38 protein-coding genes and 1 riboswitch are annotated in these 42,158 nt (G+C 72.1%); of the genes, 17 read left to right on the forward strand and 21 right to left on the reverse strand.

The window, feature by feature from the left end:
• The first annotated feature begins 23 nt into the window (after positions 1 to 23).
• Positions 24 to 2,243 carry an NADP-dependent isocitrate dehydrogenase gene (locus tag ACIRVK_RS10520; RefSeq protein WP_404245236.1) on the forward strand — a complete coding sequence of 740 codons (2,220 nt, stop codon included), beginning with the start codon at positions 24 to 26 and terminating at the stop codon, positions 2,241 to 2,243.
• A gap of 63 nt (positions 2,244 to 2,306) precedes the next feature.
• On the opposite strand, the gene ACIRVK_RS10525 is transcribed toward ACIRVK_RS10520, so the two are convergent.
• Complete coding sequence (locus ACIRVK_RS10525) at positions 2,307 to 2,648, reverse strand: DUF5713 family protein (RefSeq protein ID WP_404245238.1); 342 nt, start codon at positions 2,646 to 2,648, stop codon at positions 2,307 to 2,309.
• Between the two features lie 84 nt (positions 2,649 to 2,732).
• Here ACIRVK_RS10525 and ACIRVK_RS10530 point away from each other — a divergent pair, with 84 nt between their 5' ends.
• Positions 2,733 to 3,530, forward strand: coding sequence for an N-formylglutamate amidohydrolase (locus tag ACIRVK_RS10530; RefSeq protein WP_404245240.1), 798 nt, complete (start codon positions 2,733 to 2,735; stop codon positions 3,528 to 3,530).
• A 116-nt stretch (positions 3,531 to 3,646) separates the two neighbouring features.
• Here the strand turns inward: ACIRVK_RS10530 and ACIRVK_RS10535 are convergent, their stop codons facing one another.
• Genes ACIRVK_RS10535 through ACIRVK_RS10545 form a run of 3 tightly spaced genes read right to left on the reverse strand, consistent with a single transcriptional unit; the run spans position 3,647 to position 6,222 of the window.
• Positions 3,647 to 4,147, reverse strand: coding sequence for a hypothetical protein (locus tag ACIRVK_RS10535; RefSeq protein ID WP_404245242.1), 501 nt, complete (start codon positions 4,145 to 4,147; stop codon positions 3,647 to 3,649).
• A gap of 3 nt (positions 4,148 to 4,150) precedes the next feature.
• Positions 4,151 to 4,726: an RNA polymerase sigma factor gene (locus tag ACIRVK_RS10540; protein WP_404245244.1), complete on the reverse strand. Its 576-nt coding sequence runs from the start codon at positions 4,724 to 4,726 to the stop codon at positions 4,151 to 4,153.
• A 59-nt stretch (positions 4,727 to 4,785) separates the two neighbouring features.
• Positions 4,786 to 6,222, reverse strand: coding sequence for a S8/S53 family peptidase (locus ACIRVK_RS10545; protein ID WP_404245246.1), 1,437 nt, complete (start codon positions 6,220 to 6,222; stop codon positions 4,786 to 4,788).
• Between the two features lie 149 nt (positions 6,223 to 6,371).
• On the opposite strand from ACIRVK_RS10545, the gene ACIRVK_RS10550 reads away from it, so the two are divergent.
• Both ACIRVK_RS10550 and ACIRVK_RS10555 read left to right on the forward strand, forming a co-directional pair.
• Positions 6,372 to 8,936 (forward strand): CHAT domain-containing protein, encoded by a 2,565-nt coding sequence (locus ACIRVK_RS10550; RefSeq protein ID WP_404245564.1) that lies wholly within the window; start codon positions 6,372 to 6,374, stop codon positions 8,934 to 8,936.
• Positions 8,937 to 8,991: 55 nt separating this feature from the next.
• Complete coding sequence (locus tag ACIRVK_RS10555; RefSeq protein ID WP_404245248.1) at positions 8,992 to 10,107, forward strand: hypothetical protein; 1,116 nt, start codon at positions 8,992 to 8,994, stop codon at positions 10,105 to 10,107.
• Between the two features lie 78 nt (positions 10,108 to 10,185).
• On the opposite strand, the gene ACIRVK_RS10560 is transcribed toward ACIRVK_RS10555, so the two are convergent.
• Positions 10,186 to 12,030 carry a LuxR C-terminal-related transcriptional regulator gene (locus ACIRVK_RS10560; protein ID WP_404245251.1) on the reverse strand — a complete coding sequence of 615 codons (1,845 nt, stop codon included), beginning with the start codon at positions 12,028 to 12,030 and terminating at the stop codon, positions 10,186 to 10,188.
• 94 nt (positions 12,031 to 12,124) lie between these two features.
• Between ACIRVK_RS10560 and ACIRVK_RS10565 the strand changes: the two genes are divergently transcribed.
• Positions 12,125 to 13,210, forward strand: a complete 1,086-nt coding sequence (locus ACIRVK_RS10565) for a M12 family metallopeptidase (RefSeq protein WP_404245253.1) — start codon at positions 12,125 to 12,127, stop codon at positions 13,208 to 13,210.
• Between the two features lie 130 nt (positions 13,211 to 13,340).
• Here the strand turns inward: ACIRVK_RS10565 and ACIRVK_RS10570 are convergent, their stop codons facing one another.
• The 13 genes from ACIRVK_RS10570 to ACIRVK_RS10630 form a co-directional block, all read right to left on the reverse strand.
• Entirely contained in the window at positions 13,341 to 13,604 is a 264-nt protein-coding gene (locus ACIRVK_RS10570; protein ID WP_404245255.1) for a WYL domain-containing protein, read from the reverse strand.
• Positions 13,550 to 14,521: a cytochrome c oxidase assembly protein gene (locus tag ACIRVK_RS10575; protein WP_404245257.1), complete on the reverse strand. Its 972-nt coding sequence runs from the start codon at positions 14,519 to 14,521 to the stop codon at positions 13,550 to 13,552. The genes ACIRVK_RS10570 and ACIRVK_RS10575 overlap by 55 nt, the downstream gene beginning before the upstream one ends.
• Positions 14,522 to 14,657: 136 nt before the next feature.
• Positions 14,658 to 15,782 (reverse strand): LLM class flavin-dependent oxidoreductase, encoded by a 1,125-nt coding sequence (locus tag ACIRVK_RS10580; protein WP_404245259.1) that lies wholly within the window; start codon positions 15,780 to 15,782, stop codon positions 14,658 to 14,660.
• A gap of 102 nt (positions 15,783 to 15,884) precedes the next feature.
• Entirely contained in the window at positions 15,885 to 17,258 is a 1,374-nt protein-coding gene (locus ACIRVK_RS10585; RefSeq protein ID WP_404245261.1) for an NtaA/DmoA family FMN-dependent monooxygenase, read from the reverse strand.
• A gap of 21 nt (positions 17,259 to 17,279) precedes the next feature.
• A complete protein-coding gene (locus tag ACIRVK_RS10590; RefSeq protein WP_404245263.1) occupies positions 17,280 to 18,494 on the reverse strand; it encodes an LLM class flavin-dependent oxidoreductase in 1,215 nt (404 codons plus the stop codon).
• 76 nt (positions 18,495 to 18,570) lie between these two features.
• Positions 18,571 to 18,690 carry a putative leader peptide gene (locus ACIRVK_RS10595; protein WP_404245265.1) on the reverse strand — a complete coding sequence of 40 codons (120 nt, stop codon included), beginning with the start codon at positions 18,688 to 18,690 and terminating at the stop codon, positions 18,571 to 18,573.
• A 27-nt stretch (positions 18,691 to 18,717) separates the two neighbouring features.
• The gene (locus ACIRVK_RS10600) at positions 18,718 to 19,443 is read right to left on the reverse strand and encodes a GNAT family N-acetyltransferase (protein ID WP_404245267.1); all 726 of its coding nucleotides are present in this window, start codon (positions 19,441 to 19,443) and stop codon (positions 18,718 to 18,720) included.
• Between the two features lie 81 nt (positions 19,444 to 19,524).
• Positions 19,525 to 20,553 carry a transporter substrate-binding domain-containing protein gene (locus tag ACIRVK_RS10605; protein ID WP_404245269.1) on the reverse strand — a complete coding sequence of 343 codons (1,029 nt, stop codon included), beginning with the start codon at positions 20,551 to 20,553 and terminating at the stop codon, positions 19,525 to 19,527.
• Positions 20,554 to 20,617: 64 nt separating this feature from the next.
• Positions 20,618 to 21,415, reverse strand: coding sequence for an amino acid ABC transporter ATP-binding protein (locus ACIRVK_RS10610; RefSeq protein WP_404245271.1), 798 nt, complete (start codon positions 21,413 to 21,415; stop codon positions 20,618 to 20,620).
• Positions 21,412 to 22,392 carry an amino acid ABC transporter permease gene (locus ACIRVK_RS10615; RefSeq protein WP_404245273.1) on the reverse strand — a complete coding sequence of 327 codons (981 nt, stop codon included), beginning with the start codon at positions 22,390 to 22,392 and terminating at the stop codon, positions 21,412 to 21,414. Before ACIRVK_RS10615 ends, ACIRVK_RS10610 begins: the two co-directional genes overlap by 4 nt.
• Positions 22,393 to 22,717: 325 nt before the next feature.
• Positions 22,718 to 22,827: riboswitch (SAM riboswitch) on the reverse strand.
• Positions 22,828 to 22,892: 65 nt separating this feature from the next.
• Positions 22,893 to 23,756, reverse strand: a complete 864-nt coding sequence (locus ACIRVK_RS10620) for a glutathione S-transferase C-terminal domain-containing protein (protein WP_404245275.1) — start codon at positions 23,754 to 23,756, stop codon at positions 22,893 to 22,895.
• 135 nt (positions 23,757 to 23,891) lie between these two features.
• A complete protein-coding gene (locus ACIRVK_RS10625) occupies positions 23,892 to 24,002 on the reverse strand; it encodes a putative leader peptide (protein ID WP_404245277.1) in 111 nt (36 codons plus the stop codon).
• A gap of 59 nt (positions 24,003 to 24,061) precedes the next feature.
• The gene (locus ACIRVK_RS10630; protein ID WP_404245566.1) at positions 24,062 to 25,834 is read right to left on the reverse strand and encodes an ABC transporter ATP-binding protein; all 1,773 of its coding nucleotides are present in this window, start codon (positions 25,832 to 25,834) and stop codon (positions 24,062 to 24,064) included.
• A gap of 223 nt (positions 25,835 to 26,057) precedes the next feature.
• Here ACIRVK_RS10630 and ACIRVK_RS10635 point away from each other — a divergent pair, with 223 nt between their 5' ends.
• The 11 genes from ACIRVK_RS10635 (at position 26,058) to ACIRVK_RS10685 (ending at position 37,270) form a co-directional block, all read left to right on the forward strand.
• Positions 26,058 to 26,657, forward strand: coding sequence for an acyltransferase (locus ACIRVK_RS10635; RefSeq protein ID WP_404245279.1), 600 nt, complete (start codon positions 26,058 to 26,060; stop codon positions 26,655 to 26,657).
• Between the two features lie 270 nt (positions 26,658 to 26,927).
• Positions 26,928 to 28,082: a hypothetical protein gene (locus tag ACIRVK_RS10640; RefSeq protein ID WP_404245281.1), complete on the forward strand. Its 1,155-nt coding sequence runs from the start codon at positions 26,928 to 26,930 to the stop codon at positions 28,080 to 28,082.
• Positions 28,079 to 28,849 carry a WecB/TagA/CpsF family glycosyltransferase gene (locus tag ACIRVK_RS10645; protein WP_404245283.1) on the forward strand — a complete coding sequence of 257 codons (771 nt, stop codon included), beginning with the start codon at positions 28,079 to 28,081 and terminating at the stop codon, positions 28,847 to 28,849. Before ACIRVK_RS10640 ends, ACIRVK_RS10645 begins: the two co-directional genes overlap by 4 nt.
• Positions 28,849 to 30,108 carry a nucleotide sugar dehydrogenase gene (locus tag ACIRVK_RS10650; RefSeq protein WP_404245285.1) on the forward strand — a complete coding sequence of 420 codons (1,260 nt, stop codon included), beginning with the start codon at positions 28,849 to 28,851 and terminating at the stop codon, positions 30,106 to 30,108. The genes ACIRVK_RS10645 and ACIRVK_RS10650 overlap by 1 nt, the downstream gene beginning before the upstream one ends.
• A gap of 3 nt (positions 30,109 to 30,111) precedes the next feature.
• Complete coding sequence (gene wecB, locus ACIRVK_RS10655) at positions 30,112 to 31,245, forward strand: non-hydrolyzing UDP-N-acetylglucosamine 2-epimerase (protein WP_404245287.1); 1,134 nt, start codon at positions 30,112 to 30,114, stop codon at positions 31,243 to 31,245.
• Between the two features lie 48 nt (positions 31,246 to 31,293).
• Positions 31,294 to 32,148, forward strand: coding sequence for a Wzz/FepE/Etk N-terminal domain-containing protein (locus ACIRVK_RS10660; protein ID WP_404245289.1), 855 nt, complete (start codon positions 31,294 to 31,296; stop codon positions 32,146 to 32,148).
• Entirely contained in the window at positions 32,111 to 33,682 is a 1,572-nt protein-coding gene (locus ACIRVK_RS10665; protein ID WP_404245291.1) for an oligosaccharide flippase family protein, read from the forward strand. Before ACIRVK_RS10660 ends, ACIRVK_RS10665 begins: the two co-directional genes overlap by 38 nt.
• Before the next feature lie 5 nt (positions 33,683 to 33,687).
• Entirely contained in the window at positions 33,688 to 34,785 is a 1,098-nt protein-coding gene (locus tag ACIRVK_RS10670; protein ID WP_404245293.1) for a hypothetical protein, read from the forward strand.
• A complete protein-coding gene (locus ACIRVK_RS10675) occupies positions 34,782 to 35,570 on the forward strand; it encodes a glycosyltransferase family 2 protein (protein WP_404245295.1) in 789 nt (262 codons plus the stop codon). Before ACIRVK_RS10670 ends, ACIRVK_RS10675 begins: the two co-directional genes overlap by 4 nt.
• Positions 35,571 to 35,621: 51 nt before the next feature.
• Positions 35,622 to 36,296: a class I SAM-dependent methyltransferase gene (locus ACIRVK_RS10680; RefSeq protein ID WP_404245298.1), complete on the forward strand. Its 675-nt coding sequence runs from the start codon at positions 35,622 to 35,624 to the stop codon at positions 36,294 to 36,296.
• Complete coding sequence (locus ACIRVK_RS10685) at positions 36,296 to 37,270, forward strand: class I SAM-dependent methyltransferase (RefSeq protein ID WP_404245300.1); 975 nt, start codon at positions 36,296 to 36,298, stop codon at positions 37,268 to 37,270. Before ACIRVK_RS10680 ends, ACIRVK_RS10685 begins: the two co-directional genes overlap by 1 nt.
• 26 nt (positions 37,271 to 37,296) lie before the next feature.
• Here ACIRVK_RS10685 and ACIRVK_RS10690 read toward each other — a convergent pair whose 3' ends face one another.
• Positions 37,297 to 38,196: a glycosyltransferase family 2 protein gene (locus tag ACIRVK_RS10690; protein WP_404245302.1), complete on the reverse strand. Its 900-nt coding sequence runs from the start codon at positions 38,194 to 38,196 to the stop codon at positions 37,297 to 37,299.
• A complete protein-coding gene (locus ACIRVK_RS10695) occupies positions 38,193 to 40,208 on the reverse strand; it encodes an O-antigen ligase family protein (protein ID WP_404245304.1) in 2,016 nt (671 codons plus the stop codon). Before ACIRVK_RS10695 ends, ACIRVK_RS10690 begins: the two co-directional genes overlap by 4 nt.
• An 80-nt stretch (positions 40,209 to 40,288) precedes the next feature.
• Here ACIRVK_RS10695 and ACIRVK_RS10700 point away from each other — a divergent pair, with 80 nt between their 5' ends.
• Positions 40,289 to 40,960 (forward strand): hypothetical protein, encoded by a 672-nt coding sequence (locus tag ACIRVK_RS10700; protein WP_404245306.1) that lies wholly within the window; start codon positions 40,289 to 40,291, stop codon positions 40,958 to 40,960.
• Between the two features lie 26 nt (positions 40,961 to 40,986).
• Here the strand turns inward: ACIRVK_RS10700 and ACIRVK_RS10705 are convergent, their stop codons facing one another.
• Entirely contained in the window at positions 40,987 to 42,033 is a 1,047-nt protein-coding gene (locus tag ACIRVK_RS10705) for a glycosyltransferase (RefSeq protein WP_404245308.1), read from the reverse strand.
• Between the last annotated feature and the right edge of the window lie 125 nt (positions 42,034 to 42,158).

Genomic DNA, 42,158 nt, shown 5'->3' on the forward strand with positions numbered 1-42,158 from the left:
GCAGACGTGGAGCGGAGCACCCGGTGACTGACTCGACCATCATCTATACGCACACTGACGAGGCCCCGGCCCTGGCGACGTATTCCTTCCTGCCGGTGGTCCAGGCGTACGCCTCGCAGGCGGGTGTCTCCGTGGAGACGCGGGACATCTCGCTGGCCGGGCGCATCATCGCCGTGTTCCCGGAGTACCTCACCGAGGACCAGCGGATCCCGGACGCCCTCCATGAGCTGGGCGAACTGGCCAAGACGCCCGAGGCCAACATCATCAAGCTGCCGAACATCTCGGCGTCCATCCCGCAGCTCAAGGCCGCCGTCGCGGAGCTGCAGGCGCAGGGCTACGCGCTGCCGAACTACCCGGACGACCCGAAGACCGACGAGGAGCGGGAGATCCAGGCCCGCTACGACAAGGTCAAGGGCTCCGCCGTGAACCCGGTCCTGCGGGAGGGCAACTCCGACCGCCGCGCCCCCGCCTCGGTGAAGAACTACGCCAAGACCCACCCGCACCGCATGGGCGCCTGGTCGGCCGACTCCAAGACCAACGTGGCGACCATGGGCGAGAACGACTTCCGCTCCACCGAGAAGTCCGTCGTCGTCTCCGAGGCCGGCTCGCTGAGGATCGAGCTGGTCGCCGAGGACGGCACCACCACCGTGCTGCGCGAGTCGGTACCCGTCCTGGAGGGCGAGGTCGTCGACGCCTCCGTGCTGCACGTGGCCGCGCTGCGCGAGTTCCTCACCGCGCAGATCGCCCGCGCCAAGGCCGAGGACGTGCTGTTCTCGGTCCACCTGAAGGCCACCATGATGAAGGTCTCCGACCCGATCATCTTCGGCCACGTGGTGCGCGCGTTCTTCCCGAAGACCTTCGAGCAGTACGGCGCCGCCCTCGCGGCCGCCGGTCTGTCCCCGAACGACGGCCTGGGCGGCATCCTCAAGGGCCTGGACGCCCTGCCCGAGGGCGACGCGATCAAGGCGTCCTTCGAGGCGGAGCTCGCCGAGGGCCCGGCCCTGGCGATGGTCGACTCCGACAAGGGCATCACCAACCTGCACGTCCCCTCCGACGTCATCGTCGACGCCTCGATGCCGGCCATGATCCGCACCTCCGGCCACATGTGGGGCCCGGACGGCCAGGAGGCCGACACCCTCGCGGTCCTGCCGGACTCGTCGTACGCCGGTGTCTACCAGGCCGTGATCGAGGACTGCCGCGCCAACGGCGCCTACGACCCGTCCACCATGGGCTCGGTCCCGAACGTGGGCCTGATGGCGCAGAAGGCCGAGGAGTACGGCTCCCACGACAAGACCTTCGAGATCAAGGCGGCCGGCACCGTCCGTGTCGTCGACCAGGCCGGCAACGCCCTGATCGAGCAGCCGGTCGCCGAGGGCGACATCTTCCGCGCCTGCCAGACCAAGGACGCCCCGATCAAGGACTGGGTGAAGCTGGCCGTCACCCGCGCCCGCGCCACCGGCGACCCGGCCGTCTTCTGGCTGGACGAGACCCGCGCGCACGACGCCAACCTGATCGCCAAGGTCAACGCCTACCTGCCGGAGCACGACACCGAGGGCCTGGACATCCGCATCCTCGCCCCCGTCGAGGCCACCAAGCTGTCGGTGGAGCGCATCCGCCGCGGCGAGGACACCATCTCCGTCACCGGCAACGTGCTGCGCGACTACCTGACCGACCTCTTCCCCATCCTGGAGCTGGGCACCAGCGCCAAGATGCTGTCGGTCGTCCCGCTGATGGCGGGCGGCGGCCTGTTCGAGACGGGTGCCGGCGGTTCCGCGCCCAAGCACGTCCAGCAGCTGGTCAAGGAGAACTACCTGCGCTGGGACTCGCTCGGTGAGTTCTTCGCCCTGGTGCCCTCCCTCGAGCAGTACGCCACGGCCACCGGCAACGCCCGCGCCAAGGTGCTGGCCGACACCCTCGACCGGGCCACGGCCACCTTCCTCAACGAGGACAAGTCCCCGACCCGGCGCGTCGGTGGCATCGACAACCGCGGCAGCCACTTCTACCTGTCCCTGTACTGGGCGCAGGAGCTGGCGCGGCAGACCGACGACGCCGAGCTGGCGAAGGCCTTCCAGCCGCTCGCCGAGACGCTCGCCGCGGCCGAGCAGAAGATCGTCGACGAGCTGAACGCGGTGCAGGGCAGCCCGGCCGACATCGGCGGCTACTACCAGCCGGACCCGGCGAAGGCCGCCGCGGTCATGCGTCCGTCGGCCACCTGGAACGAGGCGCTGGCCTCGCTGAGCTGACGTCCCGCCCCTACAGCTCGGATTCTCCGCCCCGGCAGGCAGCAGCCCGCCGGGGCGGAGCCGTCACCACGCGCGGGTGGCGATCAGCTTCTCGACGTCCGCGTCGTGGAATCCGTAGGCCTGGGCGATGAACCAGAAGTCGCCGCCTATCTCCTCCCGGGCCACCGTCTCGATCTCGCTGCCCGCCGCCTCGAACTCGGCCTCCAGCGCGTTGAACTCCTCCGTCGCCGCCTGCGTCAGGGCGTACAGCGCGGCCAGGTCGGCGGGCCGCTTCGCCTCGACGCGCTCGCAGAGGGCGACCAGGATCGCCCTGCCCTTGTCCAGGACGTGGTCCGGGAAGTAGTCGTCCTCGTACAGGACCTCAAGGAACGAACGGGCCGCGGCCTTCTCGTTGCGTACGGGCATGGGTTGCTCCCCCGAGTCGGTGCTCTTCGATGTGGCACCTTTGATGCTGCCACGCCCCACTGACAACGCCCCCCGGAGCAGCCCGTGCCCGACCCCGCCGCCTCCTTCGACCTGCTCCCCGGCGCCGCGGACTCCCCTGTCCTCCTCCATGTGCCGCACTCGGCGCGGGAGATACCGGCCGAGGTGCGCGCGGGCATCCTGCTCGACGACAGGGCGCTGGAGCGGGAGCTGGACCACATCACCGACGCGCACACGGCGGAACTGGCGGACGGGGCGGCACGGTTGGCGGTCCGCACACCCTGGCGGTTCGTCAACCGGCTCTCGCGGCTGGTCGTCGATCCCGAGCGCTTCCCGGACGAGCGCGAGGAGATGCTGGCGGTCGGGATGGGCGCCGTGTACACGCGGACCACGCACCGCGAGCCGCTGCGCGGCGAGGACACCGACCCCGGGCCGCTCGTGGACCGCTGGTTTCGGCCGTACGCGCGGGCCATGACGGAGGCGGTGGCCGGCCGGCTGGCGGCGACGGGGCGGGCCGTCGTCGTCGACGTCCACTCCTACCCGAGCGCCGCACTGCCGTACGAACTGCACGGCGAGGGCCCCCGACCACCGGTCTGCCTCGGCACGGACCCCTTCCACACGCCGCCCAAGCTGCTGGCGGCGGCGCGGGAGGCGTTCGCGTCGTGCGGGGAGACCGGGGTGAACAGCCCCTTCAGCGGAACGTACGTGCCGCTGGACTTCTACGGGAAGGACGCCCGGGTCGGCGCACTGATGGTGGAGATCCGGCGGGACACCTACATGACCGAACCCGGCGGCCTCCCGGGCCCCGGCCTCGCCGGCCTGGCCTCGGCGCTGGCAGCCCTCGTTGACGCCCTGTCATCCTGACGGGCAGGTCGTCACCCGCGCACGCTGACGATCACCACCGCGTCACACCTGAGCCGTCAGCCACATGAGCCGGGACCCAGCCCGTACCGATCCACGAGCCGCGAGGCCTTCGGGGCTCAGGCCGTCAGCCAGTCTGTGACCAGGACTCCCTCGTCGGTGCTCAGGCGGAGGGCGAACGGGCCGGTCGGGGGGTCGGCGTAGGTGAAGCGGCCCAGGTCGTCGGTGGTCAGCGGTGCGGCCGTCTGTGGGCCCCTGAGCACCTCGATGCGGGCCGTCTGGGGCGGCAGTACCTGTCCCATCAGGCCGTGCGCGCTCAGTTCCACGTCGACGGTCACTCCGCCCGCGTGGAAGGTCAGCATGCGCGGCACGTCCACGGCGCCCCGGACCGGGATGGCGTCGACCACCGAGTCGAAGGTCAGCTCGGCGATACGGGCATCGAGGTCGTGCAGGGCGAAGGCCGCTACGGCGATCTGCCGCAACTCGGCCGGGAGCGGGTCGAGGATCGCCGCCCCCTGGCGGAGTTCCTCCTCCATCAGGTCGAGGTCCAGGTCGCCGGCGTCGATGTCACCGTCGTGTTCGTCGTCGCCGAAAGGGTGTTCGCCGTTCACGTCGCTCATTCCTTACACCGTCCCCCGTGCTTCGAGTCGCGCCCGCAGGCGACGCAGACAGCGCTGGCGCAGCGGTCCGATGCTGCCCACGGCGATACCGAGCGCCGCGGACACCTCCTGGTAGCTGGGCGGCGGCGAGGCGATCAGGACGCGCAGCAACTGCCTGCACCGCTCGCCCAGTTCCTCGAACTCCTGCCACACCCGCCGGATGCGCTCCGTCTCGGCGGCGGCCTCCTCCAGGTCCAGGAACGACTGCTCGGGCGTACGGTCCTCGCTGATCCGGTCGAGCAGCTGGGGATCGTCCGTCGGAGTGAGCCGGCGCAGGCTCTTGAGCACCTTCAGGCACTCGTGCCGCGCGGTGCTGGCCAGCCAGGACCCGGCCTTGTCGGGTTCGCGGATGCGCCCCAGGTGCTGGGCGAAGCGGAACCAGACGGTCTGGTACACCTCGTGCGCGTCGGCGTCGGAGAGCCGGTGCGAGCGCACGACGGACCACACCAGGGGGCTCAGCCCCTCCACGAGCGCCTTCCAGGCCGCCGCGTCCCCGTCGACGGCGGCCTGGACCTGCACGCCGACTTCTGTTCGGTCCACGGCCCCACTCCTCGTGTACGGCCTGTCATCGTACGCCGTGGAGGGGGAGGTTCCGCACCTCATGCGGGCGGGGCCAGCAGCGTGACCGGCGACGGGCGCCAGCCCGCCGGGAGCAGCGCCGGCACCTGCGCCCCGCGCACTTCCGCGTACGTGGTGTTCGCGGCCAGCAATTGGGTGCGGGCGGCGCGCGGGTCGCTCTCCTTGTCGGCGGTCATGTAGGCGGCGACCAGACCGGCGGCCACCGGGGTGGCGAACGAGGTGCCGCTCCAGTGCGCGTACCCCTCGAACATGACCTGGTCGGCCTTGCCGGAGCCGGGCGTGCCGGTGTCGCTCAGTACGCCGGTGTGGCGCGGGTACTGGCAGGTGCACGCGTACGTGAAGCCGTAGCGGCAGGCGTCGTACGTGGTGTGCTGGTAGACGTACGGCACGGGGGCGTCGAAGCCGGTCAGGGTGCTGGTGAGGCGCTCGCCGGGGGCGTACGCGCCGACCCAGGAACCGTGGTTGGTGAAGCATGCGCCGAACTCGCCGTCGCCGCGCAGGGCGCCCACGGAGAGCACGGAGTCCTGGTAGTCGGGCAGGGAGGCGTAGGCGGCGGGCCAGAAGGGGGTGGCGCTGGAGTTGTTGCCGGCGGCGGCGACCAGCAGGGTGCGCTGCCCGCGCAGCTCCTGCATGAAGCTCTCCACGCCGAACAGGCCGTCCGTGCGGCCGTTGGAGGTGCCGGCGGACAGACTGATGACGTCGGGCCAGCCGTTCTCGTCGACCGCGTCGAACAGCCGCTGCCCGAACTCGGACTCCAGGACGGCGCCGGCGTCGTTGAGGGTGCTGCGCACGGTGACGTCCGTGTTGGGCGCGACGGCCGCGAGGAGACCCGCGATGAACGTGCCGTGGCCGACGTACTGCAGGAGGTTGCCGTCGGCGTCGGTCTCGGTGCCGTGCAGGTCGCCCTGGACGTGGGCGAGCAGCGGGACCAGGGCGTGGTCGTGGGTGAGGCCGTTGTCGATGACGAGGACGCCGACGGCGGTGTCGGCGTCGTACGGGAGCTGTGAGGGGGCCGGGTTGGTGCCCTGGGTGAGCAGGGCGGGCACGGGCTCGTCGCCGGGGCAGGAGTTGACCGCGATCGACACCACGTGGTTGCGGCTGACCAGCCGGCGTCCGGCACGGATCTCGTGCTCGCGCAGGGAGCGCAGGGCGTGGGCGACGGCCCGGTCGCCCCGCCGGTCGCCGTGGCCGGGGTCGCCGACCTGGATGCGGGTGACGCCCGAGCGGTTGGTCTCCGGGCTCGCCCGGCGCACGTGGTCGGGAGTGAGGCCGGTGGCCTCGGTGAAGTGTGTGCGCACGGTGTCCTCGACGAGACGGGCCTCCTCGCCGTCCCGGGCGAGGACGACACCCTTCTCGTACAGGAACTCCGCCGCGTCGTCGGGCCCCATCGCCAGGGGGACCTCGGGCATGGAGCGCTGGATCTGGTCGAACTGCTCGTGGAATCGCTGAGGTGCCATGGCGTGTCCTCCCCCTTGAGGCGACTGTCGTGAGTCAGAGTCGCCGGGCCGTTGATTGATACAGCGCCAAACGGGTGTCGGGCGCCACCGGGGCAACTACCATCCGTGGAGTGACAGCGGGAAGCGATTCGGTTCTCGAACTGCTGCCGATGGTGTTCGCCGCGCCGAACGAGGCGGTGGCGCGGGCAAAGAGCGTACTGGAGTCCGATGCGTCACCGTGGAGCGCCTCCGTGGCGCACCAGGTGATCGGCATCTGGCAGCGGGACTGGGGCGATCTGCGGATCGCGCTGCACCATCTGCGCCGCGCACGCGATCTGGCGGCGCGCGCGCAGGCGCCCGACCGGGAGGCGGACGTGCTGGCCGCGCTCGGCGTCGCGCTGATCCACGCGGGGCGCACCCGGCAGGGCCTGGCGGCGCTGGAGCGGGGTGTCGCCGTCAGCACCGGGCACACCCGCGCGCGCGTGCTGTTCCGGCGGGCCTACGCCTCGTGGGTGCTGGGCCGGCACCGGGAGGCGCTGGAGGACGTACGGCGGGCGATCCCCGTGCTGCGGCAGGTGGACGACGTCATCTGGACGGCGCGGGCGCTGACCCTGCGGGCGACGGTGCATCTGGCGCTGGGCGCGGTGGAACGGGCCGACGCCGACTTCACCGCGGCCGAGGGGCTGTGGGACCGCACCGGCCAGGAGCACGACAAGGCGGACCTCGTGGAGAGCCGGGGGCTCGCGGCCTTCCGGCAGGGCGACATCCCGGTGGCGCTGCGGCTGCTGGACGACGCGGAGGAGCAGTACGCCAAGCTCGGCACGCCGTCCTTCATGCTCTACATCCGGCGCTGCGAGGTCCTGATGGCGGCCGGTCTCGCACCGGAGGCGCTGGCCGAGGCGGACGCGGCGATCGCGGTGCTCGACGGCATCGGCGGCCAGTCCACGCGCAAGGCGGAGCTGCTGCTGGTGGCGGCCCGCGCGGCCCGGCTCGCGGACGACGCGCACACCGCCATCGCGCGCGCGGCGGTGGCGGTGCGGCTGTTCGCTGGGCAGCGGCGGCCCTGGTGGGAGACGCACGCCCGGCTGGTGCTGATCGAGGCGCGGCTGGCCGCCGGGCGCGGCTCGGGGCGCCTGGTCGCCGACGCCGCCGCGGTCGCCGAGCGGCTCGCCTCCTTCGGCGCGCCGGCCGCGCCGGAGGCCTCGCTGCTCGCCGGGCGGATCGCGCTGGGCCTCGGCTGGACCGCGGACGCCGAACGGCATCTGGCCGTCGCCGCGCGCAGCCGGCACGGCGGTCCGCCGCTGGCGCGGATGACCGGCTGGGCGGCGCAGGCGCTGCGGGCCCGGCTCGCGGGCTCGGGCCGGGGTGTCCTGGAGGCCTGCCGGCGCGGCCTCGACGTGCTCGACGACCACCGGATGACGCTGGGCGCCTCGGAGCTGCGGGCCCGCGCCACGGCGCAGGGCGCGGAGCTGGCCGCGCTCGCCCAGCAGGTGAGCCTGGAGTCCGGAGCGCCTCGTCGACTGCTGGTGTGGAGCGAGCGCTGGCGGGCCACGGTCCTGTCCACGCCGCCGACCCGCCCGCCGGCCGACCCGGAGCTGCTGGGTCATCTGACCGCTTTCCGGGACATCGCCGCCCGCGCGGAGGAGGCCCGCAGCGACGGGCGCCCGATCCCGGCCCTGGAGCGGGAACAGCGGCGCCTGGAACGGGAGATCCGCTCGCGGACCCTGCACATGCGCGGCGACCGGCCGGGCGACGAGGACCGCTTCGACGCGGGCCGGCTGCTGGCGCGGCTGGGCGAGGTGCGGCTGGTGGAGCTCGCCGTGCTGGACGGGCGGGTGCAGGTGCTGCTGTGCGCGGACGGGCGGGTACGGCGGTTCGAGGCGGGGCTGCTCGCGGACGCCGAGGTGGAGGCCGAGCACGTACAGGCGGGGCTGCGGCGGCTGGCCCACCCCGGCGCCGAGGCGCGGCTCCCGCTGGTGGAGGCGATGGGGCGCCGGCTGCAGGAGCTGCTGCTCGGGCCGGCCGCCGCGCACCTGGGCTCCGGCCCGGTCGTGGTCGTACCGCCGGGCCGGCTGCACAGCGTGCCGTGGGCGCTGCTGCCGGCGCTGCGGGACCGGGTGCTGAGCGTGTCGCCGTCGGCCGGCAGCTGGCTACGGGCCCGGGAGACCGAGCCGCCGCGCGGCGGAGGGCACGTGCTGGTACGGGGGCCGGGGCTCGCGACCGGTGGCGCGGAGGTGCCCGAACTCGCCGACCGGTACGGCAGACCGACGCTGCTGGAGCACGAGGACGCGCGCGTGCCGCGCGTGCTCGAGGAGATCGACGGCGCCACGCTGGCGCACATCGCCGCGCACGGCACCTTCCGTGCCGACAGCCCGCTGTTCTCCTCGCTGCGGATGGCGGACGGTCCACTCATCGTCCACGATTTCGAACGCCTGGACCGCAGCCCGTACCGGATCATCCTCTCCAGCTGCGACACCGCCCGGCTCGCCTCGGTCGGCGCGGACGAACTCCTCGGTCTGGTCACCGCGCTGCTGCCGCTGGGCACGGCGGGGGTGGTGGCGAGCAGCGCGCCCGTCAACGACCACGCGGTGGTGCCGTTGATGCTGGCGCTGCACAAGGGGCTCAGCTCCGGTCTGTCCCTGGCGGAGGCGCTGCGCGACGCGCGGGCCGCGCTGCCGGGCGACGCGCTGCACCAGGCGACGGGGTGGGCGTTCACGGCTTTCGGGGCGGCCTGAGGGTACAGGTGGCATTCCCCTGTCGGAGCCAGGGCTGCTCGGGCACCATGATCGTGTGACATACGCGGTTTCTGTGGACGTGCAACTCGCCCAGGGCACTCCGGAACTCGACGCGCTGCAACGCGAGGGCGTCGTCTTCCTCCTGCGCAAGGGTCTCGACTCGATCGAGGCCATCGAGGGACCCGACGGCATGGAGGTCGATCTGACGGACGACGTCATCGCCGTGCATCCCGAAGGGGCCCTGCTGAAACTCTTCGTGGACGCGCCGGCCCTGGAGTTCGCCGAGGACGCGGCGCGGGAGGTCGTCTCGGAGTTGCTGGAGCGCAGCGAGTTGCTGGCCGGCTGGGAGATCACCCGCTGCGAGGTGGACCTGCATCCCGATCTCCTCCAGGAGAGCCTCGACGCGGCCGACGGCCCGGACGCACCGCCCGCGGACCCGGCGGAGCGCGCGCGACGGCTCGCGGCCCACGAGCCGGCCGCCCCGCCGTCCCGGCTCGACGAGGCCGAGGTGGAGGCGATGCGCGAGAGGCTGCGGTCGCTCGCACCGACCCTGCGGGCGTTTCCGCTGGAGTCGTTCGGCTGGTCGAAGCCCGAGGCGGAGGACGAGCCGAGCGTGAGCCGGGAGGCGGCGGAGGTGGCGGCGGGTGCGCTCGTGTACGCAATCGACCTCCTCGTCGACGAGCTGTTCACGGACCTGGCGGGACTGGAGGAGGACGGCCCGACGGTCGCCGAGAGCGACGCGCCGTTCATGATCCTCGACGACCTGCCCCGCCGCTTCGCCCTCCAGTACACGGTGTTGTTCGCCCGCCGCCTGATCGTCACGGCGATCACCCTGACCGGCCGGCTGACCCGGCCGGGCTTCGGCGAGCTGAGCTGTGTCGCCGAGGAGCTGCTGATGCGGTTCCTGGTGGGGCAGGCGGAGGTGACGGCCGACCTGTACGGGCTGCTGACCGAGGAGGTCGGCGCGGCGCTGGAGGCGTTCACCGACACCGTCTTCGAGGACATCGACCACGACTGGCTCCACGAGCCGGCCGCGGACGGCCTGGGCGTCGGCGACTGGTTCATCCCGTTCGACGACGACCGCCATGTGCATCCCTACGCCGCCAACGATGATGATGAGGAGGATGAGGACGACGACGAGGAGCCGGAGGAGGGGCAGCCGGAGGCATAAGGGGGCGGAGGCATGAGGGGGCGGCCTGACCCCTCCCCCGAATCTGGGGGTCAGACCGCCGGTTCATGGGGGTGCCGGTCAGGCCGGCCAGGTGGCGGGCAGATCGGTGACCCAGGGCAGGGACGCCCGGTCGCTCGCGCCGAGGCGGGCGTAGGCGCCGTAGAGGTGGTTGCCGACCGTCCGGACGGAGAGCGTGAGGCGTTCCGCGATCTGGCGGTTGCTCAGGCCCGCGGCGGCCAGGGTGACGATCTGGCGCTGGCGGGCGGTGAGTTCGCCGAGGACCAGACCCGACAGGGCCGGGGTGCGGGCGCCCTGGCAGCGGCGGGCCAGCGCGACGGCACGCGTGCGTGAGGTGCGCGCGGCGTGCGGATCGCGGTGGGCCCCCGCGGCCTGCGCCCGCGCCTCCGCGGCGAACAGCAGGAAGCCGCGCTCCTCCAGGGCCTCGGCCGCCAGGTCCAGCGCCGGACCGTCCGCCCGGGCGAGCGCCTCGGCGTGCAGGGCGAACACCCCCTGGGAGGGGAGGCGGCCGGCCACCTTCTCGGGCGCGCCGAGGCGTACGGCGTCGTAGAGGGCGTAGGTGTCCTGCTCGCCGAACGCCTCCAGCACCGCTGCTTCCACGTCGCCCCGGGCCACCGCCAGCCACGCCGCCACGCCCGCGGGGCCGGGGCCAAGACGGCCCGCCATGGCCTCCTCGGCGACCGCCGTGTCCCCCGACTGCGCGGCGGCCAGGGCGAGTTCGGCTCCGCAGGTCGCGTCCCCCGGCGCGTCCCGCAGCCCCTCCCTCGCCCAGGCCGCCGCCTCCCGCAGCTCCCCCCGAAGCCGCGAGAACCGCGCGCGTACGGCCGCATGGCCGGCCGGCACCGGCGCGCCCTCCTGGGCGAGCCACTCCCCCACGGGTGCCGGCAACGCGCGTACGTCGTTCTGTTCGATCCGCTCGTTCAGCGCCGCCGTCTCCGCGGCGAGGGCCGCACCGCACTGGTCAGCGGTGCGGGTCAGGCGGCGTGCCCGCAGCCGTCCGGCGGCGGCCCGCAGCACCGGCCCGTGCAGCGGACGGGCGAGGCGGACGGCACCGTCGTCGTCGACGCGGACCAGGTCCTCGGCCTCCAGCGCCTCCAGGACGCGAAGGTCGAGTTCGTCGATGGCGAGCGGCAACGGCTCGGCGAACGCCAGGCGTTCGAGGGCCGTCCGCTCCTCGCGGTGCGGGCGCTCGAGCACCTGGGCGGCGCGGTCGCGGACGGTCGCCGTCGTCGGGAGCGGGCCGCGCCACGACCAGGAGTCGCCGGTGTCCTGGCCGCGGGTGAGCAGTCCGCGTTCGCGCAGCGTGTCGACCAGATCGCGGAGCAGGCGCAGGTCACCCCGGCAGAGATGGAGCAGGCGGTTGTGGGTGAGCGGTTCCAGGGGGCCGCCGAGACCGGCCGCGAGGAGTTGTTCGGCGTCCGCCCGGGGCAGCGGTTCCAGGGCGAGGCGGGGCAGCAGTTCACCGGTCCACAGGCGGGAGACCGCGCCGGGACAGGGGGCGTCGTCCGTGGCGACGACGACCAGGCGGGTGCGGCCGTGCACGGCGAGCTGGTGGACCAGGGCCGCCGAGGCGTCGTCGAGGAGGTGGGCGTCGTCGACGAGCAACAGCCGCACCGCGGACAGAAGGTGGACCGCCCGGTGCAGGGAGACCCCCTCGGGCAGCAGGTGCGCGAACGCGGCGAAGGGGATGTGCCGGGCCTCGGGCGTCCCGGCGGCGCGGGCCCGGTCGGTGCCCCGCACGGCCTCGGTGACCAGCCGGGTCTTGCCTGAGCCCACCGGGCCCGTGACCACGATCCCGAGATGGCCGCCGGTCAGGGCGCGGCGGACCAGCTCGAGTTCGTCCGCACGCCCGGTGAACCGCCAGGGCAGTTCCAGGGTCTTCGCGTCGCGTTCGAAGGTCGTCACGGGAGTATGAGTGCGCGTACTCAGTTCTGATACAGGGGGACTTGAGTAGACCCCGACTCAGGCGCCGTGCCCCCGCGCACGGCAGTCTGTTCGCATGACCGGACGCTACTGCAGCCTCGCGCCGCAGTCGGCCCCCGCCTTCACCCCGGGGCTGACCGCGGAGCGGCTCGGTGCGCTCGTCTCCGGCAGCCGGATGTGGGTCAACGGCACGGTCCTGCACTACTGCTTCTTCGACGGTGACGGCGACGCCTCGGTCATCCCGGTGCCCGGCACGGGGGCGGTGCGGCGGGTGTCCTGGGTCGGCGCCTCCGAGCAGCGGGACGTGGTGCGCGAGTGCTTCCGGGAGTGGGCGGGCCTCGGTATCGGCATCACCTTCGTCGAGGTCGGCGACCGCTCGGAGGCCGAACTGCGGATCGGCTTCCAAACCGGTGACGGCTCCTGGTCGGCGGTGGGGCGGGACGCGCTGCGGGCCGGTCAGCACGAGCGCACGATGAACTTCGGGTGGGACCTCACGGCGCCCGGGGAGCGCGCGACGGCCCTGCACGAGATCGGGCACGCGCTCGGCATGCAGCACGAGCACCAGAGTCCGTTCGCGGGCATCCACTGGGACGACGAGGCCGTGTACACCGACCTCGCGGGCCCGCCGAACTTCTGGGGCCGGGACACGACGTACGTCAACATCCTGCGCAAGCTGGACCCGGACGAGGCCAACGGCTCCGTCTGGGACCCGCAGTCGATCATGGAGTATCCCATCCCCGCGGGGCTGATCCTGGAACCGGAGCAGTTGCGCGGGGGGCTCCACCCGCCGGGCACGCTGTCGCCGGCCGACAAGGAGTTCGCCCTGCGCTGGTACCTGCCGGCCGGTGCGGCGCGGCTCCCGGTCCTGGAGCCCTTCCGTTCCGTGCCGCTGGGGCTCGGGCCGGGCGAGCAGGCCGACTTCACCTTCGATCCGCCGGAGACCCGCGAGTACACCGTGGGGACCTTCGGGGCGAGCGACACCGTCCTGGTGGCCTTCGAGGAGCGGGACGGGGAGCCCCGCTACCTCGCCGGCCGGGACGACGGCGGGCAGCCGCACAACGCCACGTTCAGGGCCCGGCTCGTCAAGGGCCGCCGCTACTACGTCCGGGTACGTCTGTACTCCGCGTGGGGTCCGGGGGAGACAGCGGTCATGTGCTGGTGACGGCACAGGACCCGCGCCACGCGGTGAGCTGGACCACAGTCCGGCGCCGGGGGAAGGGTGGAGGCACATCACCTTCGGGGGAGGGAGATGTGCCTCCGCCCCACATCGTTGTGGGTGGCGTCACCGTCGGTCATCCGTAGCGGGCCGCCGTGGCACGGGCCGTCTCGGCCAACCGCGTTCGGACGGACGCCGGTTCCAGCACCTCGGCGTCCGGGCCGAAGGGCAGGAGGCGGCGGCAGGCGGCCGTCGGCGAGTCGAAGTGGAGGGTGAGGCGGTGCCGGCCCGGGGCCTCGGGGGTCGCCCGTGCGCCGGACGCGTCGTCACCGAGGATCGTGCGGGTCAGGGGCGTTGTTGGCGGATGCGTTCGGCGACCGCGCTGTTCTCGGTCTCCCACCAGGGCCGTACGAGGTCCGGCGACGGGTCGGCCGACTCCGTGGGCGCCGCCGGGATCAGTTCCGTGGCCAGGCGGCGGTCCAGTGCCACCGTCTCGGCGCGTTCCGTGCGGAACCACTGGACGAGGATCGCGAGCAGGAAGGGCAGCGCCACCAGCTCGGCGATGCTGATCATCGCGCCGCCGCCGACCTGCTGGTCCTGCTGCACGTCGGGAGACCAGGCCGGGGCGTGGTGCAGGTACCAGGCGCCGGCGATGAGGGTGCCGTGGGTCATCACCACGATGCCCGGTACGGCGTCGACGATCCCGTCGAGGAAGACCAGCGCCGCTCGCACGGGGTGCGTGCACCACGCGGGCAGCGTCTCCTCCCGGGTGAGCACCGGCACCACGAACAGGCTGCCGGCGAGCAGCAGGTGGAGGTACATCAGCTGGTGCAGCCAGTCGTCGCGCAGGGCGGTCTCGAAGTACGGCGTGAAGTACACCGTGAGTTCGGTGACCAGCACGAGGGCCGTGCTGACCAGGGGGAAGGTGAGCAGGCGCACCACCCGCCCGGTCATGGCGCGCCGCAGGCGGGCGGCGGCCTGCTCGGGCAGGGCGTCGGCGGCCAGGCGCAGCGGGTCGCCGAGCGCGAGGCCGAGCGGGGCGACCAGGTCCAGGAGGATGTTCTGCACCGCCGCCGGCCAGAACAGCACGTGGTCGTACACCGCGAGGGCCGACATCGTGGCCACGACGAGCGTGCCGAGGCCGAGCACCACGAAGGCGGCGACGCGCGGCAGCGGCCAGCGCTCGCCCCGGCGCGCAAACCGCAGCACGCCCCAGCCGTACAGGCCGCCGAGCAGGACGACGAGCAGCAGGGCGGGCACGTCCGGTTGCCATGTGGACAGCATCCGTCCCACGGTGAGCTCCGGCGGGCTCGACATCGCGCACTCCCTTCACGGCGTCCGACCAGACCCGGCCAGGGACTCTACGCCGTGCGGGAGGGCCGGGCGGACGGCGGCCGGTGGGCGCCCGGCCGTCATACCGACCTCTTGCCGAACCCTTACCGAAGCCCCACCGTCAGCGCCGGCTCCACTCCCGTGCCAGCAACTCGTACGAGTGCACCCGGTCCGCGTGGTCGTGGGTGATCGTCGTGATGAGCAGTTCGTCGGCGCCGGTGGCCTCCTGGAGCTGTTCCAGCCGGTCGGCGACCCGGCCCGGTGAGCCGACGAACTGGGTGTCGATCCTGTCCTGCACCAGCTCCCGGTCCTCCTCGCTCCAGGCGTGGGCGCGGGCCTCCTCCGGTGTGGGGTAGGGGATGGCGCCCTCGGCGGTTCGGATGCTGCGCACCCACGGGCCGTAGCCGGCGGCGAGTTCGCGGGCGGTGGCGTCGTCCTCGGCGACCACGACGTCGGCGGAGACGGTGACGTAGGGCTTGTCGAGGACGTCGGAGGGCTGGAAGGCGGAGCGGTAGCCGTCCACGGCCTCCAGGACCGTGGCCGGGCTGACGTGGTAGTTGGCGGCGAACCGCAGGCCCCGCGCGCCCGCGACCTGGGCGCTCTCGCCGCCGCTGCTGCCGAGGATCCACAGCTCGACCTCGGCCCCCTCCCCCGGCACGACGTGCGCCTCGACGCCCTCCGGGGAGCGGTAGGTGCCCGCCAGCAGGGCGAGGATGTCGTCGATCTGCTCGGCGTAGTCCGGGGACTCGGCGCCCGGCAGGAGGAGCAGCCTGCGCTGCAGGGCGATGCGCGGGGAGCCGAGGAGGCGGGCGAAGGAGAAGGGGGGCGGGATGAGCAGGCCGCCCGGCGCACGGCCGTCGATGACCGGGGTGGCCGTCACGCCGGCCGGTTTCTCGCCCGGCGGACGGCCGCCGGAGCGGCCCAGGCCCAGGTCGAAGCGGCCCGGGTGCAGGGCGTCCAGCAGGCCGAACTCCTCGACCGTGGACAGAGCGGTGCGGTGGCCGAGCTGTACGGCGCCGGAGCCCAGGCGGATCGTGGACGTGACCGAGGCGGTGAGGGCCAGGACGACCGCGGGGGACGTACCGGCGACGCCCGGGTTGAGGTGGTGCTCGGCGAACCAGTAGCGGGCGTAGCCGAGCCGCTCGGCGTGCCGGGCCAGGTCGATGGAGTTGCGCAGGGCGTCGGCGGCCGTCGAGCCGGAGGAGACCGGGACGAGGTCGAGGACGCCGAGGGGGATGTCAGACATGGGCCGCCTCCTTCGGCAGGACGGGCGCCCAGTCGAAGGGCGGGTCGGGGATGTCCTTGCGCAGGGTCGGGACGACCGCCGGCTGGAAGGGTTCGAGGAACTTCACGAGGCCACCCGGTCGTCGGCCGCGTCCGGGTGCTCCAGACCCAGGTGGTGGCGCAGGGTCGGGCCCTCGTACTCGGTGCGGAGGACGCCCTGTTCCTGCAGCAGCGGGACGACCTTGTCGGCGAAGTCGTCGAGGCCGCCGGGGGTGATGTGCGGGACGAGGATGAAACCGTCGCTGACGTCGGCCTGGACGTAGTCGTTGATGGTCCTGGCGATGGTCGTCGGGGAGCCGACGAAGGTCTGCCGGTTGCCGGTGTTGATGACCAGGTCACGGATGGACCAGTTGTTCGCCGCGGCCAGTTCGCGCCACTCGCGGGCGGTGGCCAGCGGGTCGCGGTACATCCGGACCTGGGCGCGGCCCTTGGAGATGTGGTTGTCGCTGACGTCCGGGTCGATGTCGGGCAGCGGCCCCTCCGGATCGTAGGCGGACAGGTCCCGGTTCCAGACGAACTCCAGGTGCCTGATGGCGGTGGCGCCGCTGACCTGCTGTCGGCGCACCTCCCTGGCCAGGTCCTCCGCCTCGGCGTCGGTGTCGGCGAGCGCGAAGGAGGCGGCGGGCAGGATCAGCAACTGGTCATGGCGGCGGCCGTACTTGGCGAGGCGGTTCTTGACGTCCGTGTAGAAGGCCTGCCCCTCCGTGAGAGTGGCGTACCGGCTGAAGATGGCGTCGGCGGAGGAGGCGGCGAACTCACGCCCCTCCTCGGAGTCGCCGGCCTGGAAGACGACCGGGCGGCCCTGCGGGGAGCGCGGGACGTTGAACTGGCCGTGGATGTCGAAGTGCCGGCCGGTGTGGACGAAGGAGCCGGCCTTCGCGTCGCGCAGGAAGACGCCGGAGGCCTGGTCGGCGATGATCTCGTCGCCGTGCCAGGAGTCGAAGAGCTCGTTGGTGGTGGCCAGGAACTCCTTGGCGCGGGAGTAGCGCTCCTCCTGCGGGAGGAAGCCGCCGCGACGGAAGTTCTCGCCGGTGAAGGCGTCCCATGAGGTGACGACGTTCCAGGCGGAGCGGCCGCCGGAGAGGTGGTCGAGGCTGGCGAACTGGCGGGCCACCTCGTAGGGCTCGTTGAAGGTGGAGTTGATGGTGCCGGTCAGGCCGAGGTGCTCGGTGACGGCGGCGAGCGCGGCGAGGATCGTGAAGGTGTCGGGGCGGCCGACCACGTCCAGGTCGTATATCTTCCCGCCCTGTTCGCGCAGGCGCAGGCCCTCGGCGAGGAACAGGAAGTCGAACCTGGCGCGTTCCGCGGTCCGCGCGAAGTGCGCGAAGGAGTCGAACTCGATGTGGCTGCCGGCCTTCGGGTCGCTCCACACGGTGGTGTTGTTGACGCCCGGGAAGTGCGCGGCCAGATGGATCTGCTTCAGCGGCTTGCTGGTCATGTCGGTGCGGGTCCTTCCGGCTCAGGCGGTCGCTGCGGCGTAGCGGTTGGCGGGGCGGGCGAGGCCCAGCAGGCCGCGCAGGGTGTCGGCCTCGTAGGCGGTGCGGAAGGCGCCCCGGCGCTGGAGTTCGGGGACCAGGCCCCGGGTGATCGCCGGGAGGTCGTGTCCGGCGACGGCGGGCCGCAGCCGGAAGCCGCTCAGCCCTTCCGCCGCGAACTCCTGGAGGATGTCGGCGAGTTGGGCGGGCGTACCGGCGAAGATGCGTGCGTCGCTGGTGTAGGGCTCCCCCGCGAGGGCTTCGAGGCGTGCTCGGCGGTCCTCGGCCGCGGCTTGCTCGTCGTCCAGGAACACCACCAGGTCGCCGAAGACATGGAGGGGTTCACCGGCGCGTCCGGCCGCCTCCTGCTCGGCGCGGATCTCGGCGACGATCGCTCGGGCATGCCCTGCGTCCTGCGGGGTGACGTAGCCGACGTCGGCCTGGCGGGCCACCAGCCGGTAGGGGACGGTCTGGTGGGCGAGGGAGGTCACCAGCGGCTGGCCCTGCGGCGGACGCGGCGTGATGGAGGGGCCCTTGACGCTGAAGTGCCTGCCCTCGAAGTCGATGTAGTGCAGCTTGTCGCGGTCGATGAAACGGCCGGTGGCGACGTCCCGGATCTCCGCGTCGTCCTCCCAGCTGTCCCAGAGGCGGCGCACGACCTCGACGTGGTCGGCGGCCTCGTCGAAGAGTTCGGTCAGCCGGTCCTGCCCGGCCGGGCTCTGCAGTTCGCCCAGGTCGATCGGCGGGAAGGTGCGGCGGCCGAAGTGGTCGGCCTCGTGCGGCCGGGCGGAGATCTGCACCCGCAGGCCCGCGCGGCCGGTGCTGACGTAGTCCAGGGTGGCGATCGCCTTGGAGATGTGGAAGGGCTCGGTGTGGGTGGCGATCACCGTCGGGACCAGGCCGATGTGCCGGGTCAGGGGCGCGATGCGGGACGCGGTCAGTACGGCGTCGAGGCGGCCGCGGACCTGGTCGGTGCGGCCGTCGGGCTCGCCGAAGAGCGAGGACTGCAGACCGAGGCCGTCCTCGAAGGTGACGAAGTCGAGCAGGCCGCGCTCGGCCTCGGCGACCAGGCCGGCCCAGTAGCCGGCGGTGAACAGGTCACGGGGGCGGGCGACTTGCTCGCGCCAGGAGGCGGGATGCCAGCCGGTGCCGTCGAGCGCGACGGCCAGGTGCAGAGGAGAAACGGGAGTCGAGGACACTGGGGTGCCTTCCTGGAGGTCCGTACGAGATCGCCGGCCCGCGGGAGTCGGGGCGCACGGCGCTGGAGAAACGGGGTCAGGAGCTACAGAGGGAGCCGGCCACGCGCTGCAGGTCGATGTGGGGCCGGGAGTGGAGGCGGACGGCGCTGAGTACACGTGTCACGTACCGCACCTCCGTTCCGGACGGTCCGACCACTTCCCTTCGACAAGGACAACGGCACGGTCATGCCGTTTCTTCCAGCGCCGCGGCCCCGGTGTACCGGACGAGCGAGATCTCCGTACGGGTGCGCAGGGTGAAGCCGATCGACTCGTACAGCCGGATCGCGTCGGTGTTGTCGGCGCGGGCGTGCAGGAAGGGGCGTTCGCCGCGTTCCTTGATGCCGGCCGCGACCGCGCGGACCAGGCGGGTGGCCAGGCCGCGGCCCCGATGTCCGGGGTCGGTGCACACGGCGCTGATCTCGGTCCAGCCCGGCGGATGGAGGCGCTCGCCGGCCAGGGCGACCAGCCGGCCGCGGTGGCGGATGCCGAGGTAGGTGCCCAACTCGACCGTGCGGGGCAGATAGGGTCCGGGCTCGGTGCGGGCGACGAGGTCGAGGATCTCGGGCACGTCCGCGCGGCCCAGCCGCACGGCCTCCGGGTCGGGCTCGGCACGCAGGGAGGTGTCCACCAGTTGGACGCCCTGTCCGGTGCCGATGATCTCCCAGCCGTCCGGTGCCTCGGTCAGGCCCCGCACCGGGGCGGTGCCGCCGGGTCCGACGAGGGTCGCCAGGTCGGCCCAGTCCTGGCGGTCGTCGGTGCCGGAGACGGCGTGGAAGGGGGCCACGTCGGGCTGGTAGCGGACGGCGTTGCCGACGCGTTCCGCGAAGTGCGCGTGGGGGCCGGTGAGGGCGGCCCAGGCGGGGTTGTCCAGGATGTGGGACGAGGTGGCTTCGACACTGGTGACGGACATCTGTGGCGGTCTCCGGGAGGGGCTGTGCTCTGGGGCTCCGGTGCGCGGGGGCCCGGCGGCCGGGTCCCCGCGCACCACGGGTCAGGAGTTGTCGAGGGGCAGGCCGGGCGGGTTGACCTCGGACGTGGCGACGGCCTCGTTGGAGAGGTTGTACGCCTTGAGCCACTCGGCGTACTGGCCGTTCTTGATCAGGTAGTTGATGGCGTCGGCGAGCGGCTTGGCGAGGCCGCTGTCCTTCTTCGCGGTGGCCGCGATCAGGCCCTGCAGACTCGCGCCGGCGCCGGAGTAGGTACCCGCGGTGCGGGTGGCGTTGGGCGTGTTCGCGACCTGGCGGTTGTGGTAGGCGATACCGGGGTTGGGGCCGAAGTAGGCGTCGATCTTGCCGCTGGACAGGGCCAGGTAGACGCTGTTGCTGTCCTGGAAGTACTTGACGTCGAGCTTCTTGCCCTCCTTGGCCAGCTTCGCCTTCCACTCCAGGAGGATCTTCTCCTGGTTGGTGCCGGAACCCACGGAGACGGTCTTGCCGGCGAGGTTCTCGTAGTTGCCGTCGAAGTTCCAGGTGCTCTTCTTCGGCACGGTGAAGGCGAGGTTGTCCTGCCGGTAGGAGGCGAACTCGTACTTCTTCTTGCGCTCCTCGGTGTCGGTGACGTTGGAGAAGGCCACGTCGACCTTGCCGCTGTCGATGCCGACGAAGAGGTTCTCCCAGGTGGAGTTCTTCACCTCGGGCTTCAGGCCGAGGACCGTGGCGACCAGGCGGCCGAAGTCGGGCTCGGCGCCGGTGAGGGTCTTCTGGTCGCTGCCCACGTAGGCCAGCGGCGGGAAGCCGGCCGGCAGGGCGCCGATGCCGATCTCCAGCTTGCCGCTCTTCTTGAGGGAGGCGGGAAGTTCGGCGCTGATGGACTTGACCTCGGCGACCTTGACGGAGGTCTGCTGGGCGGCGCCGTTGGAGACCTGGCCGATTGAGACCTCGCCGGTCTTGGCGGCGGTGTCGGTGGAGGTGGCCGCGTCGCTGTTGCCACCGCAGGCGGCGAGCCCGGTGGCCAGGGAGGCGACGGCGGTCGCCGCGGTGATGCCGCGTATCAGGCTGCGTCGGGTGAAGTGGGTAGACATGGCCGTTCCTTGTCGGTGATGAGAGAGGGGTGGCGTGGGGGGAGGTCTGGGATGCGGCGGGCCGTCAGAGGACCTTGCTGAGGAAGTCCCTGGTGCGCTCGTGCCGCGGGGTGTCGAGGACCTCGGAGGGCGGCCCCTGTTCGACGATCCGGCCGCCGTCGATGAAGACGACCCGGTCGGCGATCTCGCGGGCGAAGCCGATCTCGTGGGTGACGATGACCAGGGTGGTGCCGCTGGTCGCCAGGTCCTTGATGACGGCGAGGACCTCGCCGACCAGTTCGGGGTCGAGGGCGGAGGTGGGCTCGTCGAAGAGGATGACGCCGGGGCGCAGGGCGAGGGCGCGGGCGATGGCGACGCGCTGCTGCTGGCCGCCGGAGAGCTGGCGCGGGTAGGCGGCGGTCTTGTCGGCGAGGCCGACCCGGTCGAGGAGTTCGCGGGCGAGGTCCTGCGCCTCGGTCCGGCCGAGGCGGCCGGTGGCGACCGGGGCGGCGGCCACGTTGTCCAGGACCGTCAGGTGCGGGAAGAGGTTGAAGTTCTGGAAGACGAAGCCGATCCGCCCGCGCTGGGTGAGGATGGCCCGCTCGCTCAGCTCCTTGAGGCGGTCGCCCTGCCGCTTCACCCCGATCAGCTCGCCGTTGATGCTGACGTAGCCGATCTCGGGCTTCTCCAGGTGGTTGATGACCCGCAGCAGAGTGGACTTGCCGGAGCCGGACGGGCCGAGGACGACGGTGACCTCGCCGGGGCGGACGGTCAGGTCGACGCCGTCGAGCACCCGGTGGGTGCCGTACCACTTGTGCACGTCGTGCACCTCGACGGTGGCGGCCTGGACGTCCGCCAGGGGCTCGAGCGTCTTGGCGGTCATACGGCGGCCTCCCGGCGGATGCGGGCCCGCAGACCGGTGAGACCGGTGCGGAGCTTCTGCAGCGGCGTCGGCGGCAGGTTGCGGGTGGCCCCGCGGGCGTAGTGCCGCTCGACGTAGAACTGGATGACGGAGACGACGCTGGTCAGGATCAGGTACCAGACGGTGACGACCAGCAGCAGCGGCACGATGTCGCCGGGGTAGGTGGAGCCCATGGTCTGCGCGGAGCCGAACAGGTCGAGCAGGGAGACGTAGAAGACCAGCGAGGTGCCCTTGATCAGGCCGATGAGCTGGTTGACGTAGTTCGGGATGATCGAGCGCAGCGCCTGCGGGAAGACGATTCTCCGGAACTGGTAGCTCTTCGGCAGGCCCAGCGCCGCGGCCGCCTCGTGCTGGCCCTGGTCGACGGAGAGGATGCCGCCGCGCACCACCTCGGCCGCGTAGGCGGCCTCGTTGAGGCTGAGGCCGATGACGGCGACGACCATGTCGGTGGCGAGTTTCGACTCGTCGAAGGAGAAGAAGGCCGGCCCGAAGGGGACGCCGAGGCTCACCGTCTTGTACAGGGCGCTGAAGTTGTAGAGGAAGATCAGCACCACGATGAGCGGGATGGAGCGCAGCGCCCAGACGTAGGTCCAGCTGACCGCGCGCAGCACGGGGCTCCTCGACAGCCGGGCCAGGGCGAGCAGGATGCCGCCGAGCAGGCCCAGCACCGCACTGTAGGCGGTCACCTGAAGGGTGATCAGCAGGCCGTCGAGGATGGTGGGGCGCAGGAACCAGTAGGCCCACCGGTCCCACTGGTAGAAGGGGTTGGTCACCAGCCCGTGCACGAACTGGGCGACCAGGACCAGGACGACGGCGGTGGCGACCCAGCGTCCGGGGCGCCGCAGCGGGAGAACACGCTGGGCGGCGAGGGGCTTTGACGGCTTGTCGGCGGTGGCCGTCCCGGGAAGCGTGACGGTGGCGCCAGGGGGTTCACTCATGGTGGGCTCCGGCTGGATCGGACACCCCGGACGGCGCGGCGGCATGCGGCGGCGGATGCCATGGCGAGGTACCGGGGGCGGGAAGGACGAGGGCACACCGCGGGGGCGGTGTTCGTCAGGGGGTGCGGGGGCTGTTGGGGAGAGGTCAGCCCCGACAGCGGGCACGGCCCGATGCGGTACACACTGCGCTGTTCACACGGAGCAGATCGACGGCGCGATCGGCGACGAGGAGGTTCGGGTACGGCTGTACGCAGCCCTGCGGGCGGCTCGTGGCCGTCCTGGGAGCTGCGTACATGGCGTCACCGTCACTGTTCCGGCCCTGTGGGCCTCGCGCTTACCGAAAGGTCATCCGGTCCGGTCGTCACCTGGGGCACCCCACCGCGGTGCGAGGGTTGCCGGTCAGCTAGCCAGGGCTTGTCGCTGACGCTCATGACCGTTCTGGTTGTCAGTTAAAACAATGGCTCGAACGTATGTCAACGCCCGTCCGACAGGTGAAACGGCTAACGGGCCGCGTGGGCCGCCCAGTCCAGGATGCGGACGGCCGCGCCGGCGGCCTCCAGACCCTGGCAGCGGGCGTGGTGGCGGGCCTCGATGCCGTCGAGGTCGAGGTGGCGGAGAAAGGCCGGGTGGGCGGTCAGCCGGCGGGCGTAGGCCCACAGGGTGGGGTGGTCGGCGATGCGCTGGACGGCGGCGGCGTCGAGGTGGTGGCGGTGCACGGTGTCGAGGTGCACCAGGGCGACCCACAACTGGACGTCGGCGGCGGTGACTTCGTCGCGGATCAGGTAGGTGCGGCCGACGAGCCAGCGGTCGAGGGCGCCGAGGGTTTCCAGCAGGGTGCCCAGTGCCAGGTCACGTCCCACCGGCTGCCCGCCGGCCGAACCGGCCTGCTGCGCGGCCTGTTCGATCCCCTCCGCGCACATCCGCTCCACGGCCTCGATCTCCGGCTCCGCGGCGCGCGGATGGAGCGGGAGCCGGCCGCCGCCGAAGCGGTGGGCGAGGTCGCGCACGATGTCGGGGGCGTGGGTGCTGACGATCCGTCCGGACCAGTCGTCGCTGAGCACCGGTGCGAGGGCCGGGCCGGTGTAGCGGTGGGCGCTCGCCTCGTACAGCGGGCGCAGCGCCGAGTGGCCGCCCTCGCCACAGTCGGGCACGGCGGGCAGATGGGTGACCGGACAGACGGCGTCCAGACGGAGCAGGCTGTGGGTGACGGCGATGCGCAGGCCGTCGGGACAGGCGGTCGACAGATGGAGGCGGTAGCGGCCGGGAACGGCGTAGTGGCCGCTGCGCGCGTCCCGGCCGATCCGGCCCCGGAAGGCGGGCGCGGGCCGGTCGGACGCGTGGGCGGCGAGCGGTGTGACGGTCATGACTCTCCCCGGGAGCGGGCGCGGACGTACACGCGGCGGAAGCGACGTCGGGCAAGGGAGCAGGGCTCACCCGTGCGCGCCGGACGGGACGGACCACCCCGGTGCGGGGCTCGTCGGCGCGGGAGGGAGCGCGGCTCAGCGCCGGGGGCTGATGGCGCTGCAGACGCGGAGCAGGTCGATGTGACGGCGGGAGGTGAGAAGAGGCGAACGGCCCGCTCGGACAGTGACCGGTGCAAGGCGCCTCATGTTTCCCTACCTGTTCACTAGGATTCCCTCAGTGAGTGTCGATCCGACCGGGACGGACGTCAAGAGGACCGTCCCGCATCGCGGACGCCCGCCGTCCGGAGGTCGGCGCCGGCCGGGTCGTCGTCGGAGAGGAAGCCTCCCGACTGGTGCTGCCAGAGCTTGGCGTAGGCGCCCTGCGCCGTGAGGAGTTCCTGGTGACTGCCCTGCTCGACGATCCGGCCGCGGTCGAGGACCACGAGCCGGTCCATGCCCGCCACCGTGCTCAGCCGGTGGGCCACCACGAGCGCAGTCCGCCCTTCCATCAGGCGCCACAGGGCTTCCTGGACGAGGATCTCGCTCTCGGAGTCCAGCGCGCTGGTGGCCTCGTCGAGCAGCAGGATCGGCGCGTCACGCAGGATCGCGCGGGCCAGGGCGACGCGTTGGCGCTGGCCTCCGGACAGCTTGACGCCCCGCTCGCCGACCATGGTGTCGAAGCCGCTCGGCAGCGCGTCGGCGAACTCGGTGACGTGGGCCGCCTGGGCCGCCCGGCGGATCTCGGCGTCGGTGGCGTCCGGCCGGGCGAAGGCGATGTTCTCCCGCAGGGTGCGGTGGAACATCGCCGGGTCCTGCGGGACGTAGGCGATCAGACCGCGCAGGTCCGCCTGGCGCATCCGGCTGATGTCCTGGCCCGCGACCAGGATCCGGCCCCCGTCGATGTCCATCATGCGCAGCAGGAGCCGCGACAGCGTCGTCTTGCCGCCGCCGGAGCGGCCCACCAGCCCGATCTTCGTCCCGCTGGGCACGTCCAGGTCGAGGCCCTCGAAGAGCGGTTCGCCCCCGTCGTGGGCGAAGTCCACCCGCTCGAAGCGGACCTCGGCGGGCCCCCCCACCAGGGGCTCGGGCGAGGGCGGGTCGAGAACGGTCGGCGGGACCAGCAGCAGTTCGGTGAACTGCGCGGCCTCGGTCATCGAGCTCTCCAGGCGACGGTAGATCTGGTTGAACTCGAACATGATCTTCGTCGCGTTGGTGTAGTAGGTGAAGGCGACCACGACCGCCTCCACCCCGTGCTCGCCGCCGCCGAGGGCGACCGCCAGCACCAGGCCCAGCACATTGGTCAGGACGGACATCGGCGCGACCAGCGTGTCGATGCGCAGGTTGCCGTAGTCCCACGACCTGAGGGTGAGCCGCCGGGAGTGGGCGACGCGCCTGCGGTGCTCGGCGGCCTCGCGGTGCTCCGCGGCGAAGGCCCGCACCGTGTCCATGTTCATCAGGCTGTCGGCCACGTGCCCCGACACCCGGGCGATCGCCTCCTCGCGCTGGTCGACCAGTGCCTGGCGGCGCCGGATGAGCGGAGCGACGCACAGCGCCGTCAGCACGATCATCACCAACAGGCCGACGACGAGCAGCGGTTCGTAGCGCCACAGCACCACCGAGCCGAACAACAGCGGCACCAGGCTGCCCACGATGTTGAAGGTGAGGGTGTCGCCGAACTCCTCGAAGCGGGAGGCGAAGCTGAGCACCCGCTTGGTCAGCGCCCCGGCGAAGTTGTCGTGGAAGAACGCGGCGTCCTTGGCGAACAGTTCGTCCATGCCGAGCACGTACAGGTGCTCGATGCCGAGGGCGTCGAGGCGGTTGAGGCAGTGCAGCCCGACCCGCCAGACACCCTCCGAGGCCAGCAGGACGCCGGCGAAGCCGAGGACGTACGGCAGTGCGGCGCCGACGCCGACGCCCGGGTGGGCGGAGATACGGCCGACGAGCTTGGCGACGACGAGCGGCGCGAGGTAGTAGAGGCCGATGTTGCCGAGCGCGGGCAACAGCATCGCGGGCACCGTCAGCCGGCGCAGCCGGGCCATCTCCCGTCCGTAGTAACGAAGTGCGAGGAGCACGGAACCTTTGCGCGGCGTGACCGCGCGTGCGTCAGTCGATCCCATCCCGATCCTGGTGGTCGCGAGTACGGACAGGCCAGGGAAAGGGATTTTCCCGCGACGATACCCACCCAGTCCAAGCGTTTTCCGGGCGTACGGCGCACGCGGATCTACTCTGTCCCTCCCTGACAACGGAAGAAAGGTTCAGCCTGTGAGCTTCAGAATGCAGCCGACCTCCCAGGTCGACGAGAGAGCCACCATCGGGGACGGGACGACGGTCTGGGACCTGGCCCAGATACGGGAGGACGCCCGGCTGGGCAGCGGGTGCATCGTCGGGCGCGGCGCCTATGTCGGACCGGGCGTGCGGATCGGCGACAACGTGAAGCTCCAGAACTACGCGCTGGTCTACGAGCCCGCGGTGCTCGGCGACGGCGTGTTCGTCGGCCCGGCGGCTGTGCTGACCAACGACTACTTCCCCCGCTCGGTGGACCCGAGCGGCAGGCTGAAGCGCGGCGACGACTGGGAGGCCGTGGCGGTGGAGGTGGCCGAGGGCGCCTCGCTGGGGGCGCGTTCGGTGTGTGTGGCGCCGGTGCGGATCGGCCGGTGGGCGCTGGTCGCGGCGGGGGCCGTGGTGACCCGGGACGTGCCCGACTTCGCGCTCGTGGCGGGCGTACCGGCGCGCCGGATCGGCTGGGTCGGGCGGGCCGGCGTACGGCTCGTGGAGCGGGAGGGCGAGCCGGGCGGATGGGAGTGCCCCGAGACGGGAGTGCTGTACGAGGAGAAGGACGGCGAACTCGTCGAGCGCGCATGACTCCTGTTTCCGCCAAAACGCAAATCTTCGAACATTCACCGGCATAACATGTGTGCGAACTGTGCAGGCGAAGCACAATGAGCACACGAACCAGTAGTTCCCAGGGGGGGGTACCGGGTGGGAACACCTATGCCTGAAACGAGGAGCGGCGTCCGCTCCGGCACCTGAGGTCCGCCGTGTCTTCCACCGCCCGGCCGTTCACGCCGCGGCGCTCACAAGTCTGCGCAAAAACAGGGGGGTTGGTGTGTCCAACCGATGACGATCTCACGCTTGGCGGCGCTCAGAGCCGAGGAGCCGCCACTGTTCGCGCTCGCTCAACGGCTCCTCGGGGTGGCCGAGTCGGGACTGCCGTCGATGCTGCTTCCCGGTGGTGAGGCCTTCGCCTTCACCATGGTCGGGCACCGGGGCGCCGACGGTTCCTGGACCCTGGAGCGGCGCGGGACCAGCACCCGGTACGCGGCCATCACCGCGCTGGGGGCCCGCTTCCTCCCGGAGGAGCGCCAGTGCGCGGCCCTCGGCGGGCGCAGCGCCCAGGAGTTCACGGGTCTGCTGATCGAGTCGCTGCCCGCGGTGACCAACCTCGGCGACGCGGCGCTCATAGCCTGGGCCGCCGCCGAGACCGGACACCCCAAGCTCTCCGACGCCCTCGAGCGGGTGACGGCCCTGGACGAGGACGGCCGGCCGCAGTACACCGTCGAGGCGGCGTGGGTGCTGTCCGCCCTCGCGGCGGCCCGGGACACGGTCGATGTGGAGAGACGTTTCGGCGTGGCCCGCGACCGGCTGCTGCGCGCCCGCGTCGACGACAGCCCGCTGTTCCCGCACGCCACCGGACCCGGCCTGGTGCCCTCCTACCGGGCGCATGTGGCCTGCTTCGCCGACCAGACGTATCCACTGCAGGCGCTGGCCCGCGCCCACGCCGCGAGTGACGGCGGGGATCCGGAGGCGCTGGCAGCGGCCGAGGCCTGCGCGGCGCGCATCTGCGAACTGCAGGGCGAGGGCGGGCAGTGGTGGTGGCACTACGACGCTCGCACCGGCGGTGTGGTGGAGGGCTACCCCGTCTACAGCGTCCACCAGCACGCGATGGCCCCGACCGCCCTGTTCGACCTCACCGACGCCGGCGGCAGCGACTTCCGCTCCGCGATCCGCAAGGGCCTGCGCTGGATGACGGACGTGCCCGAACTGGCCGCGCGCCCGGAGAAGCGGGAGCCGCTGATCCTCGACGAGCTCGGCGCGACCTGGCGCAAGGTCCACCGGGGCGACCCGAAGAAGGCCGTACGCGCCGCCCGAGGTCTGGGCACCCGCCTCGCCCCGAACCTGCGGCTGAGGGCGCTGGACCGGGTGTACCCGCCACTCGCCGTGGACCGCGAGTGCCGGCCCTACGAGTTCGGCTGGATGCTCCACGCCTGGCAGGGGGGCGCCGAATGAGCGCGCGCCAGTCGCTGTTCGGGATCGAGCTCGACGCGTTGACGATGGACCAGACCGTGGACCGCTGCATGGAGGCGGTGCGGGACGGCCGGCAGCTGGAGATCGGAGTGGTCAACGCCGCCAAGCTGGTGAACATGCGGCGCGACCACCGGCTCGCCGAGGCCGTGGCCGGCTGCGACCTGGTCCTCGCCGACGGACAGGCCGTGGTGTGGGCCGGCCGGGTGCTGCGCGCCCCGCTGCCGGAACGGGTGGCCGGGATCGACCTGTTCCTGCGGCTGCTGGCCGAGGCGGAGACGGCGGGCATCCCGGTGTACTTCCTCGGCGCCCGGCAGCAGGTGCTCGAGGAGATGCTGCGCCGGGTGGCCGACCGCTTCCCCGGCCTGAACGTCGCCGGCAGCCGCAACGGCTACTTCGACGACGCCCAGCAGAAGGAGATAGCCGGCGCGATCGCCGACAGCGGCGCCCAGCTGCTCTTCCTCGGCATGACCTCTCCGAAGAAGGAGATCTTCACCGCCGCCTACGGCGAACGCACCGGCGCCCGCGTGGTGCACGGGGTCGGCGGCTCCTTCGACATCCTGGCCGGGGTCACCCGGCGGGCCCCCGCCTCCTGGCAGCGGTGGGGGCTGGAATGGCTCTACCGCGCGCTGCAGGAGCCGCGCCGCCTGGGCCGTCGCTACCTCACCACCAATGCGGCCTTCCTCCTCATGACGGCCCGCGAGTTCATCAGACTCAGCCCGTCGCCCGCCTCCGCGAACAGGAGTCACTGATGCGCGTCGTCGTGGTCGGACAGGGATACGTGGGCCTGCCGCTGGCCGTCCGCGCCGCCGAGGTCGGGCACGAGGTGATCGGGTACGACGTCGACGCCCGGCGTATCAAGAGCCTCGCCGCCGGCGAGTCCTTCGTCGAGGACGTCTCCTCCGAGCGGATCCGCGCGGCCCTGGACGCCGGCACCTACCGCCCGAGCGAGTCGGCCCGCGACTGCGCCGGTTTCGACGTCGCCGTCGTCACCGTCCCCACCCCGCTGCACGAGGGCACCCCCGACCTGCGCTACATCCAGGAGTCGGCGGCGACCCTGGCCCGCTATCTGCGCCCCGGAGCCACCGTCGTCCTGGAGTCGACGACCTACCCCGGCACCACCCAGGAGCTGTTCGGGCCGATCCTGGAGGACGGCTCGGGCCTGACCGCCGGCAGCGACTTCCACCTCGGCTACAGCCCGGAACGGATCGACCCCGGCAACACGGTGTGGGGCTTCCAGCAGACCCCGAAGGTCGTCTCCGGCGTCAACGCGCCGTCCCTGAAGGCCGTCGAGGACTTCTACGGCCAGCTCGTCGACACCACCGTGCCGGTGAAGTCGCCCAAGGAGGCCGAGCTCGCCAAGCTACTGGAGAACACCTTCCGCCATGTGAACATCGCCCTGGTCAACGAGATCGCGATGTTCGCCCACCATCTGGACATCGACGTCTGGCAGGCCATCGACGCCGCCTCCACCAAGCCCTTCGGCTTCATGCGGTTCACGCCCGGACCGGGCGTCGGCGGCCACTGCCTGCCCATCGACCCCTCGTACCTGTCCTGGCGGGTGCAGCGCGAACTCGGCCAGAGCTTCCGCTTCGTGGAGCTGGCCAACGACATCAACAACCACATGCCGGAGTACGTGGCACGCCGGGTCGGTGACCTGTTCAACGAGCGGCGCCGGTCCGTCAACGGCTCCCGCGTCCTGCTGCTGGGCCTGGCGTACAAGAAGAACACCGGGGACGCCCGCGAGTCGCCGGCCCTGCGCGTGGCCCGGCTCCTCCTCGACCTGGGGGCGCACGTCAAGGCCACGGACCCGCACGTCGTCGAGGACCTGCCGGTGGACACCCGGCTGGTGCGGGTCGACCTGACCGCCGAGGAGCTGGCGGGCGCGGACGTCGTGGTCCTGCTCACCGACCACGACAGCTTCGACTACCAACTCGTCGCCGAACACGCCCCGTTCGTGCTCGACTGCCGTCGGCGGCTCGCGCCCGGACCCACGATCGAGGTGCTCTGAGCCATGCCGCGCATCGTCTGCGTCGCCGGGGCGCGCCCCAACTACATGAAGATCAAACCGGTGATGGACGCCCTGGAACGCCGGGGCGCAGAGGTGGTCCTCGTCCACACCGGGCAGCACTACGACCCGGCCATGAACGACGTGTTCTTCGCCGACCTCGGCATCCGGCCGCCCGACCGCTTCCTCGGGGTCGGCTCCGGCACCCACGCCGAACAGACCGGCCGCGTGATGACCGCGTTCGAGCCGCTGCTGGAGGAGGTGTCCCCGGACGTCGTGGTCGTCGTCGGCGACATCAACTCCACGCTGGCCTGCGCCCTGGTCACCGCCAAGGCCGGGCCGCTGCTCGCCCATGTGGAGGCCGGGCTGCGCAGCCGCGACTGGAGCATGCCGGAGGAGGTCAACCGCGTCGTCACCGACCGCGTCAGCGACTACCTGCTGGCGCCCTCGCCCGACGCCGCCGACAACCTGCGCGCCGAAGGATACCGGGACGACCAGGTCCACCTCGTCGGCAACGTCATGATCGACACGCTCCTGGCCAACCTGGAGCGGGCCCGGGCCTCGGACGTGCTCGACCGGCTCGGCCTCACCCGGGGCGGCTTCGGCCTGGTCACCCTGCACCGCCCGGCCAACGTGGACGACCCGCGGGTCCTCGCCGACCTCCTCAAGGCCCTCGGCGAGATCGCCGGCCGCTGCCCGCTACTGCTGCCCGTGCACCCGCGCGCGGCAGGACGGCTGGCCGAGGCCGGTGTCCCCGGTGGCATCCGGCTCGTACCGCCCGCCGGATACCTGGACTTCATCGCCCTCCAGGACGCGGCCCGGGTGGTGCTCACCGATTCCGGCGGCATCCAGGAGGAGACCACCGCGCTCGGCGTGCCGTGCGTGACCCTGCGGGACAACACCGAACGGCCCATCACCGTCGAGCAGGGCACCAACGTGCTCGCCGGCCGGGATCCGGAGCGGATCGTGGCCGTGGTCGACCGGGTGCTGGACGACCCGCCGGCGCCGCGCCGGCCCGAGCTGTGGGACGGCCACGCCGGCGGACGCATCGCCGACGTGCTGCTCGCCGGCGGCACCGCGGGGAAACGGCCGAGACCCACCGATCTGACGAGACCAGAGGACCGAACGTTCCCCATATGATCCGCTTGCAACATATGCTCGTCGAACATCTGGTCGCTAGGGGGGACCATGGATCTCGCTGAGATCTTCCGTGTGATGCGCAGGCGTTGGTACGTCCTGCTGCCCGGACTGCTGGTGACCGCCGGACTGACGGTCGCCGTGGCCATGGTGGTTCCGGTCAAGTACCAGTCGCAGAGCACGGTGGTCCTGCTGAACTCGCAGAAGGCGACGGTGGCTTATAACGGCAACCCGTTCCTGAGCAGCCAGACCTCCCTGACCGGCATGGCCGACAGCCTGGCCCGCAACCTCAACTCCGACGACTCGCTGCGCGACCTCAAGGCCCGCGGCGCGACGGGCACGTTCGCGTCCAAGCTCGCCGACAACGCCCAGGGGCCGCTGCTGTGGCTCACCGTCACCGGCACCGACAGGGCCGCCGTGCTGTCCTCGGACAAGATCCTGACCTCCTACGCCAAGGAGCGGCTGCAGGAGTTCCAGCAGCAGCAGTCGGTCGCGCCCAAGGCCATGATCCGCATGCAGACGATCGTGCCCCCGCAGAACCCGGTGGCGCAGACCAAGACGCGGATCGAGTACCTGGCCATGGCCGGGGTCCTGGGTCTGGTGCTGAGCCTGGTCGCCGTCTTCTACGTGGAGGCGCGCAGGAGGCCGGAAAAGCCGGACGAGGACGGTCCCGCCGCCGAACCGGAGGAGCGGACGGCCGCCCCCGGTCCCTCGGCCAAGGAGCCGGTCGTGGAGGAGACGCTCACCATGCGGCGGCCCACCTGGTCGCGGACCGCCGAGGCCGGGACGGCCGCCGCAGAGCCCCCAGCGCCCCGGCCCGCCATGGCCGTGGCGTCCGCCGCCGAGCCGCTCGACGAGGAGTCGACGAATGGACATCGCCCGCGCACCGGACAGCGAGACCGGTGAGACGAGCGACGCCCCCGCTCCCGCCGAACCCTCACGTCCCCAACCCGTAGCCCCCGCCGCCCCCTCCCTCGGCGGCAAGGTCCGCTCGGCGGCCCGGTGGAGCCTGATCAACACCGTCGTCCTGCGTCTGGGCAACTTCGCCACCGGCATCGTCCTGGCCCGCTTCGCCCTGGGGCCGGCCGAGTGGGGCGTGTACGGCATCGCCCAGACGGTGCTGCTGGTCCTGCTGTCCGCGAACGAACTGGGCGTGGGTCTGGCCATCGTGCGCTGGGAGGGGGACGCACGGCGGTTCGCGCCGACCGTGCTGACCCTCAGCACCCTCTCCAGCGGTCTGCTCTACGTGGCGCTGTTCGCGGCGGCCCCGACGGTGGCGGGGCTGCTGGGCTCACCGGACGCCGTGGGCGTGCTGCGGGTGATGTGCGTGTGCGTGCTGATCGACGGGGTGGCCCAGGTGCCCGGCGGCTTCCTCACCCGCGAGTTCGCCCAGGGCAGGCGGATGGTGATCGACGGGCTCAACTTCGTGCTCGGCACCGCCGTCACCCTGCTGCTGGCCTTCGAGGGCTGGGGCGCGATGAGCTTCGCGGTGGGCGCCGTGGTCGGCAACGTCGTGACGCTGATCGGCTGCGCGCTGGCGGCCCCCGGCACCCTGCGGTTCGGCTGGGACTCCGAACAGGCGCGGGCACTGCTGCGGTTCGGGCTTCCGCTGGCGGGGGCGAGCCTGCTGGCCCTCGCGGTGGTCAACGTCGACACCATGGTGGTGGGCGCGACGCTGGGCAACGTGTCGCTCGGCTTCTACGTGCTCGCCTTCAACATCTCCGGCTGGCCGGTGCGGATCATCTCCGAGGCCGCCCGCCGGGTCTCCTTCGCCGGGTTCTCAAGGCTGGCCGGCTCGCCCCAGGCCCTGGCGCAGGGCTTCAGCCGGGCCCTGGGCGTGCTGATCACCGGCACCGTCCCGCTGTGCGTGCTGCTGGCCGGCCTCGCGGAACCCGTCATCCGGCTGGTCTACGGCACCCAGTGGACCCCCGCCGCGGCCGCGCTGCCCTGGCTGATGGCCCTCGGCCTGATCCGCATAGGCGCCGAACTCGCCTACGACTGCCTGGTGGCCGTCGGGCAACGCCGCTCGCTCTTCCTGGTGCAGGGCCTGTGGCTGGTGGCGTTGGTCCCGGTGCTCCTGCTCGCCGCGCACCTGGGCGGCATCGTCGGCGTCTCCCAGGGCCATGTCCTGGTCGCCGGCGGCCTGGTGGTGCCGGTCTTCCTGGTCGCCCTCGACCGGGGCGGCATCGGCCTCGGCCGGATCGCGAAGGCCTGCGCGTGGCCCTTCCTCGGCGGTGCCGTGATGGCCGCGATCGTCCTCGGCCTGCAGCCCCGGTTCGGCGACGGACGGCTCGCGCTGGTCGCCGTCGGCGTCATCGCCCTGGCCGCCTACACGGTGTGCGTCCTGCCCAGCCGCGACTTCCTGCGCGGTGTCGAGCCACGCCGCGGCCGGCACCGGCTGGTCGCTCCGGTCCCCTCCGCCCAACAGGACATGAGGTGAGCCAGATGTCACGGCGAACGAGCCGCAACTCGCTCGCGGGAGTGCTGCTGGCGGCCCTGCTCGCGGTCGCGGGAGCGGGCTGCTCCGGGTCGGACAAGTCCGCGCAACCGGCCTGCCCGGACAGCGCGCTGACCTGCCCCGCCGGCGCCTCCCCGGCCTCGTCCGGCGCGGCCCCGTCGACCGCCTCACCCGGCGCGACGACGGCGGCACCGGCCACCTCGGCCGCCCCGTCCGCGAAACCCTCCGCGAGCGGCACCTCCGACGCCCCCGCGGCCAGGAGCACCTGCTCCTCCCCCGGCGCCTGCGGCTTCCCCGACGCCCGCACCACCGGCCCGCGCATCCCCCTCACCCCCCACAAGACCGGCTACCTGGCCGTCCGTACCAACGGACTCGTCATCCGCGGCTGGGACATCACCGGCTCCCTGGACATCTACGCCGACGACGTGACCGTCATCGACACCAGGATCACGTCCGACAGTTGGTGGGGCATCAACCTGCGCCCGGGCTTCAAGGGGCTGCGGGTCCTGCACTCCACCATCACGGCCGTGCCCGGCAAGGGACCCGACAACGGCGGCGTGGACTACGCGGTGTCGAACATGGCGACCAGCTCCGTGGAAGTCGGCTGGTGCGACGTGTCCGTGTTCGGCGACGCCCTGTCCATGGGCCAGGGCAATATCCACGACAACTACGTCCACGACATCGTCCCGTTCGTCAACCAGGGCGGTGAGTGGCAGCACACCAACACCGTGATCAGCGGCGGCGGCAACACCGGGCAGCTGACCATCCGCCACAACACCCTGCTCAACCCGACCGGCCTCAAGCAGGGCGCCTCGGGCAGCATCGGCCTGTTCGCGGACACCGGGGTGGTGCGCAACGTCACCGTCGACCGCAACTGGATCGCCGGCGGCGCCTACGCCCTCTACGGCGGGGACACCGGCGCCACCGGGATCAAGGTCACCGACAACATCTTCTCCACGCAGTACCACCCCGCCTCCGGCGGCTACGGCGTGGTCGCCCACTGGAACGCCGGCGGCGCCGGAAACGTCTGGAGCGGCAACCGGATGTCCGACGGCCGCCCGATCACGCCGGAGCCGGCCTCATGAAGCGCCGACTCCTGCGGGCGCCCTGGACGCTGCTCAAGGCACTCTTCGGCTGGCTGGTCCTCTTCGAAGCGAGGAACAAGGTCCTGCTGGCCCCGTCCGCGGTGCGGTTGCGCCGCCTCGAGGACGCCGAGACCCGGCGTCTCGCCGCGGACCTGCCGGCACCGCCCTCGGCACGGGTCGCCACGGTGATCGCCACCCACCGCCGCCCCGAGGCGGTGCGCGCCGCGGTGCGCTCGGCCCTGGACCAGACCGTGCGCGACCAGGTCGTCATCGTCGTCGACGACGGCGCCGGCCTGCCCGAACTCCCCGAGGATCCCCGCCTGTTCGCCGTCTCGCTGACCCGCAACACGGGCGTCGCGGGCGTCGTGCGCAACGTCGGCATCCGCCTCACCCGCTCGCGGTACGTGGCGTTCCTCGACGACGACAACCTGTGGGAACCCGACCACCTGGAACGGGCGTTGGCGGTCCTGGAGTCACCCGGCGGACCCGACGGCGTCTACACGGCACTGCGCCGCGTCCTGCCCGACGGGAGCGAGAAGGACGTCCTGTCGGTGCCCTACGACCGGCGCCGTGCCGCCCGCGAGTCGTTCCTCGACACCAACGCCTTCGTCGCCCGGCGCGACCGGTCCGTGCGCTTCAGCCGCCTGCGCCGGACACCCGAGGTGATGCCACGGGAGGACTGGGAGCTGATCCACCGGTACGCCCGCGGGCACCGGGTGCTCCACGTCCCGCATCCCACCGTCCGGTACCTGGTGAACCCGGCCAGCTTCTACACGGACTGGTGACGGCCCGTGCATCCCACTCCTCTCACGCCCCGACGTCAGGTGGTTGATCCCATGCCCCGATCCCGCGCCCTCCGGAACAGATTCGTCGACGCACCCGGCTCACTGGGCGAACGGCTCCGCATCGCCCGCTGGGAACGCTTCCGGCGCTGCTTCCCCGGCATCGAGGGCATGCGCGTCGTGGACCTGGGCGGCACGGCCGAGATGTGGCTGCGGGCACCGGTGCGCGCCAAGCACGTCCATCTGATCAACCTGGAGGAGCACCCCGCCGAGCTGCCCGACTGGATCACCGCGGAGGTCGCCGACGTCACCGATCCGGAGGTCGCCGCCGAGCTGAGCGCCCAGGGCGGCTACGACCTGGTGTTCTCCAACTCGACCATCGAGCACGTGGGCGGCCACAGCCAGCGCCGGAAGTTCGTGGCCGGCGTCGAACGGCTGGCGCCGCTGCACTGGATCCAGACCCCGTACCGCTACTTCCCCGTCGAGCCGCACTTCGTGGCTCCCGGCTTCCAGTTCCTGCCGCTGACCGCCCGGGCCCGCCTCGTGCGGCACTGGCCGCTCGTGCACAGCCGCCCCGACAGTCCGGAGTCGGCCATGAACGCCGTGATCAACATCGAACTGCTCACCCGCGCCGAGATGCGCTACCTCTTCCCCCGGTCGGAGCTGCTCAGCGAGCGGGTGCTGGGTGCGCCGAAGTCACTCATCGCCGTCCGGACGGAGCTCGCCTGATGCTGAACAACCTGGTCAACAGACATGACGCGGACCGGCTGCTGCGCAAGGTGCGCAAGCTGGAACTCGACCCGGTGCTGCACAAGCTGCGGGTGCGGGGCGGTGAGCGGGTGGTCCAGCACTGGTCGCAGGTCGACCCGTCGCTGACCGAGTGGTGGGCGATACCCGAGGTCATCAAGCGCTGGAACCTGCTGATGACCGGCGACGCGGACGTCTCGTTCCCCGAGTACGTGGCCGCCAAGCACTTTGCTCCGCGCACCGATCTGCGCGGCCTGTCGCTGGGGTGCGGCACCGGCGGGAACGAGCTGCTGTGGGCGAGGACCGGCGCGTTCTCGCTGCTGGAGGGCGTCGACGTGGCGCCGGACCGGATCGACTTCGCCACCCGGGCCGCCGCCGAGAACGGCCTCGCCGACGTGCTGCGCTTCCGGGTCACCGACGTCAACCGAATGACCAGCGACGGGGAGCGCTTCGACGTCCTGCTCGGGCTGCAGTCCCTGCACCACTTCGACCAGCTCGACGAGACGCTGCCGCGGCTGGCCCAGCTGATCGAACCGGGCGGGATGTTCGTGATCGACGAGTTCGTCGGCCCCACCCGGTTCCAGTGGACCGACGCGCAACTGGACGCCGCGAACAGGTTGTTGGCCCAGCTCCCCCAGGAGCGGCGACGGCTGGCCGACGGCCGGATCAAGCGGCGGGTCGTCCGGCCGAGCCGGTTGTCGATGGTGCTGGACGATCCCTCGGAGGCGGTCGACGCGGCGGCGCTGCTGCCGGGGTTGCGGCGGCATTTCGAGGTCGTGGAGGAGCGGCCGTACGGGGGGACGGTGCTGCACATCGCGTTCTCCGGGATCGCGCACAACTTCCGGGACGGTTCGGCGGAGACGCGGGCGTTGCTGGAGCGGTGCTTTGCCTTGGAGGACGCGGTGTTGTCTGAGGTGGGGCATGACTTTGTGGCCATGGTGTGCCGGGTGAGGTAGAGGGCGGGTGCGGCGCCGTCGTGGTTTTAGGGACCCGGTGTTGCGCGGAGGGCTCCTGGGCGGGCCAAAGCTGCTGCCGCCGCCCGGCTTGCCGGGCGGCCGAGGGCGGCTCTGGACGTTTCCCTCAGCAGAACCGCCGTGCGGAAGGCGGCTGTTGCCACGGGGCCGTGTCTGCGGGCGTACAGACGGACCCTGTTGAGGGTGAGGAGGGTCCACAGGCGGGGAGACACCCGGGAGTCGCCGCCCAGGTGGACCGCCTCGGCGCTCGGCTCCAGTTGGGTGGCGTAGCCGCGGTCGCGGGCCCGCAGGCAGTACTCCGTCTCCTCCGAGTAGAGGAAGAAGGACTCGTCCCACGGGCCGCAGGCGTTCAGGCAGTCCGCCGAGACGGCCATGAGCGCGCCGGTCGCCCAGTCGGCACGGGTGGGGCTCCGGTAGGCGGCGGGGTCGGTGACGAGTTCGCTCAGGGCGGGGAAGCGTCCGGCGCGGGTGTTGCCGATGACGGCCTCGCCGAGGGCCCTCAGCACGGTCGACTCGCGGCGCAGTGAGCGGTGGGGGATGTCCTTGCCCTCTTCGTAGAGGAGGGGGACGGCGATGCCGACGCCGTCGCCGAGGCTGTCGACGAGCCGCTTGGCGCAGCCCTGCCGCATCCGGATGTCCGGGTTGCAGATGAGGGCGATTTCGTAGGAACCGGCCGCGTCCAGTGCCGCGTTGACCCCGGCCGCGTACCCGGCGTTGCGGCCGGTCCGCACCACGGTGGCATGGGGGGCCAGCACCTCCAGCAGTTCGACGGTGTCGTCGCAGGAGTCGTTGTCGGCGACGACCAGCCGCCAGTCGAGGCCCGCCATGCCGTCGGGCAGTGCGGCGAGGAACCCGGGGAGCACCGCGGCGCTGTTCCAGGTGACGACGATGACGGCGACGGTGCTCATCGGGTCTCCACGAGGTCGGGAAGCCGGGCTTCGGCCTCCGTGCGGGGAGCGGGCAGCGCCGCCTCGCGGCGGACGAAGCCGAGGTAGCTGCCGCCGGCGCCCAGGGTCAGGAAGAACATCCCGGCGTACATGGGGAAGCTCAGCGCGTCGAAGGTGGCGCTGATGACCAGGGCGACCAGCGCCGAGGCGAGGAAGGCCTGCCCGAGTTCCCGGTCCGACTCGGTGCGGGCGAGCCGGCGGATGGCGCCACCCTGGTGGATCCCGGTGACGAACAGGGCGAGCAGCGCGACCATCCCCAGGGCGCCCATCTCGGCCAGGGTCAGCATGTACTGGTTGTCGGTGAAGAAGTACAGGTCGGGCGTGAAGGTGCCGAACCCGCGTCCGAACCAGGGGCGTTCGCTGAGGTAGGGCACGATCGCGCTGTACTTCACGGTGCGCGCCTGGGTGCTGCTGTCGGAGTTGGACAGGAAGGTGGCGAACAGGTTGGTGATGGTCCCGATCAGCCCGGGGATGATCACCTTGAAGCCGGCCACGGAACCCAGGATCAGGCCCATCGCGGCCCAGCGGCGCTGCGGCTTCCAGCGCGGCACCATCACGAGGATCACGATGAAGACACCGATGATGGAGGTCCTGGACACCGTCAGCGGGAGCGCGCCCGCCATGATCGCCACCGGGCCCCAGCGGCGCAGGGCGCCCGCGTGCCGACGAACGGGGTCGAAGGCCTGGTGGACGGCGAAGGGCACCAGGATGGCCAGCATGCCGCCGAACTCCAGCGGATGGGCGGTGGTGGAGCGCGGCCGCGTGAACGAGCCGCGGCCCATGGCACTGATCCCGGCGGTGCTGGAGTGCAGGCCGGGGATGTGGATGGAGTCGGCGATGTTGGTCGCGGCGAAGAAGTCGTAGTAGCCGATCAGCGCGACCACCGTGCCCAGCACGACGACCCGGCGCATCAGGGTCTCCAGCCGGTCGCGCTCCTGGATGCCGGCCGAGGTCAGCACCACCAGCGCCACCCAGACGCCGAGGCCGATGAGCCCCCGGTCGGCCCCGAGGACCTCCTCGTGCGAGCTCTCGCGGGTCGCGTTCGCGAGGTAGGCCAGCAGCACCGCTGCGGTGAGCAGGCACATCACCACGCGCGGCAGTCGGGTGCCCGGGGCCGGCAGGATGCGGCCGCCGAGCCAGGTCGCGAGGTACCAGAGCAGGCCGAGCAGGGCGAAGACGTTGGCCGGGGTGCCGACGCCGCCCAGCGCGGGCAGCGTGAGGTTCGAGGGGACGAAGAAGGCCAGCACCAGATAGCCGGTGAGGATCGTCGTGGCGTCCAGCCGCCGCGCCAGCAGCCCCTTGGGCCGCTCGGGGGGACTGGCGCGGTGGCGCCGGGGCACGTATCCGGCCTGGGCGCGTCCCCGGCGTCGTACGACCGCGACGCCCTCGGCCAGGATGGACAGCAGGAACGCGCTGACCATCCCGAGGATGAGGACCGCGGCGATGTCCTGGTAGCGGCTCTTGGACTGGGAGACCGGTGCCTGCGGCAGCACGACCGGCGCGGTCTGCACCGCGTACCCCTTGGGCACCCTGGAGGCCGCCTGCAGGGCCTTCAGCTGCTCCCCGGTGAACCGGGTGAGGGTGGTGGTCTCCTGCAGCACCTTGGCGCGGTCGGTGCCGGTGACGCTGAGGGTGAGCAGCGGGCTGTCGGCCTGCGGCGCGAAGCCGACGGTGTAGCGGTCGGTGACGCCGCGGTCGTGCAACTCCTTGGCGGAGTCGGCGGACTGGAGCGTCCTGATCAGCACGTCGGCGGTGACGACCAGCGAACCGCCCGCGTTCGACAGCGGGTTGCCGAAGGTCGGCGCGAGTTCCGCGATGGCCGTGGAGTCGAGCAGCGTGACGGAACTCTGCGACTCGTACGACACCGGGATGGTGCGGTACAGGTATCCGCCGGCGAGCAGACTGAGCAGGGTCAGCGGCACCATGAAGTACCAGCGCCTGCGCATGATGGACAGAAGGTCGCCGAGGCTCATGAGCGCTCCCCCAGCACAGGCGATCCGGTGGCGACTTGCCCTGGTTCCTGCGAGTATCGGTGCCGACGGAAGGAATCCCTGTGTCGCCTCGTGACGTCGCCGAAGCGCTGCTGCGCCGCTGGTACGTGCTGGTGCTCGCGCTGCTGCTGACGGCCGCCGGAGCCTACGAAGTGCTGCATCCGACTCCGCAGTACCTGAGTTCGGCGGTGGTCGTCCTCAAGCCCCCGGTGACCGGGAACCAGCCGAACCAGCTGACGAACCTCCAACCGCCCCTCGCCACCCTCTCGTACGGGATCATCCAGCAGCTCGAGTCGCCCGCCGGGCGCGCGGAGCTGGACGCCGCCGGTGTGCACGGGTCCTTCCAGCTGATCCCGCGCAACAGCGGCACCAGCGCGACGCCGAGCTATCTGATCCCCTCGTTGCAGGTGCAGGCGCAGCGGTCCGACCCGGTGCGGGCGGACACGGAAGTCCTCCGGATCATCGAGGTCTACTCCCGGCATGTGACGGCCATGCAGGACGCGCAGGGTGTCGCGGCCGGGTCGCGGATCACCGCGTCGGTGCTGGTCGCGCCGAGCGCGGCCCCGGTGCAGTGCACCAGGACGCGCGCCCTGGCGGGTACGGCGCTGCTGGGCGGCGTCGGCGGGATCCTGGGCGCGCTCTGGTTCGACCGGTACGCCCTGCGGCGCAGGGCCCGGAAGCACACCGCGCCGGACCCGCGCCGTCAGGCGGAGACAGTCGCGGTGCCGGGCTGAGCGGCCCAGGCAGTCGGGCGTGGTCATCAGATTCCGCGGCGCTTCCAGGACTCCCACCACAGCCACTCCCGCCCGCGCTCGGCCACGGCAGACCACACCAGCGGCTGGAGGTACGGCATCGCCTTCGGGCCGATCCGCCGTCTGAGGCGCAGCGCGCGGTACTCGGGCAGCTCCCGGTACCCCGGCAGGCACTGCTCGGCGAACGCCACGCACTCTTCGACCGGTACGACCCCGGTGCGCCCGCGGTCGTAGGCGCGGTAGGCGCGGCGCAGCGCGAAGCGGGCGAGCCGGGTGTGGACCTGGTCGGCCAGCCGCTCGGCGTGGGGCAGCCGGTCGCCGCACTTGGCGAGCACCGAGTCGAAGGCGACCAGGCGCTGGCGCAGGTCGTCGAGCTGGCCGCCGAAGTCGGTGGTGGACATGTTCTTGCCGTGGACGCGATAGAAGGCCTGGTCGGCGCCGCGGACATGGCCGACGTCGGCGTGTGCGGCCAGCCGCATCCACATCTCGATGTCACCGGCGTGCGGGAGGGCCGGGTCGTAGCCGCCCACCCTCCGCTGGAGCGAGGTGCGGACCACGACCTCCGGTGAGGTGATGCAGCCGGTGCCCTCGCGGAAGCGCCGCTCCAGCCACCACTGGCCGGGATAGACGACCGAACCGGTGCCCTGGGTACGGGCCTTGGGCAGCGGCCCGCCGTGCTGGAAGTGCAGCGGGCGCCCGTAGGCGAAGCCCACTTCGGGGTGGGCGTCCAGCAGCGCGGCGGCGCGGACCAGGGCGCCCGGGACGAGCCGGTCGTCGGCGGAGAGCAGGGCGACGTAGTCACCGTCCGCCCACTCCAGCAGGCCTTCGTTGTAGGTGGCGATGTGGCCCTTGTTGGTCTCGTGGACGTGGACCTCGACGCGCGGGTCGGCGGCGGCCAGTTTGAGGGCGATGTCGGCCGAGTCGTCGGGCGAGGCGTCGTCGATGATGAGCACCCGGACGTCGACGCCGTCCTGCTCGTCCAGGACGCTGCTCACGCAGTCGGCCAGGAAATGGCCGTACTTGTAGCAGGGGATCACAACACTGACGGTGCTCATCGGTGGGGAAGCCAATCCCCGGTGGTGGGGGGGGCCCGGGGGGGGGGGGGCCCCCCCCCCGGGGGGAAAGAACGGGCGGTTATTTTTAATTGGGCCGCGCTTTAAGTTAGCCGGAACCACCAGGG

The organism is Streptomyces sp. NPDC101152 (genome assembly GCF_044768275.1).
Lineage (GTDB): Bacteria > Actinomycetota > Actinomycetes > Streptomycetales > Streptomycetaceae > Streptomyces.

What these genes read in the sequence shown, in the direction of transcription:
- ACIRVK_RS10525 (WP_404245238.1), bottom strand. Translation starts at nt 2,648, where the DNA reads ATGCCCGTACGCAACGAGAAGGCCGCGGCCCGTTCGTTCCTTGAGGTC.
- ACIRVK_RS10535 (WP_404245242.1), bottom strand. Translation starts at nt 4,147, where the DNA reads ATGAGCGACGTGAACGGCGAACACCCTTTCGGCGACGACGAACACGAC.
- ACIRVK_RS10545 (WP_404245246.1), bottom strand. Translation starts at nt 6,222, where the DNA reads ATGGCACCTCAGCGATTCCACGAGCAGTTCGACCAGATCCAGCGCTCC.
- ACIRVK_RS10550 (WP_404245564.1), top strand. Translation starts at nt 6,372, where the DNA reads ATGGTGTTCGCCGCGCCGAACGAGGCGGTGGCGCGGGCAAAGAGCGTA.
- ACIRVK_RS10565 (WP_404245253.1), top strand. Translation starts at nt 12,125, where the DNA reads ATGACCGGACGCTACTGCAGCCTCGCGCCGCAGTCGGCCCCCGCCTTC.
- ACIRVK_RS10575 (WP_404245257.1), bottom strand. Translation starts at nt 14,521, where the DNA reads ATGTCGAGCCCGCCGGAGCTCACCGTGGGACGGATGCTGTCCACATGG.
- ACIRVK_RS10580 (WP_404245259.1), bottom strand. Translation starts at nt 15,782, where the DNA reads ATGTCTGACATCCCCCTCGGCGTCCTCGACCTCGTCCCGGTCTCCTCC.
- ACIRVK_RS10585 (WP_404245261.1), bottom strand. Translation starts at nt 17,258, where the DNA reads ATGACCAGCAAGCCGCTGAAGCAGATCCATCTGGCCGCGCACTTCCCG.
- ACIRVK_RS10600 (WP_404245267.1), bottom strand. Translation starts at nt 19,443, where the DNA reads ATGTCCGTCACCAGTGTCGAAGCCACCTCGTCCCACATCCTGGACAAC.
- ACIRVK_RS10605 (WP_404245269.1), bottom strand. Translation starts at nt 20,553, where the DNA reads ATGTCTACCCACTTCACCCGACGCAGCCTGATACGCGGCATCACCGCG.
- ACIRVK_RS10610 (WP_404245271.1), bottom strand. Translation starts at nt 21,415, where the DNA reads ATGACCGCCAAGACGCTCGAGCCCCTGGCGGACGTCCAGGCCGCCACC.
- ACIRVK_RS10615 (WP_404245273.1), bottom strand. Translation starts at nt 22,392, where the DNA reads ATGAGTGAACCCCCTGGCGCCACCGTCACGCTTCCCGGGACGGCCACC.
- ACIRVK_RS10620 (WP_404245275.1), bottom strand. Translation starts at nt 23,756, where the DNA reads ATGACCGTCACACCGCTCGCCGCCCACGCGTCCGACCGGCCCGCGCCC.
- ACIRVK_RS10625 (WP_404245277.1), bottom strand. Translation starts at nt 24,002, where the DNA reads ATGAGGCGCCTTGCACCGGTCACTGTCCGAGCGGGCCGTTCGCCTCTT.
- ACIRVK_RS10630 (WP_404245566.1), bottom strand. Translation starts at nt 25,834, where the DNA reads ATGGCCCGGCTGCGCCGGCTGACGGTGCCCGCGATGCTGTTGCCCGCG.
- ACIRVK_RS10645 (WP_404245283.1), top strand. Translation starts at nt 28,079, where the DNA reads ATGAGCGCGCGCCAGTCGCTGTTCGGGATCGAGCTCGACGCGTTGACG.
- ACIRVK_RS10650 (WP_404245285.1), top strand. Translation starts at nt 28,849, where the DNA reads ATGCGCGTCGTCGTGGTCGGACAGGGATACGTGGGCCTGCCGCTGGCC.
- wecB (WP_404245287.1), top strand. Translation starts at nt 30,112, where the DNA reads ATGCCGCGCATCGTCTGCGTCGCCGGGGCGCGCCCCAACTACATGAAG.
- ACIRVK_RS10660 (WP_404245289.1), top strand. Translation starts at nt 31,294, where the DNA reads ATGGATCTCGCTGAGATCTTCCGTGTGATGCGCAGGCGTTGGTACGTC.
- ACIRVK_RS10665 (WP_404245291.1), top strand. Translation starts at nt 32,111, where the DNA reads ATGGACATCGCCCGCGCACCGGACAGCGAGACCGGTGAGACGAGCGAC.
- ACIRVK_RS10670 (WP_404245293.1), top strand. Translation starts at nt 33,688, where the DNA reads ATGTCACGGCGAACGAGCCGCAACTCGCTCGCGGGAGTGCTGCTGGCG.
- ACIRVK_RS10675 (WP_404245295.1), top strand. Translation starts at nt 34,782, where the DNA reads ATGAAGCGCCGACTCCTGCGGGCGCCCTGGACGCTGCTCAAGGCACTC.
- ACIRVK_RS10680 (WP_404245298.1), top strand. Translation starts at nt 35,622, where the DNA reads ATGCCCCGATCCCGCGCCCTCCGGAACAGATTCGTCGACGCACCCGGC.
- ACIRVK_RS10685 (WP_404245300.1), top strand. Translation starts at nt 36,296, where the DNA reads ATGCTGAACAACCTGGTCAACAGACATGACGCGGACCGGCTGCTGCGC.
- ACIRVK_RS10690 (WP_404245302.1), bottom strand. Translation starts at nt 38,196, where the DNA reads ATGAGCACCGTCGCCGTCATCGTCGTCACCTGGAACAGCGCCGCGGTG.
- ACIRVK_RS10695 (WP_404245304.1), bottom strand. Translation starts at nt 40,208, where the DNA reads ATGAGCCTCGGCGACCTTCTGTCCATCATGCGCAGGCGCTGGTACTTC.
- ACIRVK_RS10705 (WP_404245308.1), bottom strand. Translation starts at nt 42,033, where the DNA reads ATGAGCACCGTCAGTGTTGTGATCCCCTGCTACAAGTACGGCCATTTC.